A 56,235-nucleotide genomic window follows, 5' to 3' on the forward strand; every position below is an offset into this window, starting at 1 on the left:
ACCGCACCCGGGCTCCTGCCCGCCGCTGCCGGACAGCTGCCTCTTGAGGGTCTCGAAGTCGATCGACACCAGCAGGGTCGCCTTCGGTGTGGTCGGCTCACCGTGGGTGCCGGCCACGCCACGACGGACCACCGTCATCAGCGCGTCGTAGCGCCTGTTGCCCGGCGTGCGACGGTCATCCTCACCGGTCGCCTCCCGCTCCGCCCTGGACGCCGGCGCGGCCAACGGCGACCGCAGAATCGCCCGCACCGCCTCGTAGTCGGCGTCGTCGCCGAAGGTCATCACGATCCGCTGGACCGACCCGTCCGCCAGGCTCGACTCGTGCACATCCCGCAGCTCGTGCTGAGCCCGTCGACGGTCCTCATGGTCCTTCTCCGGCAGGCAACACCGCAGAAGCTCGGCGATGACCCGCTCGATGTCCCTGTCGTCGAACACGGGGTTGGCTCCCGCGTCGGCCAGGATGCGCACCGCCTCGGCATACTGCTCGGGCGAGACGGACCTGCTGACCCGCACCAGTGCCTTGTGCATCCGGGCAGCCCGGGCCGGCGTCATACCGCAGACAGCACCCCGGCCAGCAACGGCGCATGCACCCGGTCACGGCTCGCCTGCGCCAGGCGCGCCAGGTCCCGCACCGCCGGAAGGTCAAGGTCGGGGCAGCGCTGGGCCAGCCAGTCGACCAGGCTGAACCCGTCAGTGGTGTGGAGCCCTCGCTCGGCGACCTCACACGCCAGCCGTAGCCGTGCCCGCCCCAAGGCCGCCGACGCCATCGCGACGCCGCGCAGCCCCGCGGTCAGCTCCGGCTCCAGCAACAGCACCGACTCCTGAGCAGCCAGGTCCACGGACACCCCAACCCTCGCCGCCTCACGCAGCGACACCGCCACCCGCTCCCGGGCCGGGCGCACCACAGGCAGCGACCCACACCGGGCGACATCTCCCACGGTCGTCCGGAGCACCTCACCACCCCACTGCCCTGCCATAGGACAAACGTACGAGACGACACCGACACACCCCGAGGACCTGCACGTGCATGCGCTTGGTGGCCGAAGCCCCGGGACGGGGGTGCACACCGAGCAGGGGCGAAGCGCTCAGGACGGGGTGGCACAACCGTGACCGTCTTTGTGCGCGCCCGCAACACGTCCACCTGCGCCAACGCCGACACCAGCTCGCCGCCACCCAACCGGGGCACGTCCCGGCCCACCCCACCCGCGGCCCCCTGGTCCCGTCCGCCAGGCGCCCCGCCCGCACCTCCCCCGGCACCCGCCACCACCACTCAGGGGCCCGTCGGTCAGGTCGTCCACCCCCACGTGCACCACCCCCGTCCACAGGCACGACCCAGGGACGGCTACCCCGCACCCAGAGGTGTGCGCGACGCCGGCTCCGGAGCCGCCCGAGAGATGCCGGCGCGCCAGCCCTCGGTCGGCAGCAGACCGGTCAGACGCATCCCGGTCAGACGCACGAAGGGTCCGGAGCCGCCAGGCTCAGGACCCTTCGGATGACCGAGGTGGATCGTGTCAGTAGCCGCGGTCGTCGCGGCGCACGTCCGGCGCCGGGCCCGACTCATGGCGGTCCACCACCTGACGGTGCTCGGTGTGCGTGCGCTGCTGGTTGGTGATCAGCGAGACCACGATCGCCAGGGCGCCGACGCCCATCATGATGAAGCCGACCATCTCGACGTTGACCCCTTGCACGTCGAACGAGGTCGCGAACGCGAGGATCGCCCCCACGACGATGAGGAAGATGCCGAACCCGACTGCCATGTCACGTGTCCTTTCGCGGTGACCGCACGCCAGGGAGCGCACGATGCCTCTGCAGCACGGTAGTACCGAAGGAACCGGACCGCCTCACGAGCACAGGCGGCGCACCGAGACGTCGGTCACAGCCGCCGGTCGGCCAGCACCGGGAAGCTCTCACGCCAGGACAGCACCGCCTCGGGGTCGATCTCGACGGAGAGGACCTCCTCGTCGGTGCCGGCCTCGGCCAGCACCTCCCCCCGAGGGTCGACCACCGCGCTGAACCCGCCCATGGGGGTGCCTGCATGCGTGCCGGCGGTGTTGCCGGCGATGACGTAGGCCTGGTTCTCGATCGCCCTGGCGCGCGCCAGCACCCGCCAGTGCTCCACGCGGGCCGCCGGCCAGGCGGCCGGGACGACGAAGACCTGAGCGCCTCGGTCGACCTGTGCCCGGTAGAGCTCGGGGAAGCGCAGGTCGTAGCAGGTCGACAGGCCCACCCTCAGGCCGTCCGCCGGCGCGGGCAGGTCGACGACGACGAGCTCCGTCCCGGCCTCCATCAGACGCGGCTCACCGTTGCCGAACCCGAAGCGGTGGATCTTGCGGTAGGTCGCACAGATCTCGCCGCTCGGGTCGAGCACGACGGAGGTGTTCCACACCCCGTGCCCGTCCGGCCCGGTCTCGTCTCCTGGCCGCTCCACCAGGGAGCCGGTATGCAGCACACAGCCGGTCTCGCGGGCCGCCTCCGCCAGGGCGGCCGTCACCTCACCGTCGACACGCTGCTCGCGCTCGGGCCAGGCGCGGTAGTCGAACCCCCCGGCGCTCCACAGCTCCGGCAGCACGACGAGGTCGTGACCGCGCTGGGCGCGGACGAGCTCCACCACACGGGCCGTGCGCCCGGCGAGCGACTCCTTGTCACCGTAGGACAGCTGGATGACCGCGACCTTCATACCCGGCACCCTAGCGGCCCCGAGCCTGCTCGTCCCGCCCCGCCAGGGCCGCCAGGTGCGCGTTGTAGGCCGCGAGCTGGGCGTCGTCGTCACGGTCGGCCTGGCGGTCGGCCCTCCGTGCGTCGCGCTCGTCGCGGCGCAGCCAGTCGAGCGTGACGAGCAGCGCCAGGATCAGCGTGGGGACCTCTCCCACGCCCCAGGCGATGGTCCCGCCGAGCTGCTGGTCGGCGAGCAGGTCGTCCATCCACGGCAGGTCCAGGCCCTTGAAGAAGCTGGGAGCCAGCAGCCAGGTGCCGGACATGAGCGCCAGGCCGAAGAAGGCGTGCGCGGCGAGGGTGGCCATGAGCACCATGAGGCGCATCGGGGCGGGCCACTTCGGCGGCCCGGGGTCGGTGCCGATGAGCGACCAGACGAAGGCATAGCCGGCCAGCAGGAAGTGCACGGTCATGACGACGTGCCCGCTGTGGGTGCGCAGGGCCCACTCGAACATGTCGGTCCAGTAGAACGCGACGAGGCTGCCGAAGAAGACGACCCCGGCCACGACGGGGTTGGCGACGAAGCCTGCCCACCGGGAGTGCACCACGGCCAGCACGACCTCCCGCGGCCCGAGGGTCCTGTCCCGGCGTGCGGGCAGGGCCCGCAGCGCCAGGGTGATCGCCTGACCCAGCACGAGGAAGATCGGGATCGCCATCATGAGGGCCATGTGCATGACCATGTGCATCGAGAAGGTCACCCGGCCGTAGGCACCAGGTGCGCCGTTCGTGACGTAGACGAAGACCAGCCAGCCCACCATCCACAGGATCGTGGCCCCCACCGGCCAGTGGTCGCCGCGGCGCCGCAGCCGCACCACCCCTGCGGCATACAGCCCCATCGCGAGCAGTGCCCCGATGAGGAAGAGCCAGTTGACCTGCCACACCTCGACCCACGAGGCAGCGGTGAGGGGCGGCGGGGCCGGGAAGCCGGTGAGGGCGAAGGTCGGGTCGGTGGCGTCGGAGCCGGCGACCGGTGGCGGCGGGGTGCGGGCCAGGGTGACCGCGAGACCGACCGCCGCTCCCATCACCAGCAGCTCGACCGTGGCCAGGCGGGCGAACGCCCACGGCCGGTCCAGCCCCCCCGCCAGGATGCGCCTGCGGTGCACGAAGCCGAAGCCGCCGAGCACCGCGAGCGCCGCGACCTTGGCCCAGATGAGCAGCCAGTAGGCCGAGGTGAGGTCACCCAGGTCGTCGGCCGCGAGCGTGGAGAACAGCAGCCCGGACAGGGCCACGGTGACGTAGGCCCACAGCGCCACCGTGGAGTAGCGCTGCACGGTGACCGGCAGCGCAGAGCCCAGGACGGGTCGCAGCAGGAGCACCGCCAGCAGCCCGCCCAGCCAGACCGTCACCCCGGCCAGGTGCAGCCCGAGCGCGGTCACGGCCGTCTCGTGCCCGTCGGCCCCGCTGGAGTGGCCGGTGAACGAGATCGGGACCAGCGTGGCGAGCGCCAGGAGGAAGGCCCAGGCCAGCCCTCCCCGGGTGCGCACGGCGAAGGCCACGAAGGCCAGCCCGGTCGCCATGAACAGCTCGATGGTCCACAGCCGCACGAGCTCCAGACCGGTGAGGTTGGCCAGGAGGTCGGAGAAGAAGCCGGGCGTGCCCATCGGCAGGCCGGTGATCTCGGCGAAGCCCAGGACCATCAGGACGGCCGCGCTGACCGCCCAGAGCACTGCCGTCCAGCCCGCTGCCACGGCCGCCGTCTCGCGACGCCGGGAGCGTCGTGACTCCGGCGCGAGGAAGGCACCCACCAGGAGCAGGCCGACCGTGGCAGCGGCGGCGATGTCGTGCACCACACCGACCAGGACCTGACCCCAGCGCACCACGGGACCGGCGTCGGCGATGAGCAGTGGCGTGGTGGCACCGCTCAGGGCGGCTGCCGGCACGGCCACCGCCAGCGCGGCCAGCAGCAGCACCGCGGCCGGCAGCCAGAGGAGGCGGCCGGGCACCGGCGTCGGCGACGCCTGCGAAGGCGCTGGTGGGACTCGGGTCGAGGACGACACACCCACATGCTAGGTAGGGTTGCTGACATGCCGCTGCACCCCGCCGCCCCGCAGGAGCTCCCCGACCTCGTCGAGGGCTACCGGCAGGCCATGCGCTCGCTGATCGACGTCGGCCGGACGTGCCCGCCGGACCGCCTCGCCGACTCCACCTGCTGCCCCGGCTGGACGGTCCAGGACCACCTGGCACACGTCGCCTCGGTCGAGGCCTATCTCGACGGCGGTGACTACCCCGAGGTCGAGCTCCCCGACCGCGCCCACCTGCACCACGAGTTCGCCGTGTGGATGGAGCACGGGGTGCAGGCGCGCCGTGGACGGCCGGTCGAGGAGGTGCTCGACGAGCTCGAGACGCTGCTGCACAACCGGCTCGCGACGCTGAGCAACCCCGAGCTCACCCTGGACACGGTCGTCAGCGGACCGATGGGGCTGGAGATGCCGCTGTCGGAGCTCCTGGCCCGCCGGCTCGTCGACATCTGGGTCCATGAGCAGGACCTCCGCGAGGCCCTCGACCGCATCGGCAACCTCGACAGCCCCGCCGCGGCCATGTTCGTGCACCGCATCGTCGTCGCCTTCCCCGTCGTCGTGCCGAAGCGGGTCGACCTGCCGGCCGGTCAGTCCGTGATCCTCGAGAGCACCGGCCCCGTCACGGCCCGGGTGGGGGTGCGGATGGCGCACGGCGAGCACGACGAGGTCGTGGCTCACCCCCTCTTCACGGGGGACTCCGAGACCGCCGAGAGCGACCACGCCGACCAGATGGGGCACCCCGAGGAGGAGGTCGCCACGACGACGATCATCCTCTCGACCGACGCCCTGACCCGCCGGGCCGCAGGCCGCCGCAGCACGCTGGACACGGCATACCGCGTGGTCGGCGACGAGGAGGTCGCCCGGGCCGTCCTCGACGCGCTCGTGCTGACTCCCTGAGGAGCCTGCAGCAGCGCCCGAGACCCCGCCGCTGCGAGGCCGACGCCGCCACGGGGACGCTCCTGTGACGAGCGTCTCCCTCCCTGCGGCGCCAGAGGGCTCGATCCAGGTCGCAGGCTCCGTGGGGTGCTGCACAATGGAGGGTGGGAGCCCACCGGGGGGCCATCACACTGGCGTGCTCCGGTCCGTGGTGCTCCCTGACACCGTCCACCCGTGAGGAGCACCAGCAACAGATGAAGAAGTCCACTGTGATCGCCCTGCTCGCCCTGAGCCTGTCCGCCGCAGCCTGCACCACCGAGGACCCCACTCCCCCCGGCAGCCCCACCGTCGACTCCGACGTGGCCGGTGAGACCGCGGACATGGGGTCGGAGACCGGTGACGCCGCGGAGGAGACCGGTGACATGGCCGGCGAGACCGGTGACATGGCCGGGGAGACCGGCGCCATGAGCGACCCGGTCTGCGAGGACGTGTTCGGCGGCAACGTGCCGCTGGCCGAGCGAGCGGACACCAACCGCGAGGTCATGAGCACCGGCGACGCCCTCGACAAGGCGGAGTACGGCGAGGTCAACCTGCTCAAGCAGCGCCTCGAGCGGGTCGCCGAGGACGCGTCGAGCGACCAGGCCGGCCTCATCGAGCGCATCAACGCGCCGTTCGTCGAGGCCTCCAGCGCCGTGCAGGACGGCGAGGTCACCCCGGACGAGGAGACCGATGAGGTCACCCTCCCCGAGATCGACGTCGAGGACTCGGCCGCGGCTCAGGACGAGCTCGAGGCCGCCTGCCAGGGCTGAGCCCGAGACACCCGCGCACGGGGGCCGGCCCACGGGTCGGCCCCCGTCGTCGTGCCGGTCACCGGGCCGGCGGGCCCGAGGACCGGTGGTAGAACCACAGCCCACCCACGAAGGCCACGACGACGAGCATCGTCGCTCCCGCCACCCACAGCCCCTCGTCCCAGTCGAGGAGCAGCGCCAGCAGCACACCGCCGGCGGCGAGCAGCAGCGCGACCTGGCCGGCGAGGCGGGTGGCCTGCACCTGCACCCGTCGCTCCCTTTCGTCGGCCTCGGAGCCGGTCAGCAGCCGGGCCCCGGGCGTGAGCCGGCGCGAGACGCCCTGCAGCACGGCATACCCCACGAGCACCCCCGCCCCGATGAAGGCTGCGCGCGGGTTGCCTCGGGACAGGCCGATGACCAGGACCGCTGCCGCACCCGCGTAGCAGAGCAGGGTGAACAGCCGGTCCTTGAGTGGGACCGGGCGACCGGCCGCCACCTCAGCCCCAGACCAGGGCGCGGCTGGGGTCCTCGAGCAGGGCAGCCAGGTCTGCCAGGAAGCGTGAGCCGAGCTCGCCGTCGATGAGCCGATGGTCGAAGGACACGGCGAGCTGGGTCACCCAGCGTGGCACGATCTCGTCCTCACCTGCGGCGTTCGTGACGACCCAGGGCTGTTTGCGGATGGCGCCGAAGCACACGATCGCCGACTCGCCCGGGTTGATGATCGGGGTGCCGGTGTCCACACCGAAGACTCCGACGTTGGTGATGGTGATGGTGCCGCCGGACATCTGCGCCGGCTGGGTGCGCCCGGCCTTGGCGGTCGCGACCAGGTCAGCGAGAGCCTCGGCGAGCTGACGCAGGTCCATGAGGTCGGCGTCCTTGATGTTGGGCACGACCAGCCCGCGCGGGGTGGCCGCGGCGATGCCGAGGTTGACGTAGTGCCGCTGGACGATCTCCTGGGCCTGCTCGTCCCACACCGCGATCATCCCGGGGTTGCGGCGCACGGCGATGGTGAGCGCCTTGGCCAGGATGAGCAGGGGGCTCACCTTGAGGTCGCGGAAGTCACGGTCGCCCTTCAGCCGCTCCACGAGCTCCATCGTGGCGCTGACGTCGACGGTGACGAACTCGGTGACGTGCGGAGCGGTGAACGACGAGCGCGTCATCGCCTGGGCCGTCATCTTGCGCACGCCCTTGATCGGCGTGCGCGTCTCCCGCTCGCCCGAGCGGTCGAAGGACGGCGGGGAGTATGCCGGTGCGCCGGTGCCGCCCTGGGGTGCGGCGGGGGCCTCGACCGCCGGAGCGGCCGTCATCGCCGGCGCGGCCGGCGCGGCCGGCGCAGTGTCGGCTGCCCCCGCGGCGAGGTGCTGGTCCACGTCGGCCCGGCTGACCACCCCGTCAGGGCTGCTCGGGCGCACCTGGGTGATGTCGACACCGCGGTCCTTGGCGTACTTGCGCACCGGCGGCTTGGCCAGCGCCCGCACCGGGCGGCCGGGGCGCTCGGGCTCCTCGACCGCCGTGCCGCCGCCCCTGCGCCGTCGCCGGGTCGTCGAGCCCTCCGACGCGCCGTAGCCGACCAGGATGGCCTCGCGTGCCGGCGCCTTCTCGGGCTCGGGCACCAGGTCGTCGGGGCGGTCCCCGGCGTCCGGCTGCACGTCGGCGGTCCGGTCGACGGCGCCTGACTCCACGTCGGCGACCGTGCCGGCACGCTCCTCCGCGGGGGCCGCCCCCTCGTCGGAGCCACCGCCGTCGGAGCCGTCGCCCTCGGAGCCGTCGTCGACGTCGATGATCGGGGTGCCGACCTCGACCGTGTCGCCCTCCTGCGCAAGCAGTGCCCGCACGACCCCGCCGTAGGGGATGGGCAGCTCGACGAGCGACTTGGCGGTCTCGACCTCCACGACGATGTCGTTGGTCCTGACGGTGTCGCCGGCCTTGACCTTCCAGGTCACGATCTCGGCCTCGACCAGGCCCTCACCCGGGTCCGGGAGCTTGAACTGCGGCACGGTGTCTCCTTGGTCGGTCGGTCAGTAGGCGAGGGCGGCGTCGACGGCGTGCAGGACGCGGTCGAGGTCGGGCAGGAAGTGCTCCTCGTGCCGGCTCGGCGGGTAGGGGATGTTGTACCCACCGACGCGCAGCACCGGGGCCTCCAGGTGGTAGAAGCACTCCTGCTGCACCAGGGCGGCCAGCTCCGAGCTCATCCCCAGGAACGTCTGTGCCTCGTTGACCACCACGCACCGGCCGGTCTTGGCGACCGAGGCCGTGATGACGTCGAGGTCCAGCGGGGAGAGGCTGCGCAGGTCGACGACCTCGACGTCCGGGCCGTCCTCGAGCTCGGCGGCCTGGGCGGCGGCGAGGCTGACCTTGACCATGGGCCCGTAGGTGAGCAGCGTGACGTCGGTGCCCTCGCGGCGGACGACGGCCTCGTGCAGCTCGTAGGGCGCGGCCTCGCCCAGCTCGATGAACCCGCGCTCGTGGTAGCGCCGCTTGGGCTCGTAGAAGACCACCGGGTCGTCGCTGGCGACAGCCTGCTGCATCATCCAGTAGGCGTCCTCGGGCGTCGCGCAGGTGACGACCCGCAGACCGGCGGTGTGCGCGAAGTAGGCCTCGTTGGACTCGCTGTGGTGCTCGACCGCGCCGATGCCGCCGCCGTAAGGGATGCGGATCACCAGCGGCAGCCTGATCTTGCCCAGCGACCGGTAGTGCATCTTGGCGACCTGGCTGACGATCTGGTCGAACGCCGGGTAGACGAAGCCGTCGAACTGGATCTCGACGACCGGCCGGTAGCCCCGCAGCGCCATGCCCACAGCCGTGCCGAGGATGCCGGACTCGGCCAGCGGGGTGTCGACGACGCGGTGCTCGCCGAAGTCCTTCTGCAGGTGCTCGGTGACCCGGAAGACACCGCCGAGCTTGCCGACGTCCTCGCCCATGAGCACGACCTTCGGGTCGTCCTCCATCGCCTTGCGCATGCCGGCGTTGAGCGCCTTGGCGATCGTCATCTTCTGTGTCGTCATGTCGGCCTCCCGTCAGTCCTCGTCGAAGCCGGCCATGTATGCCGCGAACGCCGCGGCCTCGCGCTCCACCAGGGGGTGCGGCTCGGCGTACACGTGCTCGAACATCTCCTCGTGCGGCGGGTCCGGCATCTGCTGGCACTCCCGGCGGATGCGGTCGGCCAGGGTGTCGGCCTCGGCGTCGAGGTCGGCGAGCCACTGGTCGTCGACCAGCCCCTGGGCGACGAGGTGCTTGCGCAGCCGGTCGACCGGGTCCTTGGCGCGCCAGGCGTCGACCTCGGCGGCGATGCGGTACTTCGTCGGGTCGTCCGAGGTGGTGTGGGCGCCCATGCGGTAGGTGAACGCCTCGATGAGCGTAGGCCCCTGGCCGGACCGGGCACGCTCCAGCGCGGCGCGCGTCACGGCATACGTCGCGAGCACGTCGTTGCCGTCGACCCGCACACCGGGGAAGCCGAAGCCACGGGCCCGCTGGTAGGGCGGGATGACGAACTGCCGGTCGTTGGGCTCCGAGATCGCCCAGTGGTTGTTCTGCACGAAGAAGACCACCGGGGCCTGCGCCACCGCGGCGAAGACGAGCGCCTCGTTGTAGTCACCCTGTGCGGTGCCGCCGTCACCGGTGAAGGCCATCACGGCGGTGTCGCGCTCCGGGTCGCCCGTGCCGACGTCGCCGTCGCGCTGCACGCCCATGGCGTAGCCGGTCGCGTGCAGCATCTGGTTGCCGATGACGATCGTGTAGAGGTGGAAGTTGTGCTCGGCCGAGTCCCAGCCACCGTGGTTGACCCCCCGGAACATGCCGAGCAGGTTGAGGGGGTCGACCCCCTTGCACCAGGCCACCCCGTGCTCGCGGTAGCCGGGGAACGCGTAGTCCTGGGTGCGCATCGCCCGGCCGGCACCGACCTGGGCGGCCTCCTGACCCAGCAGGCTGGGCCACAGCCCGAGCTCGCCCTGACGCTGCAGCGCGAAGCCCTCGGAGTCGACCCGCCGCACCAGCACCAGGTCGCGGTAGAGGCTGCGCAGCGCCTCGTCGTCGACGTCGTCCAGGTAGGCGGCATAGGGCTCGCTCACCGTGCCGGGCTCCACCCGCTGCCCGTCGGCGTCCAGGAACTGGACCATGTCCGGGCCGCCGTCGGTGATGTCCGTCGCCGGTGGCTCGTGGGTGGCAGGCGCGCTCGATGGCACCTGCGCGACGTCGTCGTCGCTCACTCAGGTTCTCCTTCTCCTGGCGGCCGGGGCAGGCCGCGCGCTGGGTGTCGGATCACGTCGCACGCTACCGCAGGGAGGGGCGTCTCCGTCTTGACGTCGGGTCAGTCTGCGGAGTGCTCCGCGAGGTAGCGTCCGGCCACCTCGACGAGGCGGTCGTTGGCCTCGGTCTCGCCGATCGAGCAGCGCGCGCCCTCACCGGGGAAGGGCCGCACCACCAGCCCCGCCTCCTGGCAGACGGCCGCGAAGTCCAGCGCGTCCTCGCCCAGCGGCAGCCACACGAAGTTGGCCTGCGTCTCGGGCACCGCCCAACCCTGCTCGCGCAGCGCGTCGTAGACCCGGGTGCGCTCGTCGATGATCGCCTTGACCCGCACCTCGAGCTCGTCGAACGCCTCCAGGCTGGCGATCGCCGCCTGCTGGGCGATGTCGCTGACCCCGAACGGGGTCGCCGCCTTGCGCAGGGCAGTGGCGACCGGCTCCGGCGCCACGGCATACCCCACCCGCAGACCGGCCAGCCCGTAGGCCTTGGAGAAGGTGCGCAGCACCGCGACGTTGGGGTAGTCGCGGTGGATCGCCAGCGCGTCGGGAGCGTCGTCGGTGGTGTTGAACTCGAGGTAGGCCTCGTCGATGACGACGAGCGTGTCGCGCGGGACCCGGTCGAGGAAGCGCCGCAGCTCGTCCTCGCGGACCGCCGGCCCGGTGGGGTTGTTGGGCGTGCAGACCAGCACCAGCCGGGTGCGCGCGCTGACGGCGTCGGCCATCGCGTCGAGGTCGTGGCGGGCGTCGGGGGTGAGCGGCACCTGGATCGAGGTGGCGCCGGCCAGTGCCACCACGATCGGGTAGGCCTCGAAGGAGCGCCAGGCGTAGACGACCTCGTCACCCGGGTCGCAGGTGATGTTGACCAGCTGTCCGAGCACGCCCACGCTGCCGGTGCCCGTCGCGATCGTCTCCGACGGGACCTCGAACCGCTCAGCGATGGCGTGGGTGAGCGCGGTCACCGCCATGTCGGGGTAGCGGTTGACCGACTGCGCCGCCTGGGTGATGGCCTCGACGACCGAGGGCAGCGGCGGGTAGGGGTTCTCGTTGGAGCTGATCTTGTATGCCGTCACGCCTTCCTTGGGCGGCGCCGGCTTGCCCGGTTTGTAGGCGGGGACCGCGTACAGCGTCCGGCGCAACCGGACCGGCGACTCTGGCGGCTGGCTGTGCTCACTCATGACCGCAGGCTATCCGAGCGTCGACGACGTCCGCGCGGCCCCGTCCGTGAAACGATGAGGCCATGGCTGCATTCCTCATCAGGGTCCTCGTCTTCTCCGTGGCGGTCTGGGTGGCCGCCTGGATCGTCCCGGGCATCGACCTCATCACGGGTGAGGACCTGCTCGAGCAGGTCCTCACCGCCGGTGCGGTGGGCCTGATCTTCGCCGCGCTCGACACCGTCGTGCGCCCGATCCTGGTCGTGCTGTCGCTGCCGCTCATCATCCTGACGCTGGGGCTCTTCATCTTCGTGCTCAACGCGGTCATGCTGTGGTTCACCGCCTGGCTGTCGCAGCAGTTCGGCCTGGAGTTCGTCGTCGAGTCGTTCTGGTGGGACGCGGTCCTCGGCGCACTCGTCATCACCGTGGTCTCGCTGATCCTCAACCTCGTCCTGCCCGACGGCCGTGAGTGAGGCTGCCGTGGCGCTGACCCCCAGGGAGGTCACCGTCACCACGGCCGACGGGCCGATGCCCGCCCTGCTGTGGCACCCCGACCCGCAGGTGCCGCGGCCCGGCCTGGTCGTCATGCAGGAGATCTTCGGGCTCAGCGACTACGTCCTGGAGCGCTGTGCCGCGCTGGCCGACCTGGGGTATGCCGTGCTCGCGCCACAGTTCTACTGGCGACAGGGCGGTGAGGTCGTCCGCGACGACGACCCCGGCTTCCTCGAGCGGGCCATGGGTCTCGTGCAGCAGACCGACTGGGACGCGGCCGTCGCCGACGGCATCGCCGCCGCCGAGCACCTCGACGAGACCGAGGGCATCACGGAGGTCGGCCTCGTCGGCTTCTGCTGGGGTGGCGGGCTGGCGTTCAACGTCGCAGCCGAGCTGGAGGGTGGCAGCACGCCGTCCGGGCTGGTGAGCTACTACGGCTCGGCGCTCCCCCAGCTCATCGACCTGGCACCCGAGGTCACCTGCCCCAGCCTGCACCACTTCGGCACCGCCGACGCCTACATCCCCCTCGACCAGGTGGAGCGCATCCGTGCCGCGGTCACCGACGGCGGGGCGCGCGACGACGTGGAGCTGAACCTCTACGAGGGCGCCGGGCACGCGTTCGACAACCCGCACCCCCTGTTCCACCACTCCCAGGCCTCCGAGGAGGCGTGGGAGCGCACCGAGGACTGGCTGCTCCGCCACCTTCCCGTCCCCCTCTGACGCGTTGCCAGGGAAAGTGCACCTCTCCCCACGCGTTTGCCAGGGAGATCGCGCCGGTGATCACGCGTTGCCAGGGAGATCGCGCCGGTAACCGCGCGTCGCCACGGAAAGAGCACCGCTCCTCACGCGGTGCCACGGAGGCTCCGCGTCGCAGGGTCACGTGGCGTCGCGACTGGCGATGATGCTGACCAGGACGGGCTGGATGTCCGTGGCCTCCTCCACCTGCCGGAAGGCCCCACCGACCGAGTCCACGATCGTCCGCATCGGCTCGGCCTCCATCTCGGGGCCCATCCCGATGACGACGACGTCGACCGGCCGCTCGTCGTCACGCTCCTCCGTCAGACGGGCGACCACCTCCTCCTGCGACAGCCCCCCGTCCGGGTCGTAGTTGCGGCCGTCGGTGAGCAGGACGATGGAGTTGCGGTAGTCCGGGTCGTAGTCCTCCAGCATGTGCTGGTAGGCGGCGTAGAGACTGTCGTGCAGCCCGGTGTTGCCCTCGGTGTGCTCGTCGTCGAGCGACTGGGTGATGCTCAGCAGCTGCTCGCGATGGGTCACGCCCTCGGTGGTCTGCTCCATCGCCCGGACGGGGAGGGCCTCGACCCAGTCCTCCCCCTCGGGGCCACGGTGCGTCGAGAACCACCACAGCCCGATCTGGGTGCGTGGTGCCAGTCCCTGCAGTGCGTAGCCGGAGGCATCCATGGTCAGGTCGAAGCGGCTCTGGCCGTCCTCGGTGACGACGTCGTCCATCGACCCGGAGACGTCGATGACGACCAGCATCCGGGAGTTCGGGCTCACGGTCGCCCAGCGCTCCAGCAGTGTCCGGGTGTCCCCGGCCTCGACCGGGACCTCGGCAGGGGCGTCGTCGGGAACGCCCTCCACCAGTGCCTCCCCGGGGGCGGAGGCGGGTCGCAGCCCTGCCTCGCGCCACAGCTCGGCGCTCTCGTCGGCCTCCAGCGCCTCGCCCAGCAGCCCCGTCGCCTCGCCGGCGTCGCCGAGCGTGAGCCAGGAGAAGGTCAGGGCGCCGGCGCCGCCCTGAGGGGTGAGCACGCCGAGGTCGGGCTCGTCGGTGGTCGCCAGCGCCTGTTCACTGGCGGGCACGAGCAGCTCGTCGGCCCCGGCTGCCGCCTGCAGTGCGTCCTCCTCGAGCGAGGTCTGTGCCAGGGACACCAGCAGCGCGTCCTGCTGCTCGGGAGTCGCAGCACCGTCGAGCAGGGTGGTCACGGTGACCAGCGACGCCATCGACGCCGGGTCCTGGGTCGGGTCGCCGACCAGCAACGTCCGGCCCGGCGCGTCGAGCAGGTCCGTCCAGGCCACCCCTGCCTCACCGGCCTCGTCCCCGAGCCGCTCCACGTAGGCGGCGGGCCCGGCCAGCACCACTGGGCTGGTCGCCAGCACCGGGCCGGGCTCGAGCTCGAGCCCCTCGGCGAGGTCCGGCCACAGCGCGTGGTCGGGGACCCACGCCTGCGGGGGCTCGGCTCCCTCACCGAGCTCGGTGACGGCCTCGTAGGACGGCACGACCGTGACGTCGTACGTCGCACATCCGCCCAGCGCCGCGGCGACCTCCTGCACCACCGACGCGGCGGAGGGAGCAGCCCAGACCGCGACGGTCTCCTCGTCCGTGCACTCAGGCGTGGCGGTCGCGGCCTCGGACGACCCGCCTGCGGTGTCCTCCTCGGAGTCCGGTCCGAAGAGCATCCACGCGCCGCCGCCGAGCACGACGAGGGCGAGCAGAGCCAGGATGACGACGGTGAGGGGACCTGGTCCGGACCTCTCCGTGCTGGTATGGCGACCCATGACGGCATGTTAGGGGACTCCGGGGTCCGATGTCGGGAGGTTCAGCCACCTTGACGGTTGGCGATGATGCTGACCAGCACCGGCTCGATGTCCGTGGCCTCCTCCACCTGCCGGAAGGTCCCACCGACGGAGTCGGCGATCCGCTCCATCGGTGCGGCCTGGATGTCCGGACCCATGCCGATGATGACGACGTCGACCGGACGCTCGTCGTCCTGGGCGTCCTGCAGGGCCGCGATCAGCTCGGCCTCGCCGAGCCCGCCGTCGGGGTCGTCGTTGATCCCGTCGGTCATGAGGACGATCGAGTTGCGGAACGAGGCGTCGTGGTCGGCCTGCAGCTCCAGGTAGGCGGCGTAGAGCGAGTCGTGCAGCGCGGTGTCACCCCCGGTGTGCTCCTCGTCCAGCGAGCGGGTCAGCTCGAGCAGCCGCTCGCGGTGCGTCGCGCCGCCGTCGTCGGCCTCCAGGCCACGCAGGGGCAGGGCCTCGACCCAGTCCTCGCCGTCGGGACCGCGGTCGGTGGAGAACCACCACAGCCCGATCTCGTTGCGCGGGGCCATGTCCTCCAGTGCCGTCGACAGCGCGGACATCGTCAGGTCGAACCTGCTCTGCCCCTCCTGCCCGACCTCCTGGTCCATCGACCCGGACACGTCCACGACCACGAGCATCCGGGAGTTGGGACGCAGGATCAGCCAGGTGTCCAGGAACTCCTGCACCTGCGCGGCGTCGGCGACCGGCGCGTCCTCGACCTGTGCCGGGACACCCTCGACCCCGGGCCCCTCGCCGTCGGCACCCGCCCGCAGACCGGCCTCCCGCCATACGGACTCGGAGGCGGTGTCGACCAGCGCCGCGGAGAGGGCGTCGACGGACGGGCTGCCCTCGCCGAGACCGACGAAGGGGTAGGCGAGCACACCGGCGCCGCCCTCAGGAGCCAGCACCGTCAGGTCGGCGTCGCCACCCAGCTCGGCCAGCGCCTGTTCGGTCGTGGGCACCAGCACCGGCTCACCCTCCGCTGCCGTCTCGAGCGGCTCACCCTCGAGCACCCGCTGGGCCAGCGAGACCAGCAGGGCGTCCCGCATCTGCGTGCCTTCCTCACCCTCCTCGGCCAGGCGTCCGTTGGCGGTCAGCATCATGGTCAGCGACGCAGGGTCCTGCAGCGGGTCACCGGCGAGCAGCGGCTGGCCCGGCAGCTCCATGAGCTCGGCCCACCCCGGCTCGTCGCCCAGCTCGTCCGCCAGTGAGCCCGGTGCTGCCAGCACGACCGGGGAGGTGGCGACGACCGCCCCCGGCTCGGCCCCCAGGTCGAGCTCCTGCACGGCGTCCGCCCAGATCGTGGAGTCGGGGATCCACACGTCCGGGGCCTGCGCCCCCTCGCTCAGCTCGGCGAAGGCCTGGTAGGAGGGCACGGCCTCCACCTCGTAGGGACCACAGTCCTCCACACCGTCGGCGATCCGGGTCACCGCACCCTCCACCTCGGGCGCGACCCAGACGGTGACGGTGCCGTCGTCCTCACCGCACGCCGCCGGTGGGGCCGTCGTGGTCGCGGTGGTGTCGTCGACGCCGGCGCTGGAGCCGTCCGCGAGCTCGGGCCCGTCGTCCTCACCCCCGAGCACCATCCACACCAGGCCGGCCACGCCGACGACGGCGAGCACCGCCACCAGGGCGACCAGGGCACGGGTGCGGCCCAGGCCCGACTGATAGGGGTTGCGATGGTCCGCCATGACCGCATGGTAGGCGACGGTGCCGACGTCGGCCCCACCACCGGTGCGACAACACGCCACCGGCCGCTGGCGAGGCACACCCGGCAGGAGTTCACTGGCCTCATGGACTACTGGCAGACCATCCGGGCGGAGTCGGCCCGCTTCGGCGAGCTGGTCCGGGCCCTCGACGCCGCCGCCCCGGTGCCGTCCTGCCCGGGCTGGACCGTGGCCGACCTGACCTACCACCTGGCCGAGGTCCAGGACCAGTGGGCGCGGGTGGTGCAAGGAGCGGACGGGTCGACCCTGACGCCTCTGCGCAGACCCGCCGACCCGGACCTCCCGGACGCCTTCGAGGCGGCCTCCGCGCGGCTCCTCGAGGCCCTCGCCGAGGCCGACCCCGCCGGCCCCTGCTGGTCGTGGCACCCGGAGGGCGGCAGCATCGCCTGGGCGCTGCGCCGCCAGGCCCACGAGGCACTCATCCACCGGGTGGACGCCGAGACCGCTGCCGGGCTGACCCCGGCGGCACCCGCCGAGCCCGGTCTGGCCGCGGACGGGGTCGACGAGGTGCTCACCGTGATGGTCGCGGGTGTCCCGGAGTGGGGGCGGTTCACCCCGGACGGCCGGCTGCTGCGCGTCCGCGCGACGGAGGGGGCGGTCGTGACCGACCTGACCCTGCGCCTGGGCCGCTTCACCGGCACCGGCCCCGACAGCGGCACGGAGTGGGACCTCGCCGCGGCCGAGACGGCCGCCGGGGCCGCCGAGGTGGACCGGGCACCGGTGGTGCAGGGCGACGCGTGGGGTCTGGACCTGTGGCTCTGGGGCCGCGGACCCCTGCCTGTCGACACCGCCACGGATGCCGACCCGGCCCTGCTCGCAGAGCTCCGGGAGCTGCTCGTGGAGGCGACCCAGTGAGCCGGCCGGCGTCCCTCAGCTCCGGGGCAGGCCGTCCTCCAGGTATGGCGGGTGCTCACCGGACGCGAGCTGCTCCAGCAGCCGTGCGACATACGGGGCGACGTGCGCACGGGCCTCGTCGACGTCGGCCCAGTGGACCGCTGCGATCTCGTTGCGCTGCAGGACCGCCTGCTCACGCAGGTCCGGGTGCACCCCGAGGTCGAAGACACAGAGCAGCGCGTCGTCCCACTGACGGTAGGGCGGCAGCCAGTCGACGGTCAGCAGCTCGCCGACGCTGACCTCGTGGCCCAGCTCCTCACCCACCTCTCTGGCCAGGGCGTGCGCGGGCGACTCGTGCGGGTCGACCACACCGCCGGGCAGGTCCCACTCCTGCTTGTAGGTGAGCTCGCACAGCAGGAAGCGACCTGCCCCGTCGCGGATGAGCCCCTGCGCGATGACCCGCTTGAGGGCCAGGGTCGCGTTGAGCATGGCGAGGTGGCCGGCCCGGGTGTCCGGGTGAGGGTCACCGGCGAGCCGGGCCACGCGCACACCGTCACGCCGGTGGCCACCCGGACCTGGCAGACGACCGCGCGAGCGTCCCTCGGGACGCAGGCCGGCGCGGTGCAGGGTGCGGCGCAGCTCCCGGTCCTCGACCGCCACCTCGGCCTCGACCCGGCCGAGCCCGTTCCCGAAGGCCCGCTCGAGCTGGTCACCCAGGGCGGCACCCGCCTGGGGGTCAAGCCACCACGGGTCCGAGTCGTCCCAGGTCAGCAGTCCGATCCCGGGGCTCGTCTCGTCGATCTGCCAGGGCACCACCGGGTCAGCCTGCCACAGCGGCTCAGACGTGGCGGCGGCTGGTGACCACCCTGAAGCGGCTCGCCACGAACGCAGCGTCGGTGTAGGCGGCGTTGGCAGCCGGGTTCGCGCCGGTGCCGTGGTAGTCGCTGAAGGCTGCCGTCTGGTTGACGAAGACCTGCCCCGTCAGGTTCTCCGACAGCGCGACCCCGGCGTCGGCCGCCGCCTCGCGGGTCTGCTCCAGCACAGTGTCGTCGGTGGAGTAGACGGCGGCCGTCATGCCGCCGAACTCCCGCACCGTGCGCCGGAAGAGGTCGAGCGACTCGTCGGTGGAGCCGGTGCGGATGACGAACGCGACCGGGCCGAAGCACTCCTGCGTGTAGGCGGGCTCGTTGCCCGCGTCGACGGCGACGAGTGCCGGGGTCCGCACGACGGCGTCCGGGTAGGACGGGTGCACGACGCCCCGCGAGTCCAGCAGCACCTCGCCGCCGAGGCGCTGCGCCAGGGCAGGCACGTCGGTCGCGCGGTCCCGCACGTCGTCGTTGACCGTGGCGCCGAGGATCTCCACCGCCTTGGCGTCGTCACCGGTGAAGCGGGAGATCGCGCCGGCGATGCGCTCGCCCACCTCCTCGAAGGTGAGGTCCCCCTCGTCGGTGCGGATGCCGTCGGACGGCACGTAGACGTTCTGCGGGGCGGTGCACATCTGGCCGGAGTAGAGGGAGAACGAGAAGGCCAGGTTGCCCAGCATCCCCTTGAGGTCGTCGGTGGAGTCGACCACGATGCTGTTGAGGCCGGCCTTCTCGGTGTAGACGAGCTTGCCCGCGGCCACCGCCTCGGTCTCCAGCCACCGGCCGAACCCGGGTCCACCGGTGTAGTCGATGATCGCGACCTCCGGACGCAGGGCCAGGGTCTTGGCCAGGCCCGTGCCGTCGTCCTCCGCCGCCAGCTGCGCCAGGGCACGGTCGAACCCGGCGGACTCGAGCACGTCGCGGGCGATGGCCACCGTGAGCGCCAGCGGCAGGACCGCCTTCGGGTGCGGCTTCACGACGACCGGGTTGCCCGTCGCCAGCGACGCGAACAGGCCGGGGTAGGAGTTCCAGGTCGGGAAGGTGTTGCACCCGATGACCAGCGCCACGCCGCGCGGCACGATGCGGTAGTCCTTCTGCATACGGATGGGGGCCTTCCGGCCGGGCTTCTCCCAGAGGACACCGGCGGGCACGCGCTCCTGCTCGACCAGCGCGGCCACGACGGCCTCCAGGGCACGGTCCTGTGCGTGCGGCCCACCCGCCTGGAAGCTCATCACGAACGGCTGGCCACTGGTGTGCATGACCGCGTGGGCCATCTCGTGGGAGCGACGGTTGACCTGCTCGATGATCTCGACGCACACCGCGGCACGGGTCTCGGCACCGGCGTCTCGCCAGGCGGGCATCGCGGCGAGGGCCGCGGCCATGCCTGCGTCGAGGTCGAGCTTGGGGTAGCGCACCCCGAGCTGCGGACCGTACGGCGAGACCTCGCTGCCCACGCTGCGCCCCGTGGAAGGCTGGTCGGACAGCGCCGTGAACTCATGGTTCTGCAGCGCCTCGAAGGCCATCTCGCCGTCCTGCGGAGCCGTCTCCCCGTAGACGCGCGGGGAGGGTGACTCCGGGTAGCGGCTGTAGTAGCTGCGCTGCGCCAGCGCGGTCTTCGCGGCCTCGATGGTCTCGCGGTGGGTGTCCGTCAACGGGTGCGTCGCCAGGGTCTCAGTCACGCCGATCACCATAACGCCGACGTCCGCGCACCGGGCACCGGGCACCGGGCACCCGACGACCCTGGACCGGGTCCACGCCGCGGCAGGGCTGGGCGCCGCTCTGCGTCATACGAAGCCGGCGCTGCAGCGCTGGACGCCCATGGCGGTGAGGCGCAGGTCGACCGGGCCCAGGGCGTGGGCCGTGGCGCCGCCACCTCACCGCGAGGGGGCACCGGGTGGCACGATGCTTCCATGCTGACGACGTCATCCGGCTCCGACCGCCCACGCCCTGCCGTCGCGGTCGTCGGCGCCGGAGCCATGGGAGCCGGGATCGCCCAGGTCGCAGCCCAGGCAGGACACGACGTGCACCTCGTCGACGCCCGCGAGGGCGCGGCCCGGGCCGCCGTGGAGACTCTCGGCGCCACCCTGCGGCGGCTGGCCGGCAAGGGCCGGGTCAGCGACGAGGACGCGGAGTCGGCGGCAGCTCGTCTGCACCCGGTCGACGGCGACGTGACGGCGCTGCCGGCTGTCGGCCTGGTCGTCGAGGCGGTCGTCGAGGACCTCGAGGTCAAGCGCGAGATCTTCGCCGCCCTCGCGCAGACGCAGGCCGTCGACACCGTGCTGGCCAGCAACACCTCCAGCCTGGACCTGACGGCCGTCGCCGACGGCGTCCCGCACCCCGGCCGCGTCATCGGCCTGCACTTCTTCAACCCGCCTCCGCTGATGCGCCTGGTCGAGGTCATCCGTGGACGCGACTCCGACCGGGCCGTCCTCGACGCGGCTGCCACGCTGATGCGGGCCTGGGGCAAGACGCCGGTGGAGTGCGCCTCGACGCCGGGCTTCATCGTCAACCGGGTCGCCCGGCCGTTCTACGGGGAGGCCCAGCGGATGGTCGCCGACGGCACCCTCGACGCCGCCAGCGTCGACCTCGCGCTGCGTGCCCACGCGGGCTTCCGGATGGGCCCGATGGAGCTCACCGACCTCATCGGCCAGGACGTCAACCTGGCCGTCGGCACCAGCGTGTGGGAGCAGACCGGCCACGACCCGCGCTACGCACCCACCGACTTCCAGCGCGAGCTGGTCGCCACCGGCAGGCTCGGCCGCAAGTCGGGCCGAGGGGTCTTCACCTACGACGAGAGCGGCACCGCCGTCGACGCGGTGGCCGACCCCGACCTCGTCGCCCGGCTCGTCGGCGGGCCTGTCGAGACCGACCCGGTGGCCCGCACCCTGGCCATGCTCGTCAACGAGGGCGTCGACCTGGTGCACCGGGGCGAGGCGTCTGCCGAGGACGTCGACACGGCGATGCGGCTCGGCACCAACTACCCCCAGGGGCCCTTCGCGTGGCGCGACGCGCTGGGCTCCCAGACGGTCGTCGACTGGCTCACCGCCCTGGACAGCGCCTTCCCCGGCGGGCGCTACCGCCTCAGCCCCGGCCTGACGGAGCCCGCCTGAGATGACCGGGCTCGACCACGTCCACGCCATGTGGGAGGCAGACACCGCCTCGGCCCACCTGGGCATCGAGTGCCTCGAAGTCGGCGCCGACCCGCTGGGTCACGCCCGCGCCCGCATGGCCGTCGTCGCGACCATGGTCAACGGCCACGGCATGTGCCACGGCGGCTACGTCTTCACCCTCGCCGACTCCACCTTCGCCCTGGCCTGCAACGCCACCGGTCGCCTCACCGTCGCCGCCGGCGCGGACATCTCGTTCGTCACGCCGGTCCGCGAGGGCGACGTGCTGCTCGCCGTGGCCCGCGAGCACACGGCATACGGCCGGAACGGCATCACCGACGTCACCGTGACCCGGGAGTCCGACGGCGCCGTGGTCGCCCAGTTCCGCGGCCGCTCCCGGGCAGCAGGCGCAGCCGGGTGACCGACCCGTGTCCGTGACCGTCCTGGTGCTGCGCCGCGCCCGGGCCTCCCTGGGCCTGGTCGCGACCATCGTGCTGCTGGTGACGGGCACGACCGCGATCATCGCGGGCACGGTCGGCTACTCCCGGGCCGCGGCCACCACCGCGGCACGGCAGGCGATCACCGACACCCAGCAGCCGACCGAGGCCGGCCTGCAGGTGCAGACCCGCCTGTCCGAGGACCCGGTCACCCAGGACGCGACGGCCCGCCTGCTGATCGCGCAGGCCTTCGCCCCGGCCCCCGTCGAGGTCCAGCGGACCGTCGCCGTCGAGCCACGGCCGGTCGCGGGGCGGGACGAGCAGCTGCAGATCCTCGCGGGCGACGCCCTGACCCCCGGGGCCTCCGGGAGCGACCAGGTCGAGCTCGTCTCCGGCACCTGGCCGTCCGCCGACCAGCCGGAGGGGGCGCTGCACGCGGGCGCCGCGCAGCGCTGGGAGGTGGGGGTCGGCGACAGCCTCGACGTCGCAGGAGTGCTGGTGCGGGTCGTGGGCGTGTGGCGTCCCACGGACCCTGAGGCGGCCTTCTGGTTCGGCGACCCGCTGGCGGCCACCGGAGGCGCGCCCGAGCTCGTGGGACCGCTGGTGGTGGACCCGACGGTCACCGGCGAGTTCGGGGACACCCCGTTCGTGCGCTGGACCGTGCAGCCGGACGCCGCAGACCTCGAGCCCGAGGACCTGGCCCGGCTGGCCGACGCAGCCGCCACGCTGCAGTCCACCGTGCGGACGCCCGGGGTCGCGGTGCGCGGGGTCACCGTCGAGGGCGACCTCGCACCGACGGCCGCCACGGCGGCACGCAACCTCGCGACCGCCCGCGCCCTCAACGTCGTGCCGCTCATGCTGCTCGTCGGCGTCTCCGTCATCGCGGTGCTGCAGCTGGCACGGCTCCTGGCGGCAGCACGCACGGGCGAGGTCGAGGTCCTCGTCGTCCGCGGCGCCTCCCGTCGGCAGGTGGTGCTGTGGAGCCTGCTGGAGGCAGCCGCGGTCACGCTGCTCGGCGCCGGGGCGGGGGCCCTGCTCGCCGTCGCGGTGCTGCAGGCCGTGCCCGCCGGCCCCGCCCAGGCCACCGGCGCCGTGGTCACGGCCACCCTCGCCGGCGTCGGAGTGCTGTCGGCGCTCAGCGCCGTCACCGTCCACCAGGTGCGGGTGGTCTCCGACCGCCGGGCGCAGGACCGGTCGGGCCGCACCCGGACGGTGGCCGCGCTGGGCACCCTCGTGCTCACGGTCGCTGCCGCCCTGCTGGCCTGGTGGCAGCTGCGCCGCTACGGGTCACCCCTGGTCACCGACCCGGACGGCACACTGCGCAGCGACCTGCTCGCGGGCGCCGCACCCACCCTGCTGCTCGCCGCCTGCGCCGTCGTGGCCACCGCCCTGCTCGGCCCGCTCAGCCGCGGGGTGGAGAGCCTGACCCGGCCGTCGCGCCGTCTCGTCGGCCACCTCTCCGCGGCGCAGGTCTCCCGCCACCTCGTCGTCTACGCCGTGCCCGTCGTGCTCACCGTGCTGGCCGTGGGCGCCACCACCCTCGCCGGCCTGTATGCCGCGACCTCGGCCGACCTGCGCGCCGGCCTGGCCGACCTCGGCCAGGGCGCCGACGTGCGGGCGACCCTCGCGTCACGCCCCGTCGCGGGGCAGAGCGGTGAGGTGCTCGGTCTCCCACCCGTCGGCGAGGAGCCGGCGGTCGACGCGGTGGCTCCGGTCTGGCTCACCGAGAGCCAGGTCGGCTCCGGCCGCGCCGACCTGGTCCTGGCGCCGCTCACCGCGCTCGACCGGGTCGCGGTCGTGCCCCGTGGCGCCGCCGACCCCGGGGAGCTCGCCCCGGTGCTGGGACAGCCGGTGCGGGCAGGGGCGGTCGAGGTGCCTGCGGGCACCTCGGAGGTCACGGTCGAGCTGGAGGTCACGACGTCCCTCCCGGAGACCTCCCTCGCCGAGCTCGAGGAGGCCGTCGCCGACCTCACGGAGCAGTACGAGGAGGAGGGCGTCGACCCGGGGGCCCAGACCGGGGACGACGACCCCGACCCCGGGCAGCTGGCCCGGGAGGCCGTGGTCTCGGACCTCACCCGGGAGCGCGAGGTCGCGGTGCGCCTCACCGTCCTGGACACCGCGACCGGCGCCTCCCAGACCGTGCGGGCCGGGACCCTCGACCTGCCCCTGGACGTCAGCGCCGACGCCGACGGCGTCACCGGCCGCCCCGCCGGCGCGTCCGCCACCTTCCCCGTCACCCTCCCGGTCGGTGACGGGACGGCATACCTGGTCACCGGGGTGGACATCGAGCTGCCGCAGGTCTCCGCGCCCTACCGGTCCACGGCCGGGGTCGCTGTCGTGGTGGCCGGTGACCGCCTGCCGACGGGCACCGACGCCGAGACCTGGGCCGCGACCGCCGGAGCCCCGCAGGGCACGGAGGTCTCCCCGGCCGACGGGGGCGGGCTGAGCGTCGCCGTCACCACGCCGATGCTGGGCAGGTTCGTCACCTCGGACACCGTCCTGGTGCCGGTGGGTCCGGACCCCGGGGAGGCGGGACCGGTGCCCGTCGCGGTGACCCGGGCCCTCGCGGAGGGCACCGACCTGTCCGTCGGCTCACCGCTGACGCTGCAGGTCTTCGGCTCGGAGGTGGCCGCCGAGGTGGCCGCGCTCGTCGACGCGGTGCCGGGCACGCTGGCGCCGGAGGTCGTGCTGGCCGACGCCGGCTCGACCAGCGAGGCTCTGCGCGCCCGGTCGCGCACGCTCGGGGACCCCACGGAGCTGTGGGCCGCCGCGGCCGACCCCGTCGCCGCGGTCGAGCAGGTCGCGCAGGTGCCCGGCATCGCCGACGTGACCGGACCCGGTGCCGTCTCGGTGACCGACGTGGCCTCGGCCGTCCGGCTGGTCTTCTGGGTGGCCTCGGCCGGTGCGGTGCTGCTCGCCGTCACCGGCATCGCCGCGGTGGTGGCCACGCTGCTGTCGGCCCGCCGTCCCGAGGTGGCCGTGCTCCGCACCCTCGGCATGCGCCCGGCCGCCCAGGCACGGGCGCGCGGCGCCGAGCTCGCCGGGGTCGTCCTGGCCTCCGTCGCGCTCGGCCTGGGGGCCGGCCTGCTCGTGGGCGCTGCCGTGGTGCCCGACCTGGCGCGGTCCACGACCCTCGCGGGCAGCGTCGGCCTGTCCCCCGTGCTCAGGCTGGAGGTCTTGCAGTGGGCCGGCCTCATGGCGCTGGGCGGTGTCGCCGTCGTGCTCGTCCTCACCGTGCTGGCGCTGCGCGTGCGGGCACAGGCCCTCGACAGCACCTACCGTGAGGAGATCCGGTGAGGCGGCGCGTCCCCGGAGCCGCCGGGCTCGCCTGGCGCCAGCTGGGCGCCGACCCCTGGGTGCCGCTCGTGCTGGCCGCGCTCGTCGCGCTCCTCAGCTGCCTCGCGACGGTCTGGCCGCGGGCCGTGCTGGACATGGACACCCGGCAGGTCGACTACTCCGTGGGCGAGCTGTCCGCGCTGCGCCGTGACGTCGTGGCCACCTACGTGGTGCCGGACGTGCCCCTGGCCGGGACCAGTGGCGAGGAGGGTGTCTTCGACGACCCGGAGGTCACCTGGGACCCACTGGTGGAGGGCCTGGACCGCGCCCGCCGCTCGCAGCCCGAGCCGCTGCGCTCCCTGCTGCAGGACGGGCGCTTCACGGTCGACGTCCCGGGCCTCCGGCGCGCGCCCAGCGACCCGGCCAGCGCCATCCGGTTCGCCGACCTGCAGTTCCGCGTCGACCCCGCACTGCCCGAGCTGGTGACCCTCGTCGAGGGCGACTGGCCGGCTGCCACGGCACCCTTCGGCCACGATGCCGGAGGGGGCCCGGTCGACGACGCCCTGGAGATCCTGCTCAGCGCCGACGCCGCCGAGCAGCTCGCGTGGGAGGTCGGGGAGGAGCGTGAGATGGCCAACGCACCGCTGACCCTGCTGGTCGGCACGTACGAGCCGGTCGACGCCGACGACCCGCACTGGCTGCACAGCCCCTACGGCGCCGAGCTGGCGACCTTCTTCGACGGCAACGTCGGCACCACGGCCCGGGCCGCGGCCTACCTCGCCCCGGGCAACCCGGGCAGCATGCCCTTCGCGGGCAGCCGACAGTTCCGCATCTGGTTCCCGCTGGCCGCCGCCGACGTGCCGGGTGACCAGGTGGGCCTGCTCACCGCGCAGCTCAACCGCCTGACCGCCGCGGAGACCACCGTGGTGCCGGGGCCGGCGCCGGACGACGCCCTGGTGCCCGAGCTCACCGTGCGCTTCTCCAGCGAGGTCTTCGACACGCTCGCCGACCTCTCGAGCGGGCAGCGGGCGACGGCGTCCGTGCTCGCCGTGGTGCTCGCGGGCCCGGTGGGTGTGGCGCTCGCGGTCTTCGCCGTCGGGGCACGGCTCGTGGTGCAGCGACGCCGCAGTGCTCTGGCGCTCACCCTCGCCCGCGGCGCCTCGGACGGCCAGGTGCGCACACTGCTGGCCGCCGAGGGCGCTGTGCTCGGGCTGCCGGCGGCGGCGCTGGGGTATGCCGTCGCCGGGCTGGTCGTGCCCGGCAGCACCGGCTGGGGGGAGTGGCTCGTCGCACTGCTCGTGGGACTCGTCCCGGCCGCGGCGCTGGGGCTCAGCCCCACGACATACAGCCAGCGGGAGGAACGCAGCGACCTCGGCACCACCCGGTCGCGGGTGCGGTGGACCGTCGAGGTCGCCGTCGTCGTGCTGGCCGCGCTCGCCCTGTGGCGGCTGCTCGACCGCGGGCTGACCGGTGTGGGCGGGACCGGCGACACCGGCGTCGACCTGCTGATGGCGAGCACGCCGGTGCTCCTCGCGCTGGCCGCCTGCGTGCTGACGCTGCGGCTCTACCCCTTCCCCGTGCGGGCGCTGGTGCGGCGCTACCGCGCCCGGCCGTCGCTGACCGCCTTCCTCGGCGCGGCCCGCGCCGTGCGCGACCCGGCCGGGGGCCTCGTGCCGGCCCTGGCGGTGGTCCTCGGCGTGAGCGTGGCGATCTTCAGCACCGTGCTGGCCGGCACGGTCAACAGCGGCGCCGAACGGGCCGCCTGGGCCCAGACGGGGGCGCAGGTCCGGCTGACCGGCCCCCAGGTCACCGACGAGCTCCTCGAGACCCTGGCCCGGACACCCGGTGTCGCCGAGGTGGCCCGGGTGAGCGAGGCCGCGCGCACCGTCAACCTCAGCGGCGACGTCACGGCCCAGGGCGTCACCGTGCACGTCGTGGACGACGCGCTGGCCGCCGTGCACGCCCGCGCTCCCCTCGTCGAGGCCCTGCCCGACGCGTTGTACGCCGCGGGCACACCCCCCGCCGTGCTCACCGGTGGCGCGGTCGGCGACGCGGCGGCCACGGTCGTCGTGAGTGGCCTGGGGAGCGCACGGGTCGTCGGACATCTCAACGACCTGCCGGGGGTGAGCAGCGGCCGGGAGTTCCTCGTGGTGCCCCGCTCGGCCTGGGAGGCCGCCGGCGGCTTCACCCCGGTCGGCACGGTGGCGCTCGTCGGGGTGCAGGAGCCGGCCGACGCAGAGGCCGTCGCTGCAGAGCTGGCCACCGCGGTGCCGAACGCGCTGGTCGAGACACCACAGGAGCAGCTCGACGAGCTCCGCGCAGCGCCGGTCACCTCCGGGCTGACCACGCTGCTCACGGCCGCCGTCGTCCTCACCGCGCTGCTGACCGCCGTCGCGATCCTCCTGGTGCAGCTGATGGGGGCGCCCAGCCGTGCCCGCGTCCTGGCGGTGCTCCGTACGATGGGGCTACCGAGGCGGGCGGGCAAGGCCGTGACCGCCTGGGAGCCGGCTCCGCTGGTGGGCACGGCGCTGGTCGTCGGCGGCCTGCTGGGCGGGCTGGTGCCGTGGCTGCTGCTGCAGGCCGTCGACCTGCGGGGGCTGACCGGGGGCCGGGCACAGCCCGCCCTGCACCTCGACCCGGTCGCCCTCGGCCTGGTCGTCCTGGGTGTGGTCGGCACCGTCGTCCTCGCCGTCACCGTCTCGGCCGCGGTCTCCGGCCGCACCGATCCGGCGCAGCAGCTGCGGGCCGGCGAGGAGAGGTAGGACCCCATGACGAGCATCACTGCTGACCGCGACCGGCACGGGCCGGACATCCTCTGTGAGGACCTCGTGCGCATCTACTCCACCGAGGGGGTCGAGGTGCAGGCGCTGCAGGGTCTGAACCTGCGGGTCGACCCCGGCGACGTGGTGGCCCTCGTCGGCGCGTCCGGGTCGGGCAAGTCGACGCTGCTCACGATCCTCTCCGGCCTGGACACCCCCACCGGCGGCCGGGCCCGGGTGGCCGGCGTCGACCTGCTGTCGATGACCCGGCGGCAGCGGGTGAGCTACCAGCGGCACACGGTGGGCTTCGTCTGGCAGCAGACCTCGCGCAACCTCATGCCCTTCCTCACCGCCGCCGAGAACATCGCGCTGCCCCTGGTCATCACGGGTGACCGGCACAGGGCGCGGCGGGTCGACGAGCTGCTCGAGCTGCTCGACGTCGCCGACTGCCGCGACCGACGTCCGGGCGAGCTGTCCGGGGGCCAGCAGCAGCGCGTGGCGGTCGCCACCGCCCTGGCCAACAACCCTGCGGTGCTCCTCGCGGACGAGCCGACGGGCGAGCTCGACGACGCCATGTCGGCCGAGGTGCTGGACGCGATGCGGCAGACCTCCGAGCAGCTCGGGGTCACGGTGCTCATCGTCACGCACGACCCGACCATCGCCCACCACGTGCGACGCACCGTGCAGATCCGGGACGGGCGGACCTCCACCGAGGTTCTGCGCCGCACCGAGGTCGACGCGTCGGGCCGGGAGCGCACGGTCGCCGAGGAGTTCACGGTCATCGACCGGGCCGGGCGGCTGCAGCTGCCGAGCAGCCACGTCGAGCGGCTCGCCCTGCGTGACCGGGTGCGGCTGGAGCTGGAGGAGGACCACGTGGGCGTCTGGCCGGACGAGCCCCGGGACAGGGGGGACGCGGGATGAGCGAGCAGGCGGCATACCTGCTGGCGGGAGAGGACCTGCACCGCACGTTCGGCACGGGCGCCGGGCAGGTGCACGCGGTGTCGGGGGTGAGCCTCGCCGTCCACCCCGGCGAGCTCACCGTGGTGCGCGGCCCCTCCGGCTCGGGCAAGACCACCTTGCTCAACCTGCTGGGCGGGCTCGACCGGCCGACCTCCGGCCGGGTGCTGCTCGGTGACGGGAGGGTGCTCTCGGAGCTGCCCGAGGACGACGTGCTGGCGGTGCGCCGCGAGGGGGTGGGCTACGTCTTCCAGTCCTTCGGTCTCATCCCGGTGCTGTCCGCGGCCGAGAACGTCGAGGTGCCGCTGCGGCTGCTCGGGACCCCGGTGCGCGAGCGGACCGAGCGGGTGGAGGAGGCGCTGGCGCTCGTGGGTCTGGGGGCCCAGGGCAGGCAGCGGCCCTACGAGCTCAGCGGCGGGCAGCAGCAGCGGGTGGGCATCGCCCGGGCGCTGGTGGCACGGCCACAGGTCCTGCTCGCCGACGAGCCGACCGGCCAGCTCGACTCCGACACCGCTGCGACGATCATGGACCTGCTCGCCCGGCTGACCCACGAGCAGGGCATCGCGGCCGTCGTCTCCACGCACGACCCGCTGCTCATGGCCCGTGCCGACCGGGTCGTCGAGCTGCACGACGGGCGCCGGGTCGGGGGCTGAGCGGAGCCGGCCGCAGGTACGGTCACCGGGACGACAGCAGACAGGAGGACACCGATGCCCTCGTGGCAGACCCGGGCCGTGGGCCTCTACCTCAGGGCCACCCGCAAGCGACGCTACGCGTCGGCCGAGCGGGGCCGTCGCAGCATGAGCGCCGGGCTCCCGGCGGCAGCGCCGCCGGCGCACCTCGGCGACCGGCTGACGTCCGAGGTGGTCGACGGCTTCGAGGTCACCACCGTGACGCCCGCCGCCGGCGCTCTCGGCGGTGGTCACCTGCTCTACCTGCACGGTGGCGCCTTCGTCAACGGCATCGCCCGCCAGCACTGGGCGCTGGTCGCCGAGCTGGCCGAGGCGACACAGCGCGCCGTGCACGTCGCGCGCTACGGGCTGCTGCCCGAGCACGATGCCGACGACGCCGCGGGGCACCTGGAGGCACTGCACCGGCACCTGGCTCCGCAGGGTCCGCTGCACGTGCTCGGTGACTCCGCCGGCGGCAACCTGGCCCTGCTGCTCGCGCAGGCCCAGGCCGGCGGAGGGACCGTCGTCGGGCTCACCCTGGTGGCCCCCTGGCTCGACCTGTCGATGAGCAACCCCGAGGTCGACGCACTGGAGCCGCACGACCCGTGGCTGACCCGGGCCGGGCTGCGGCCCATCGCAGCCGCGTGGGCCGGCACCCACGACCTGCGCTCCCCCGCCGTCAGCCCGCTCTTCGGCCGTCTCGACGCCCTCCCCCCGACCGCCGTGCTGGTCGGCGACCGTGACATCTGCCTGCCGGACTGCCGGGTGCTGTGCGAGCGCGCGACGTCGCAGCCGCCGCCGGTGCTGCACGTCGAGGCAGGGTCGCCGCACGTCTACCCGCTGCTGCCGACCCCCGAGGGACGCCGGGGACGTCAGGTCATCGTCGACCACGTGCGGAGCACCTTCGCCTGACGCGGCCCTAGGGTGGGCTCGTGAGTGCGCCACTGCCGCAGCAGCCGGTCCGCCTGGCCGGTGAGCGGGTCGTCCTGCGCGCGTTCGGGCCCGCCGACGAGGCGGACCTGGTCGCCGCGTTCGCCGACCCGCAGGTCCGGGCCTGGAACCCCGGGCCCGATGACCCGGCAGGAGTGGCCTCGTATGTCGCGGGCCGCAACGACTGGAGCGCGGCGGACCATGCCTCGTGGGCTGTCGCGGACGCCTCGGACCGACTGGTCGGCTCGGTCTCGCTGCACAAGGTCGACCTCGACCAGGGCCATGCCGAGATCGGCTACTGGACGGCGCCGTGGGCACGCAGGAGGGGGTATGCGGTGGCGGCGGTGCTCACGGCGACCCGGTGGGCCGTCACCGACCTCGGTCTGCACCGGGTGCACCTCTTCCACGCGGTCGAGAACCTCGGGTCGTGCGCCGTCGCCCGGGCAGCAGGCTTCCTCCTGGAGGGCACGCTGCGTCAGTCCTACCGGTATGCCGACGGTGCGTACCACGACGAGCACCTGCACGCCGTGCTCGCCGAGGACCTCGCGGCCTTCGGCAGCTGACCAGGACCGGTCGCGACGCGGGCGGGGCGCCCTGCCGCGGTCACGGCTCGGGTGCCGCCGTGTCCGACGGGTGCTGTGCTGCAGCACAGCACCGGTCAGACAACGCAGCACCCCTCAGACAACGCAGCACCCGTGGCCGCCCGGACCCGGCGTGGGGTCAGCCCTGGTCGAAGGCTGAGTCGAGGCGGACCAGCGGCGACGGCGCCTGAGCCTGCTGCGCGCACCGGAGCGGGCTAGGGTCGTCGCAGCCCGGACGAGGCCGTCCGGTGCGCTTCACGTCCAGCTCGGGGACAGGAGGAGTGCTGCTGTGCCATCAGCCCGCACCCGTCGCCGAGGGTCCCGCAGCACGCCGCTGGACCGCGAGGTCATCGTCACCGCTGCCCTGCAGCTCTCTCGTGTCCCGGAGCCGGGTGCGCTCAGCTTCCGCCGGCTCGGTCAGGAGCTCGGGGTCGACCCCACCGCGGTCTACCGGCACTTCCGCGACAAGGACGAGCTGGTCGATGCCGCGCTGGACCGGCTGCTGCAGGACGTCAGCACCCGGCTCACCGCTGGCCTCGGATGGCGTGGACGCCTCCAGGAGGCCGCCACGCTCTACATGGACGCGGTGGCGAGCCACCCCGGCATCGGGACGGAGGTCGCGCATCGCACGACGGGCGGGCCGGGCGAGGCCGACGCCATGGAGCTCGTGCTCGGCAGCCTGGCCGAGGCCGGCCTCAGTGGCGACGGGCTCATCCGGCACTACGCGCTCTTCTCCACCTACGTCCTGTCGTGCGCCGCGGCTCTGGCGGCGCACCGGCTGCACGCCGGGACCGAGGAGTCCCCCGACCTCGGGCCCTGGGCCTCGCCCCCGGCCCGGCTCGACCCTGCCGCATACCCGCAGCTGACCAGGCTGCAGGGCAGGATCGCCGCCCTCACCACCCGGGAGGTGACCCTCACCGGCCTGGAGCTGGTGCTCGACGCCGTGGAGCGCGCCGCCGCGCGACCGTGACCCGGGGTCACCAGGTGTTCACGGCACCGACACGTCAATGCTGTTGACAGAGGCCGGCTGCGACGCGACAGTAGGTCACACATCTTTCGGTGGTCGAAGGAACCGTGCGGGGCGGGACACGCCCCGACCGACCCGAGGTCATCGTCAGGATGAGCGCGCTCCGCCACCGCCGAGGTGTGCGAGCAGCTCACGGCACGGGCCCTGGCGTAGGCCCGGAGGTGCCCGCTGCTCCGTCTCGCAGCGCGGCACCGGGTATGCGGTCGAGGCAGTCGGGGGGCGCCTCGACCGCATACCCCTGTGGGACCAAAGCCTCTGCCGGTCCGGCGCCGCACCGGGAAGGATAGGTGCATCCGAGACACGGGAGGACGTGCCATGACCGAGGTGGACAGCAACCCCCAGCTGCGCGCGGTGTTCGGGCGCATGATCCTGCAGATGGCGGTGGTGTGGGCCGCGACCATGATCGGCGGCGCGGTGGCCGCCAAGGCGAGTGACGACTTCATCTGGGTGCTCTTCGTGCTGATCAGCGGCTTCATCCTCTCCAGCGCCGTCCTGGAGTCGGGCCGACGGCACGCCATGGTCGCCGACCGCCGCTGACACAGGGGCTCACCGGCCGGCGACGGCCCGGCCGGCGTCCCAGCCGGGCGCGCGGCCTCCGGGTGGCAGCGGCACCTCGTCCAGGTCGTGACCGCTGCGCTGCAGCACCCAGGAGACCAGGGAGTTGGAGTTCCACATCTCCCCGGCCGCCAGCTCGTCGCGACCCCAGGTGGCCCTGGGGCACTGCGGCACCAGCGTCAGCACCCGGCGCGCGCGGTGGCCGTCCCGGCTGAGCACGTGGGGACTGCGCACGGCCTCGGCCTCGTCCGGGATGAGACCACCGGGCCAGCAGCGCACCTCGTAGCGGAAGAACCGTGAGCGTCCCAGGACCCGCAGACCCACCGGGCCCTCGCCGACGACGCCACGGTCCACCGGCGGGTTGCCCCAGACGGGCGTCATCTCGATCACGGAGCGCACGCCGTCGAGGTGGACCACCAGCGCCGAGTGGTAGAGGTCGCACCGGGGTCGCCTGCCCACCGCGGCCACGACCGACTCGAAGACACGCCCGTTGACCCGCACGCATCCGGTGGTGTCCCCCGCTCCGAGCGGCAGCCACCACAGCTCCACGGCAGCGCGGTGCAGCTGCTCAGACATCGGGGGCGCTCCTGGTTGGCACGGCCTGACCCACCGGCCGTCGCAGCGGCAGGTGGACCGTGAACACGGTGCGGCCCGGCCGCGACTCCACCGTGACGTGGCCCTGGTGGGCCTGGACGACGGCGGCCACGATCGCGAGCCCCAGCCCGGTGCTGCCGCTGCCCGGCGAGCGCGCATGGTCGCCGCGGGCGAAGCGCTCGAAGACCTGGGGCAGCTGCGACGCCGGGATCCCCGGCCCGTCGTCGGTCACCTCGAGCACGGCCTCGCGACGGCCGTCCGCAGCGGCCGCCGCCGTCAGCGCGAGCGTGACCGTCGTGCCCGCCGGAGTGTGCACCCGGGCGTTGGCCAGCAGGTTGGCGACCACCTGGTGCAGCCGCGCGGGGTCGCCGTCGAGCTCCACCGGGTCCTCCGGCAGCTGCAGCACCCAGCGGTGGTCGGGCCCCGCGGCCTGCGCGTCCGCGAGGGCGTCGACGACGACAGCGGTCAGGTCGACCCGCTGCGGCTCCACGGCCGGCGCGGCGTCGAGGCGGGCCAGCAGCAGCAGGTCCTCCACCAGCGCCGACATGCGGGTCGCCTCGGACTCCACCCGGCCCAGTGCGTGCGTCACGTCCGCCGGCAGGTCGTGGGGACTGCGCCGGGTCAGCTCGGCATAGCCCCGGATCGAGGCCAGCGGCGTGCGCAGCTCATGGCTGGCGTCGGCCACGAACTGCCGCACCCGGGTCTCGCTCGCCTCACGGGTGCTGAGAGCCGACTCGACGTGCCCGAGCATCCGGTTGAACGCGGCGCCGACCTGGCCCACCTCGGTGCGCGGGTCGGTGTCCGCCTCCGGCACGCGCTCGACCAGCGCCACCTCACCCCGCTCGAGCGGCAGCTCGGCGACGTGTGACGCAGCCGCGGCCACCCGGTCCAACGGCCGGAGCGTGCTGCGCACGATGGCGGTGCCCGCGGCCGCCGCCACCACCAGCCCCAGCAGGGCGACGGCCCCGACCACCAGGACCAGGCGCTGCACCGTGCCCTGGAGGTCACCGAGGGCGAGGCCCGTCACCACGACCGTCCCGGCGGGACCCTCGGTGGCAGCCAGGCGGTACTCCCCCAGGTCGGCGCCCAGGTCCACGGTGCGGTGCACCCCGTCGGCGGGGACGCTCGCGAGCTGTGCGGCCTGCTCGGCGGAGAGCAGCTGCGCGGTGCCCGTGCTGTCCAGCACGGCAGCCCGCAGGACGGCGCCGTCCTGGACCAGTGCCCCCAGGGTGTCCTCGGCCTGACCCGGCACGAGCAGGAACTCGGGCCCTCGACCGTGCCGGCCACCCTGGCCCTGGCCCTCACCCTCGCCCGTGGCCCGCTCGGCAGCGCCCTGTGAGCGGACCACTGCCGTGGCCAGCTGGTCGTCCAGCCGTGCGGTGAGGAAGTCGTCCATGGCCAGCACGCTGACCACGGCGATGACCCCCAGCACGGCGGCCATCAGGGCCGTCAACGCCACGGTCAGGCGCCGTCGGAGTGTCCAGTGCCTGGGCATGGGCCGGCCTAGGAGGCCGGCTTGAGGACGTAGCCCGCGCCGCGCAGGGTGTGGATCATCGGCGGGCGGCCGGCGTCGACCTTCTTGCGGAGGTAGGACACGTAGAGCTCGACGATGTTGGCCTGGCCGCCGAAGTCGTAGTGCCACACGCGGTCCAGGATCTGGGCCTTGCTCAGGACCCGGCGGGGGTTGCGCATGAAGTAGCGCAGCAGCTCGAACTCGGTGGCGGTGAGCTCGACGGGATCGCCTGCACGCCATACCTCGTGGCTGTCCTCGTCCAGCACGAGGTCGCCGACGACCAGCCGGGGGTCGGGCCGGGTCTCGGCGACGGCGCGGGTGCGGCGGACCAGACCGCGCAGCCGGGCGATGACCTCCTCGAGACTGAACGGCTTGGTGACGTAGTCGTCGCCTCCGGCCGTGAGACCGGCGACCCTGTCCTCGACAGCGTCCTTGGCCGTGAGGAACAGCACCGGCACGTCGTCCCCCGAGGACCGTAGGCGGTCCAGCACCTCGAGGCCGTCGATGTCGGGCAGCATCACGTCGAGCACGACGACGTCGGGGCCGAAGTCACGGGCCGCGTGGACCGCGCTCATCCCCGTGCCCTCGGTCCGCACCTGCCACCCCTCGTAGCGCAGCGCCATCTGCAGCAGGTCGGCCAGGACCGGCTCGTCGTCGACCACGAGCACGCGGACCGGCGACCCGTCGGGTCGGGTGAGCTCGCCCCCTGCCGCGCCCGGTCCTCCGTGCGGCCGACCGGCCATCTCCATGCACCTCACTCTCGACGGGTGCGCTGTGTCCTCTCCCGACGCTACCTGTGCGTGCGCTGTGCCGGTGGGGCCGAAAGTCCTATCTCCGGGACAGCCACGGCACAGCCCCGGGACAGGTTCGAGCAGCAACCTGGAGGTACGGGCTCGGGAGACACCCGGGACCGGTCGAGGAGGAGCACATCATGAGGATCACCCAGAGAGTGGCCGCGGCGGGGATGGCCGGCGTCATCGGCCTCGGCGGGCTGGGCGTGGCCACCATGGGTGGCGCGTTCGCCGTGGCAGCGCCCGAGGACACGCCCGTCGCCGCCCAGGAGGTCGACCAGGACGTCTGCGACGGACCTGACATGCTGCGGGACCGCGACGGCGGTGGCCCGGCCGCTGACGGGCAGGGAGCCCGGCAGGGCCAGGCGGCCCGCAACGGCGCCGGACCGGTGAGCGGGACCGTCGCCGAGATCCTGGGCCTCACCCAGGACGAGCTGCGCGAGGCGATGTCGCAGGAGGACACCACCCTCGCCGACGTGGCCGAGGACCAGGACGTCGCCACCGCGACCCTGGTCGAGGGCCTGGTCGCTGCGCACACCGAGCGCATCCAGGACCGTGTCGACGACGGCCGGCTGTCGCAGGAGGCGGCCGACGCCCGCATCGCCGAGCTGACCGAGCGGGTCACCGCCATGGTCGAGGACGGCGTGCACGACCCTGTCCGGGACCGTGACCGGGACCGCACGGACGACGGCGAACGCCCGGACGACGGTCAGCGTCGTCACGGCCAGCAGTCGCGGCAGGGCGGCCCCAGCAGCTGACCGCCACGTCGACGCCGCCCACGACGCCGCGCCCCGTCATCCGGGGGGCGTGGCGTCGGGACGTCCGCGCCGGACCCGCCCGGCGCCGGCTGCGCAGGGCGGCACAATGAGGGGCATCGGGACGGAAGGGGACCCATGAGACGGCATACGGCGCTGCCCCCCTGGGACTCGGTCCTGGCGGTGGTGGCACATCCCGACGACGAGTCGTTCGGGCTGGGTGGCGTGCTGGCAGCGTTCGCCGCTCAGGGCACCCGCGTGTCGGTGCTCTGCCTCACCCGAGGCGAGGCCTCCACCCTGCACGGCGTCGAGGGAGACCTCGAGGAGCTGCGGGCCGGCGAGCTGGCCGCCGCGGCGCAGGCCCTCGGGCTGCACCACGTGCACCTCACCACGCACCCGGACGGCCGCCTGCCGGAGGTGGACCTCGACGTGCTCGCCGCGCACGTCGTCGAGGACGCCCGCCAGGTGCGCGCCGACGGCCTCGTGGGCTTCGACCTGACCGGCGTGACCGGGCACGCCGACCACGCCCGGGCGACGCAGGCGGCCGTGCGCGCTGCGGAGACACTGGACCTGCCGGTGCTGGGCTGGACCATCCCGGACACGGTGGCCGAGCAGCTGTGCACCGACTACGGCGCCCCGTTCGAGGGCCACCGGCCCGACCAGATCGACCTCACGGTGCCGGTGGACCGGCCGCTGCAGCTGGCTGCCGTCGCGTGCCACCCGAGCCAGGCCGTGCCGGGGAGCGTCCTGTGGCGTCGGCTGGAGCTGCTCGGCGACGAGGAGCACCTGCGTTGGCTCCGGCGGGCGTGAGAGCCGTCTCCCCTGGGGCGGAAGGAGGGGTGAGGTGCACGCTCGGCGGCCCCGAGAAATGTACGGACGACCGGACGTATGGTTCACTAGTGACATACCCCCTGGGGTAACTAACCCACCCTCACCACGAAGGAGCACTGCCCGGTGACCACCACCACCCAGACCCCCGCCCTCGTCGACTCCGCCTGGCTGGCAGAGCAGCTGGACGGCGGGTCCGCGCCGCGGGTCCTGGACGTGCGCACGCCCGCCGAGTTCGAGACCGCCCACATCCGCGGCTCCTACAACGTCCCCCTGGACACGCTCCGCGAGCACCGCGACGACATCGCCCGCCATCTCGACGAGGACGTGGTCCTCGTGTGCCGCTCGGGTCAGCGCGCCCAGCAGGCGGAGCAGGCCCTCGCCAGCACCGACCTCAGCAACGTCAAGGTCCTGCACGGCGGCATCACCGCCTGGCAGGGGGCCGGCCACCCCGTCAAGGAGGGCCACCAGCGCTGGGACCTCGAGCGCCAGGTGCGCCTCGTCGCCGGCTCGGTCGTGCTCACCTCGATCGTCGCGAGCGCCTTCGTCCCCGCGGCCCGCTGGGTCGCAGGGGGGATCGGCGGAGGGCTGACCTTCGCCGCGCTCAGCAACTCCTGCGCCATGGGGGCCCTGCTCTCGAAGCTCCCCTACAACCGGCCGGCCTCCTGCGACCCGCAGTTCCTGGTCGACCAGCTGGCGGGAGGCTCACAGCCGCGATGAGCACCCTCGTCCTCACCCTGGCCCTGGCAGTCCTGGTGGGCGTCACGCTGGGCCTGCTGGGCGGCGGCGGCTCGATCCTCATGGTCCCCCTGCTGGTCTACGTGGCCGGCATGGAGGCCAAGGAGGCCATCGCCACCTCGCTGCTGGTCGTGGGCGTCACCAGTGCCGTCGGCGCCATCTCGCACGCGCGGGCCGGCCGCGTGCAGTGGCGCACCGGCCTCATCTTCGGGGCCGCCGGCATGGCCGGCGCCTACGGGGGCGGGCGGGTGGCCGAGTTCATCCCGGGTGAGGTCCTGCTCATCGCCTTCGCGCTCATGATGCTGGCCACCTCGGTCGCCATGCTGCGCGGCCGCAAGGCGGTGGACCCCGACAAGGTCCACGAGAAGCTGCCCGTCGGCAAGGTGGTGCTCGAGGGTCTGGTCGTGGGCCTGGTCACCGGCATCGTCGGCGCGGGCGGCGGCTTCCTGGTCGTGCCGGCGCTGGCCCTGCTGGGAGGGCTGCCGATGCCCGTCGCGGTCGGCACCTCCCTGGTCGTCATCGCGATGAAGTCGATGGCAGGGCTGGCGGGCTACCTCGCCTCGGTGCAGATCGACTGGACCACCGCCGCCATGGTCACCGGGGCCGCCGTCGTCGGTGCCCTGGTCGGCGGTCTGTTCTCGGGCAAGATCCACCCGGACACCCTGCGCAAGATCTTCGGCTGGTTCGTGCTGGTCATGGCGTTCTTCGTCGGCGGCAGGGAGGCACCCGAGGCGTTCTGGTCGCTGCTGCCGTTATGGGGCTGGGTCGCCGTCGGCGCAGCCGTGGTCGCCGCGGTGACAGGCCTGGTCCTGTTGCGCCGCAGGCGCTCACGCAGCACCGTGGTGGACAGTCCCCCCGCAGTGACGCGCCAGGAGTGAGATGAAGCCGCAGCCGCCGGACGTCCGCCCCCTCGACCGGGCCAGCCCGCTGCCCCTGTGGGCCCAGCTGCACGGCGAGCTGGTGCGGCGGCTCAACGCCGGAGCGTTCGTCGACGGCTTCCCGGGGGAGCACGAGATCCAGCAGACCTACACCGTCTCGCGGCACACGGTGCGCGAGGCGATGCGCCGCATCCGGGACGCCGGCCTGGTCGAGTCCGGCCGTGGACGGCCCACGCGCGTGCGGCCCGCCAGGCTCGAGCTGGGGCTGGGGAGCCTCTACTCCCTCTTCCGCGAGGTGGAGGCTCTCGGCATGGAGCAGCGCAGCACCGTGCTGTCCCTGGGCATGTCACCGAACCCCACGGTCGCCGTGGAGCTGGACCTGCCGGTCACCGAGCCGCTCTTCCATCTGGAACGGGTGCGCTTCGCCGACGGCACGCCGCTGGCCCACGACCAGACCTGGCTGCCCGCCGAGGTCGGCGCGCCGCTGCTCGACACCGACTTCGAGCGGGCCTCCCTCTACGAACAGCTGGAGCGCCTTGGCGGCCGGCGACCCGACGGGGGCCGCGAGCGCATCACGGCCGTGGTGCTGGACCTGGCGATGAGCCGCGCTCTCGGGGCTCCCGGCAGCACCGCCGGCCTGCAGGTGCACCGGGTCGGCACCGTGGACGGTCACCCGATGGAGTACCGCCGCAGCACCATCCGTGCCGACCGCTACTCCCTGGTCATGGACTGCTCCTCGCACGGCTGTCGGGTCGGAGCCACGACCCAGGTGCACCGGACGCGCTGACGGGCCTCCGGCATACTGGCTGACCATGCGTGTCCTGGTCACCGGAGGAGCCGGCTACATCGGCTCGCACACCGTGCTGCACCTCGTGGGTGCCGGGCACGAGGTCGTGGTCGTCGACGACTTCAGCAACGCCAAGCCCACGGTCGTGGGCAGGCTCGAGGAGCTGGCGGGCCGGCACATCCCGGTGCACGCCTTCGACCTCGCCGACGCGGAGAAGCTGGACGTGCTCCTGGCGCAGGAGCGGGTCCAGGCGGTCGTGCACTTCGCCGGCTACAAGGCGGTCGGCGAGTCGGTGGCGCAGCCGCTCGACTACTACCGCAACAACCTCGGTGCCACGATCGCGCTGCTGCGGGCGATGCAGCGCCACCGCATACGGCCGCTGGTCTTCTCCTCCTCCGCGACCGTCTACGGCCCGACGCCACGGGTGCCCATGACCGAGGACCTGCCCACGTCGGCGACCAACCCCTACGGCTGGACCAAGGTCATGATCGAGCAGATGCTGCGCGACCTGACCGCCGCCGAGCCGCAGTGGCGGGTGGCGCTGCTGCGCTACTTCAACCCCGTCGGCGCGCACCCCTCCGGCAGGATCGGGGAGGACCCCTCGGACGTCCCCAACAACCTCATGCCGTATGTCGCGCAGGTCGCGGTCGGTCGCCGCGGGGAGCTGTCGGTCTTCGGCGACGACTACGACACCCCCGACGGCACCGGTGTGCGGGACTACATCCACGTCGACGACCTGGCCGCGGGGCACGTGGCCGCGCTGGAGTGGATCACGACGCACGACCGTCCCCTGTCGGTGTGGAACCTCGGCACCGGCCGGGGCACCAGCGTGCTCGAGCTGGTGCGGGCGTTCGAGCAGGCCAGCGGGCGGACGATCCCCTACCGAGTCGTCGGCCGCCGGGCCGGCGACATCGCCTCGTCGTACGCCGACCCGAGCCTGGCCGAGGCCGAGCTCGGCTGGCGGGCCACCCGGACCGTGCACGACATGTGCGCCGACACCTGGCGCTGGCAGCAGGCCAACCCGGAGGGCTACCCCTCCTGAGCCGCCCTCCCCCATCCCGCGTTGCCAGGGGTTTTCCGCCCCCCACCCCCGCGTTGCTAGGGGGTTTGTGCCCCACAGGCCGCGTTGCCAGGGGTTTTCCGCCCCACCCTGAGCGTTGCCAGGGGGGCCTTGCCTGGGACGCACGCCTGCCAGGGCCGTGTCCCGTCCACTCTGGCCGCAGTCGCTCCTCCTCCCCGACGACATCCCAGCGCACATGCCCTGCACAACCCCGAGCAAGCGAGGTGGACGGGGCGGAACACCCCTAGCAAGCGAGGTGGACGGGGTGCAGAACCCCTCGCAAGGGGGTGGGGGGCCTACGATCGGAGTATGCCTCTGCGCTTCAGCGGTCTCGGAGACCTCGAGCGCGCCGTCATGGACACTCTCTGGGCGCACGGCCCGGGGCTCACTGTGCGCGAGGTGCACGAACGGCTCAGCGACCGCGACCTGGCCTACACGACGGTGATGACCGTCCTGGACCGGCTCGCCAAGAAGGACCTCACGACGCGTGAGCGCGAGGGCCGTGCCTGGCGCTACAGCCCGGCCCACTCCCGCGAGGAGCTCACCGCCGCCTCGATGCGCAGCGGCCTGCAGTCCCTGGACAGCACCGACCGGCGCCAGGCCATGCTGCACTTCCTCGGCGATGCCGAGCCCGGAGAGATCGCCGACCTCAAGGCCGCGCTGGCCGAGGTCGAGCGTCGTCACGACTGAGCTCTGCCCGAGGCACCATGAGCTACGCCGCCGTCACCGCCCTCGTCGTGCTGGCGGTCGGGCTGTCCACCCTCGCGCCGTGTCTGCTCGCGCCCGTGACCGGACTGCGCCGCAGCCCCGGCGCCACCCTGCTCCTGTGGCAGTCGGCGAGCCTGGCCGCGGTGGCGGCCGCGCTGCTCGCCGCCCCCGTGGCGGCCTGGGGAGCAGGCTCCCGTCACCCGGCGCTCCTGGCGCTCGCGGTGCTGGTCAGCGGTGGCATGGCGCTCCGCCTGCTGGTGAGCGGCCATCGCGTCGGCACCGGCCTGCGTCGCCTGCGGTCGCACCATCGCGACCTGGTCGACCTGATCGCTGCCCCCCGGGACCGTCCGGCCATCGGCCTGCCGGCCGGACGCGGGCTGCGGGTGCTCGACCACCCCAGCCCGACGGCATACTGCCTGCCCGGTCACCGTGGCCGCATCGTCCTCAGCGCGGGCACGCTGGACCGGCTCGGGCCCGAGGAGCTGACGGCAGTGCTCGCCCACGAGCGTGCCCACCTGGCGGCTCGGCACGACCTGGTGCTCGAGCTCTTCTCCGTCCTGCACCACGCCGTGCCCGCACGCGTCCGCTGCGAGGCGGCTCTCTCGGAGGTGCACCTGCTCGTGGAGGCACTGGCCGACCGACGGGCTCTGCACGTCACCGGTCCGGTCCCCCTGGCCCGCGCGCTGGTGACGCTGCACGAGGCGGCCCACCCGGACGCCACCCTCGGTGCCGGGACGACGACGGCCCGGACCAGGGCGCGGCTGGAGCTCATCGCCGCCGCCGACGCCCCGCGGCGGTGGCAGAGTGTGCTGATGGTCACATCGTCGCTGGTCGTGGGCCTGACCCCCTGGTTGATCGCCGTCGCGGGGCTGTAGCCTGACGACAACGTGTAGTACTTCCTCTCCGTGCACCCAGGAGCCAGCCCATGGAAGCCCTCGACCTGGCCCGGTGGCAGTTCGGCATCACGACCGTCTACCACTTCTTCTTCGTCCCGATCACGATCGGTCTGTCGCTGCTCGTGGCGATCATGCAGACGGTGTGGATCCGGACGCGCAACCCCGAGTGGCTGCGCCTGACGAAGTTCTTCGGCAAGCTGTTCACCATCAACTTCGCCCTCGGGCTGGTGACCGGCATCGTCCAGGAGTTCCAGTTCGGGATGAACTGGTCGGACTACTCACGGTTCGTCGGTGACATCTTCGGCGCCCCCCTGGCGATCGAGGCGCTGCTGGCGTTCTTCCTGGAGAGCGTCTTCCTCGGCCTGTGGATCTTCGGCTGGGGCAGGATCCCGGAGAAGCTGCACGTCGGAGCCATCTGGGCCGTGCACATCGGCACCGTGCTCTCGGCCTACTTCATCCTCGCGGCCAACTCGTTCATGCAGAACCCCGTGGGCTACCTCAACAACCCCGAGACCGGTCGGGCCGAGCTCGTCGACTTCTGGGCCGTGCTCACCAACCCGGTCCAGCTGGTCACCTTCCCGCACGTGATCGCGGCGGCCTGGATGACCGGTGGGGCGTTCGTGCTGGCCATCGCGCTGTGGCACGTATGGCGCAGCGCGACACCCGCCGCGGACAAGCCGATGTACCGCAAGGCGACCCGCATGGGCGCCGTCGCGGTGCTGGTCGGCGGCCTGGTGGTCACGGTCACCGGTGACCTGCAGGGCAAGATCATGACCGAGGTCCAGCCGATGAAGATGGCGGCCGCGGAAGGGCTCTACGAGACCTCCGCCGAGGGAGAGGGTGCGCCCTTCTCGATCATCACCGTCGGCACCCTCGACGGCACCGAGGAGATCTGGGCCGTCACGGTGCCCAACCTGCTGTCCTACCTGGCCACCGGCACCTTCGACGGCGAGGTGAAGGGCATCAACCAGCTCCAGGAGGAGTACGCCCTCACCTACTCCGGGGACGCCCTGACCGTGGCCGAGGACTACCGCCCCATCATCCCGGTCACCTACTGGAGCTTCCGGCTGATGATCGGGCTCGGCATGGCCGGCATGGCCATCGCCGCAGCGGTGCTCTGGGCGATGCGCGGCGATCGGGAGCTGCGCCACCGAGGGTGGTTCTACGCCTCGGTGGTGGTGCTCTTCCTCCCGCTGTTCGCCAACTCCTTCGGCTGGATCTTCACGGAGATGGGCCGCCAGCCGTGGGTCGTGCACGGCCTGATGACCACGGCCACCGGCGTCAGCCCGGGTGTGAGCACCTTCGAGGTCGCCACGTCGATGATCGTCTACACCCTGCTCTACGGCATCCTGGCCGTCGTCGAGGTGGGCCTGATCCTGCGCTACACCAAGGTGGGCGCCGACCCCGCGCCGACCGAGTCCCTCGACCCGGCGGAGCGCGCCGACGACGCGCCCTTCGTCTTCACCTACTGAGCTGCAGGAGGCTGGCATGGAGCTCACCACCGTCTGGTTCATCCTCATCGCGGTCCTGTGGATCGGCTACTTCGTGCTCGAGGGCTTCGACTTCGGGGTCGGCATGCTCTTCCCGGTGCTGGGCAAGGGCGACGAGCAGCTCGACGGGGAGACCCGCAAGCGCGTCATGCTCGGCACCATCGGGCCGGTCTGGGACGGCAACGAGGTGTGGCTGCTGACGGCCGGAGGCGCGACGTTCGCGGCCTTCCCCCACTGGTACGCCACGCTCTTCAGCGGCTTCTACCTGCCGCTGCTGCTCATCCTGGCCGCACTGATCGTGCGCGCCCTCGGCTTCGACTACCGCGGCAAGGTGGACAGCGTGCGCTGGCGCCGGCGCTGGGACCTGGCGATCTTCTGGGGCTCGCTGGTGCCCGCCCTGCTGTGGGGTGTGGCCTTCAGCAACATCGTGCGCGGTGTGCCGATCGACGCCGACAAGGAGTTCACCGGCACCCTGTTCACCCTGCTCAACCCGGTCTCGCTGCTGGGCGGCCTGGTCACGGTGACGCTCTTCACGGCATACGGGGCGCTCTTCCTCGCCCTCAAGACCGACGGGCCGATCCGCTACGAGGCGCGCGCCCTGGCCCTGAAGGCCGGGGTGGCCGCCGCCGCGCTGGCCGTCGTCTGGCTGGTGCTGCTGCACTCCGACACCGGCAACGCCGCGTCGTGGACGGTGGCGACCGTCGCCGCCCTGGCCCTGGTGGCGGCCCTGGCGACCGCCACCACCGGGCGCGAGGGCTGGTCCTTCGCCCTGGCGTTCCTCGCCGTCGGGCTGGCCGTCGCCTCGCTCTTCGTGGCGCTCTTCCCCGAGGTCATGCCCAGCACGACCGACCCGGCGTTCTCCCTCACCACGACCAACGCCTCGTCCACCGACTACACGCTGACGATCATGACCTGGGTCGCGGTGATCTTCACCCCGGTGGTCCTGCTCTACCAGTCGTGGACCTACTGGACCTTCCGCAAGCGCATCTCCGGCCACCACATCCCGACGGAGGTCGCGGCAGGCGCCCGCACCGAGGAGTCCACGGCCACGGCGTCCTCCCCCTGATGGGTCCGGTCGACCTCGGACCACTGCGCCGGCTCCCGGGCACCCGGGGGCCGGTGCGCCTGCTCGCCGGCGTCGGTGTGGTCTCGGGCGTGGTCGCGCTCGCACAGGCCGTCGTGCTGGCGTGGACGGTCACCGTGGTCGCCGGTGGCGGTGACCTGGGCCCACCGCTGACCTGGCTGGTGATGCTGGTCGTGCTGCGCGGTCTGCTCGCGGGCGCCTCGGAGGTCGTGGCACGGCGGGCCGGTCACGCCGTGGCCGCGGCGGTGCGTCTGCAGGTGCTGGGCCGGTGGCTGAGCCTGCCCGAGGGACGCCGCCCGGCCCCGGACGACGCGGTCACGCTCGCCGGGTCCGGGGTCACCGCGGTGGAGCCGTATGTCGCGCGCTACCTGCCCTCGCTGGTCACCGCCGGTGTCGTGCCGGCGCTGGCGGTCGCTCTGCTGGCGGTCGTCGACCCGTGGAGCGCACTGATCGTCGTGCTGACCCTGCCTCTGCTGCCACTGTTCGCCGCCCTCATCGGGATGCACACCCGGGTGGAGACCGAGCGCAGGTGGGCTGCGATGGCCCAGCTCGCCGGACACTTCCTGGACGTCGTCAGGGGGCTGCCGACCCTGGTGTCCTACGGCCGCGCGGAGGCCCAGGTCGACACGGTGCGCGCGGTCGGCGCGCGGCACCGCGACGCCACGGTGCGCACGCTGCGCACGGCCTTCATGTCCACGGCAGCGCTGGAGCTGCTGGCGACGATCTCGGTGGCCCTCGTGGCCGTCGCGGTCGGCCTGCGCCTGGCCTACGGCGCGATGGACCTGCAGGTGGGGCTGACCGCGATCCTGCTGGCCCCCGAGGCCTACTGGCCGGTGCGCCGCGTCGGGCAGGAGTTCCACAACGCCGCCGACGGGACGACCGCGCTCGACGAGCTCTCCGAGCACCTCACGCCACCGGAGCCACGGACCCCGGCCCCCGCCGGCGCGCCGGTGCGGGTCAGCGGCGTGACCTACGCGCATCCCGGACGCCCCGACACGCTGAGCGACCTCACGGTCGCGACCCCGCAGGGCCCGGGGCTGACGACGCTCACCGGTCCGTCGGGAGCCGGCAAGACCACGCTGCTCGAGCTGGTCGCAGGCCTGCGTGTGCCGCAGACCGGGTCGGTCACCGCTCCGGCGAGCCACCTGGCCACCCAGCGTCCCCTGGTGCTGCCCGGCACGGTCCTGGACACCCTGCGACTGGCCGACGCAGACGCCGAGGAGTCCTCCTGCCGCGCAGCGCTCGAGCAGGTCGGGCTGTGGGACGACCTCGCGGCGCGCGAGGGGCTGGCCACCCGGCTGGGTGACGACGGCTTCGGGCTCTCCGCCGGCCAGCGCACACGGCTGGCCCTGGCCCGCGCCCTCCTCTCCCCGCAGCCGCTGGTGCTGCTCGACGAGCCCACCGCGCACGTCGCCACGGCCGACGTGCCACGGCTGCACGACGTCATCGCTCAGCTGGCCACCCGGTGCCGGGTGGTGGCGGCCACGCACGACCCCGACCTGGTGGACCGTGCCGACAGCCGATGGACCCTGCGCCGGCCGCCCGAGGTGACGCAGCCGGCTGTCACCGTGACCGTGGACCCGCTGCCGGCCGTCGCCGTTCCCGACGAGGTGCCGGCGCCGGCGAGCCGCTGGCAGCGCATCGCTGCACGCCACCGGCTCGCCGCGGCCTGCGTGCTCGGTGGCCTGTCGGTCGCCTCCGGGGTGGCGCTCACCGCGACCTCCGGCTGGCTGATCGTCCAGGCGTCCTTCCAGCCGGTGGTGCTGACCCTGCTCGTGGCGATCGTGGGGGTGCGCGCCTTCGGCCTGGCGCGCCCGCTGCTGCGGTATGCCGAGCGCGTCGTCTCCCACGACGTCGCGCTCGCCGAGCTGGCAGAACGACGCACCGACGTCTACGCACGGCTCATCCCGCTCACCCCGGCCAGGCTCGGGCGTCGTCACCGCGGCGACGTGCTCACCGCCGTGGTGCGGGACCTGGACGACGTGGTCGACGAGAAGGTGCGCGTGACCGTGCCGTGGTGGTCGACCGTCATCGCCTCCCTCGCGGCGGTCGCCATCCTGACCGGGGTGCTGCCGGCGGCCGGGCTGGCGATGGCCGTCGGGGCCGTGGCCGCCCTCGCGGTCGGACGGCTGGGGCGGGGTCTGGAGCTCGCCGCGCAGGCCTCCGCCGTCGAGGCCCGGGGCACCGTGCTGCGTGAGACGACCTCCGTGGCCGGCCGGCTGACGCAGGTGCAGGCCGTGACCGGCCGCGAGGCGGCGGCGCGGGTCCTCACGCCGATCCGGCAGGCGCAGGACACGATGGGAGCGGCGGAGACCCGCCTGATCCAGGGACGGGCGGTGACGCTCGCGCTCGAGTGGCTCGTCGTGGCGGCGACCACCGCCGTGGTGGCCCGGCTGGCGTGGGAGGCCTTCGGCGCGGGAGCGCTGGAAGCGCCTCTGGCCGCCCTCGTGACGCTGACTCCCATGGCCCTGGCCGACGCCTTTGCGGGCCTGGCCGAGGTGGGGGGCTCGCGGGCACGGTCACAGGCTGCTGCCGCCAGGGTCGCACGGGTGCTGGACCAGGCACCCGCGGTGGCCGGCCGGGGACGCCTTCCGCTGGACGGGCCCGGCACACCGGTGGCTCTGGAGGAGGTCACCGCGTCGTGGACGGGACCCGGCACCGACCTGGGTCCGTTCACGCTCGCGCCGCTCCACCGGGGCGGGCGTGTGCAGCTGACCGGCCCCAACGGGGTGGGCAAGTCGACGGCACTGGCCGTGCTCGCGCGGCACCTCGACCCGTTGTCCGGGCGGCACACGATGGGGGGTGTCGACGTCCTGGACCTGGACCTGGCCGCAGCCCGCGCCGCCGTCGCGGTGGTCGACGACGAGCCGCACGCCTTCGCGGGAAGCATCCGGGCCAACCTGGCGCTGGCGGCGCCCCTCGCAGACGACGACAGCATGGCTGCGGCCCTGCGGGTCACCGACCTCGGTCGCTGGCTGGCCCGGCAGCCCGCCGGTCTGGACACCCCGCTCACCGGGCTCAGCGGGGGTGAGCGGACCCGCCTCGCGATGGCGAGAGCCGTGCTCTCCGGACGGCCGGTGCTGCTCCTCGACGAGCCGACGGCGCACCTGGACGACGTCACCGCGGAGCGCGCCATGGTCGGGCTCATCGCCGCCGACGACCACGACGGGGCCCGACGCGCGGTCGTCGTCGTCAGCCACAGACCTTTGAAAATCAGATGTTTAGACCGTCGAGAAGTGGGTACTTCCAGGTCAACGGAGGGTCAGGAGACCGTCAAGGGACGGTAAAGAACGCCTGCTCCCGGTGGGCGCGCACCCTGAGCCCTGTGCACGCCGGGAGCACCCGGCACCTCCCCCTTCCGCAGCGCGGCCGGTCTGCGGTGGTGCCCGGGCCCCAGGCCGCCTACCTTGGCGGGGACACGTCCCACCGAACGAGGAGACCCGATGGACACCATGGGCTGGGTGCTGATCGCCGTCGCGGTGCTGCTGGTGGTGGCCGTGGTGGCCGCTGCCGTGCTGCGCAAGCGCCGCCGGGAGCAGGCGCGGGACGAGGCCGTGCACCTGCGTGAGCGGGCAGGGGCCGCCGAGCACACCGTCGCGCAGCGCGAGGTCACCGCGCGCGAGACCCGCACCGAGGCCGAGGTCGCAGCCGCGGAGGCTGAGCAGGCCGAGGCCGAGGCCGAGGCGGTCCGTGCGGAGGCCGCGCGCGTGCGGGGTGAGGCCGACGAGCTCCAGGCCGAGGCCGACCGGAGGACCGAGGAGGCACGGCTCGAGCACGACCGCGTGACGGATGACTACCAGCGTGCCGACCAGCTCGACCCCGACCCCGACCGCGACGACCAGCGGTGAGCCCGCGCCTTCCCTCGTAGGTCAGGCGGCACCGGGGTCGGGCTGGTGGACACCGAAGACGTTGCCCTCCGGGTCCAGGTAGTAGCCCTGCCACGCCATACCGACGAGGGCCGTCTTGGCCAGGGCGACCTGACCGCCGGCCTCGAGGATGCGCTCGTGCGTGTCGTCGTAGTCACCGACCCCGACCGTGCAGACGAAGGCGTTGGCACCGTGGCCACCTGAGGGGGCGGGCGCCGGTCTCTGCACCAGCCCGCCGTTGATCCCGGCCTCGTCCTCCGGGCCGGTCACGATGCCCCAGTAGGGCGAACCGGTGAACTGGCCGTAGTCCTCGAAGGACCAGCCGAACACAGCGCCGTAGAACGTCCTGGCCCGTTCGATGTCGTCCACCTGGATCTCGAAGTGCACCACACGGGACATCTCGGGCCTCCTCGGCTCAGCCTGCTCACCTCACCTGACCTCTCCAGTCTGGCACCGACCACCGACGTCGCATCCGGACCAGGGACGTACGTCCCTGGTCCGCGCGCCGAGGACGGCGCAGACTGGTCCCATGAGGGGTGTGCTGTGTCCGGCCGCTCGCCGAGACCGACGTCGCCGCCGCGGTGTCGCGACCGTCGGGGTGGCCCTCGCGGTGGCGCTCAGCGCCTGCGGTGCCCCCGACACCCTCACCCCCGACCTGCCCGCCGCCACCTCCACGCCGACGGCCACGGCCACCGCAGCGCCCCCGTCCACCTCGACCCCGGAGCCGACACCGGAGCCGACCTCGGCCGGTCCGTCCGCCACCACCGACACCGCCACCCCCAGCCCCACCCCGGGCCCGACGCCGACGGCCACCGCCGACGACCCGACTTCCCAGGGCGTGCCCGAGGCGTGGCGGGGGGTCGACGTGGAGACCTTCGACACCTCTCGACGGGTGGTGGCACTGACCTTCGACGGGGGCGCGTCGAACATCGCGGTGGCCTCGGTCCTGGGCACGCTCGACCGGCTGGACGTGCCGGCGACGTTCTTCGTCACCGGTGCCTTCGCACGGACCTACCCGGCCAGCGTGCGCGCCATCGCGGCCGCAGGGCACGCCGTCGGCAACCACAGCGACACCCACCCCTCCTTCCCGGACTCGACCGACGAGGAGATCCGCACCGAGCTGGCGCGGGCCGACGCCTCGATCTCCGCGCTCACGGGCGAACGCACCGCGCCGCTCTTCCGCTTCCCCTTCGGCGACCGGACGCCGCTCGACATCCAGGTCGTCAACGACGCCGGCTACATCCCCTTCCGCTGGACGGTGGACACCCTGGGGTGGCAGGGCACCGACGAGGGCATCACCGTCGCGACCGTGCGCGACCGCGTCCTGGACACCCTGCAGCCCGGCCAGATCGTGCTGATGCACGTGGGGGCCCACCCCGACGACGGGTCCACCCTCGACGCCGACGCGCTGCCCGGCATGGTCGGCGACCTGCGCGAGCGCGGCTACGACTTCGTGACCATCCCCGAGATGCTCGGCTGAGCGGTCCCGGCCTGCTCACAGACCGCTGACCTCCAGCCCGAGCCAGGTGGCGAGCTCGTCGACCTCCGCGTGGACCGCCCGGGTGACGGTGGGGGTGAACGGCACGTCCTGGTGGAGCGCCTGGACCACCAGCCTGCCCGCCGTGCGGTCTGCGGTCGCGTCCAGCTTGCCGACGAGCCGGTCGCCGTGGAGCACCGGCAGGGCGAAGTAGCCCCAGCGACGCCGGTCCCTGGGCTTGTACATCTCCAGGACGTACTCGAAGTCGAACAGCTGCTCGGCCCTGACCCGGTCGTGCACGAGCCGGTCGAACGGCGACAGCAGCGCGGTGCGCCCCTCGAAGGGCAGGTCGAGGTATGCCGGGTGGACGCGCCAGGTCCCGGGGACCCCCTCGACCTCGGCCTCCTCCCCGGCCTCGCCGACGTAGGGCGGCTCACCCGGCATCTGCGGCCCGTCCGCACGGGCGATGCCGAGCGCTGTCAGGCGCCGTTCCTGTCGCTGTCGGGTGGCGGTCGCGAGGTCGAGCACGGGCAGGTCTGCGGGGTAGACGCGCTCCGGCAGGTCCCAGTAGCGCTGGCGGCCTCGGCGGCCGGCCACCGCGACCTCGCCCCGGGCGGCGAGCAGCTCCAGCATCCGGGTGATGTTGCGGTTGTTGGTCCAGCCGGAGGACGGCCAGGGTTCGACGCTGGTGTCAGGGATGTCGCGGGACAGCACCGGCCCCTGCCTGTCCAGCACGGCGAGGATGTCGCGCCGGAAGGGCTCGTTGGTCTGCAGCCACCTCGACACCGTGGTGTGCGCGGCTGCCTCGCGGACCTCCGCGAGGACGGCGGGCAGGTCGCGCGGGTGCCGGACGTAGGCCACGGTCTCGACGAGCCTGCGGTCCTCCTCCAGGGCGCGGACCAGCTCGTCGGGGTCGTAGCGGGAGCCCAGCCGGCTCCACAGGACGAGGTCGGCGCTCGGGGCGACCGCGGCCGTGGGGTCGACCTGCAGGAGCGTGAGCCGTTCGACCACCTCGACCAGGTCGGTCGGGCGCGGCAGGTCCAGCAGCTGCGCGTGGACCGCGACCCGGCGCGCCTGCCGCCTGCTGAGCCGGTGGACGACCATGCTGCCGACGATAGCGCCGGCCGCGGCGGGGGACCTGGCAGGGCGAGCGCTGCCTCACCCGGCACCCGCCCGCGCGAGATGTCAGGATGCGCGCATGGCGCTCAGCACCCGACAGGTCACGTACACCTCCTCGAGGTACCTCCGCGCGAACCGGTGGGACCGCCGGAACCTGGACATCGCGCGCGAGTCCGTCGACCCTCGGCCGGGGGAGCAGGTGCTGGAGGTCGGATGCGGTCGAGGCCACCTGGTCAAGGCCCTGCGTGAGGAGGGGGTGGAGGCGGTCGGGGCAGACCTGAACGACCACGTCGTCGCGCACGGGGTGAGCGAGGCGCTGCAGGCCGCTCCCGGCCATGACCTGCCGTACGACGACGGCCGGTTCGACGTCGTGCTCTCGTTCCACATGATCGAGCACGTCCCCGACATCGACGCGGTGCTCGCCGAGCTCGTCCGCGTGCTCCGGCCGGGTGGACGGCTGCTGCTGGTCTACCCCGCCGAGCCGGTGCGCGGGGCGTATGCCGTGGGCGCCTCCTTCGTCATGTACGGCCACCCGTTCGCCGCACGCCGCGTCCACCGCCACACCGTGCGCCCCGGCACCCTGGAGCCGCGGCTGGCGGCGCTGGGCCTGCACTCCCCGCAGAGCAGGTTCCGGCTGCTGACCACCCCGCAGTTCCAGACGGTGGCGCACCGCCCGGGTGCGCAGGAGCCCCCGTCCACGGGCTCACCGGGCAGCGCCGCTCACTCCCCGACCTGACCGGGGCAGTCCTCCGTGGCCGGCTGCGGCCAGGGGGCGGCCAGCACGTCCGCGGCCCGGGCCCGTCCGAGGTTCCAGCCCAGCGCGTCGTCCGAGGAGACGTCCCTGCGGCCGAGCACGCACCAGGCCAGGTCGGGCGGCAGGCCCTCCTCGACCACCGGCACGGCGTCGGCACCGAGGGTGGCGAGGTAGTCGAGGTCGAGCCTCCCGGTGGCCTCGAAGCGCTCGATGTTCTGCCGGGCCACCCACGCCTCCGGGTCGGCCAGCCCGACGGCCAGCAGCAGCGCCGCGCCGGAGGCGAGAGCTGCCCGCGGAAGCCACCACCCGGACAGCCGGACGCCGGCCACCATGACCAGGACGACCAGCAGGCCCAGCCAGACCTCGAAGGCGTCCACCAGCACCCGCAGCACGGTGAAGCCGTACGCCTCCTGGTAGACCGCCATACGGAACAGCGCCGACGCCACCACCACGAGGGTGAGGACGCACAGCGTGCCGAGCACCGCTCTCAGGAGCCGCCGGTCACCGGCGCCCGTCCGTGGGGCCTTGCGGACGGCGAGCGCGACCGTGGCGAGCGTCAGCGCCGTCGCCACGGTCAGCTGGGCGAACCCCTGGTGCACGTAGTCGGCATAGCTCATCCCCGTGGTGCGCCGCACGAAGTCGTGCCCGCCCCACATCGCGGAGGCCTGAGCCACCAGGAAGACCGCGAAGACGGCCACCACCACCCCGACCGGCACGAGCCACTCCCAGGCATTGCTCACCGGGCGGGCCGGTGGCAGTGCGACGACGTCCACCCGCGGCGGGTTGAGCGCCAGGTAGCACGCGGCGAGCACCACGCCGCCGACCACGAACCACACGAAGGTGCGCAGCACCAGGCTCTCGGCGATGTGCACCTCGGGCAGGATGCCGGCCACCCACGACCCGAACACCGCGTCCCCGGTGGCGAACAGCCCGCCGAAGACGACCAGGGCGAGCAGCGAGATGGCCGCCGTGCGGAGCACGGGCCACAGGAGCCGGTGCCGGCTGGTGGCCGATACGGTGCGGCCCAGCAGCGGCAGGCCGCGGACACCGCTGAGCACCCAGGCCGCAGGGCCGCTGAGCATCGCGGCCAGACCGCGGGCGTCGGTCAGCGCCGTGCTGACGAGGAGCCCGGCCACGGCCAGCACCAGCACGGGCAGCCACTCGGCCGCGCGCAGCGCGAGCAGTGAGGCCAGGCCTGCGCAGAGGACGACGGCCAGCACCGTCCACGGGCGACGGCGGTGGACCGAGAGCACCCAGACCAGGACGCCCGCCACCAGCAGCACGAGGACGGTCCCTCCCCCGATGTCCCGGTAGGGCAGCACGGCGGCGGCCAGGGCCCCGACGGCGACCGAGGCGTAGAGCGGCCCGGGAGCGGTGTGCGGTCCGCGCTCCGGCCAGAGGTCAGCGACCGACAGTGACACTGCGCGCGGCTCATCCTCGACCACCGCACCCCCAGGCACCGTGTCCGGGGTCGCCTGAGGCCGCTGCTCGGGGTCGCGGGGCAGCAGGGCCCGCACCGTCGCGCCCGTGCTGCCCAGCCGGGAGGGCAGGGCCTGGATGGAGCCGCCGTGCAGCCTGCACACCCATCCGGCGATGGCCAGCCCGAGGCCGGTGCCGCCGCCGCTGCGGTCGCCGGTCCCGAACCGGCTGAAGGCCTGGCGCGCCTGCTCCGCCGGGAGGCCCGGGCCGTCGTCGGCCACCTCCAGCGACCACCGGCCGTCCTCCTCGGCGGCGGCGCGCACCCGCACCACCCCGTCCGGAGGGTTGTGCCGCATCGCGTTGTCGAGCAGGTTGGCCACGACCTGCGCCAGGCGGGCGGCATCGGCCCGGACGACCAGGTCGGGTGGCTCCACGGCCACCTCGAGGCGCACCGGCCTGCCGCTGACCGTGGCCTCGGCGACCGTCCGGTCGAGCAGTTCGGCGACACGCACCCGGTCGAGGTGCAGCGGCACCGCGCCGCCGTCGATGCGGCTGAGGTCCAGCAGGTCGGCGACGAGTGCGCTGAGCCGCTCCGACTGCAGCAGGGCGGTCTGCAGCGCCGCGTCGTCGGGGCTGACCACGCCGTCGACGAGGTTCTCGAGCAGGGCACGCTGCGCGGCCAGCGGTGTGCGCAGCTCGTGGGAGACCGTGGCCACCAGGTGGCGGCGTTGCTGCTCGGCGGTGGCGAGGTCGTCGGCCATGGTGGTGAACGCACGGGCCAGCCGGCCGACCTCGTCGGCCGAGGTGGCGCTCACCCGGGTGTCGTAGTCACCGCCCGCCATCCGCGACGCGGCATGGGTCATCTCGCGCAAGGGAGAGGTCATGCCCCGGGCCAGCCACTGGGTGACCCCGAGGGCCGCCGCCAGGGTGACCGGCAGGGTCAGCCAGGCCGGGACACCGGCCCGCCTGCCCACCTCGAGCACCACCACGGCCGCCAGGATGCTGAGGGCGACGAGCAGGCCGATCTTGACCTTGATGGAGGCCACCCCGTCCAGCGGGCGGTCCGTGCGCGAGGGGCGAGGCGTCATCCCTGCACCTCCAGCGCGTAGCCGACGCCGTGGACCGTGCGGACCCGGGCCGCCCCGATCTTGGCGCGCAGCGACTTGACGTGGCTGTCCAGGGTGCGGGTGCCTCGGGCGTCGGCCCAGCCCCACACCTCGCTCATGAGCGACTCGCGGCTGCGGACGGTGCCGGGCTGCTCGGCGAGCACGGCGAGCAGGTCGAACTCCAGGGGCGTCAGGTGGACCTCGGCCCCGGCGAGGTGCACCCTGCGGGCAGCACGGTCGAGCACGACGTCACCCACCGTGAGTGCAGGCTCCCGACCGGCCGCCAGCTCGACGGCACGGTCGACCCGTCGCAGCAGCGCCCGGACGCGGGCGACGAGCTCCCGCATACGGAACGGCTTGGTCAGGTAGTCGTCGGCGCCGACGCCCAGGCCGACGAGCACATCAGTCTCCTCGACCTTGGCCGTGAGCATCAGCACCGGCACCGGTCGCTGGGCCTGGACGCGCCGGCACACCTCCAGCCCGTCGATGCCGGGGAGCATCAGGTCGAGCACGACCAGGTCGGGCGCGTGCTCGGCGAAGGCGGTGAGTGCCCCCGGGCCGTCCACGGCACGCGCCACCGCGAACCCCTCGGCGGTGAGCCGGTCGGACAAGGCCTGGTTGATGGTCGGGTCGTCCTCGACGACCAGCACCGTGCGGGCTTCCTCGCTCTCCTGCGTCATGCTCCTGACACTAGGCGCGGGAGGCCGGGTGGGGTGTCCGCGCGGTGTGCAGATCCTGTGAAGGTCCTCCGTCACCCGCGACGGGCGACTGGTCGCGCAGTGCTGCCACGCTCGCGCCGGGCTGCAGGTCGAGCCGGCGCAGGCGCTGGGCGTTGAGCGCGACGATGACGGTGGACAGCGACATCAGGAGCGCCCCCACCGACATGGGCATGACGAACCCGACGGGTGCGAGCACCCCGGCCGCGAGCGGGACGGCGACGAGGTTGTAGCCCGCCGCCCACCACAGGTTCTGCTTCATGGTGCGGTATGCCGCGCGGGACAGCTGGATGACGGAGAGCACCGAGCGAGGGTCGTCGCTGGCCAGCACGACCCCGGCGGAGGCGACGGCGACATCCGTCCCGGCGCCGATGGCCACGCCCACGTCGGCCTGCGCCAGCGCCGGTGCGTCGTTGACCCCGTCGCCCACCATGGCGACGGTGCGACCCTCGGCCTGCAGCTCCACGACCTTCTCGGCCTTGTGCTCGGGTCGCACCCCGGCGAAGACCTGGTCGATGCCCAGATCGGCCGCCACCGCCCGAGCCACCGGCTCGGCGTCGCCGGTGATCATGACCACCCGGATGCCGAGGTGGTGCAGGGTGTCGACGGCCTCCCGGGACTCCTCGCGCACCTCGTCGGCCACCGCCACCGCACCGATGACCGCTCCGTCCCGGGTGACGTGCAGCACCGTGGACCCGTGCTCGGCCCATGCCTGCGTGCCGGCGAGCGCGTCCAGCCCCTCCTCGGTGAGCAGGTGGGGTCCGCCCACGCGCACGGCGCGTCCCTCGACGGTGCCGCTGACGCCGACCGCCGGCGAGGAGGAGAAGCCGTCGGCGCGGGGCACCGTGAGACCACGGGACTCCGCGGCTCGCACGACCGCCCGGGCCAGCGGGTGCTCGCTGTCGGCCTCGACCGCAGCGGCCAGGGCGAGCACCTCGTCCTCGGAGTGGCCGTCCACGGCCTGCACCTCGCCCACGGCGGGCTCACCCTGGGTGAGCGTGCCCGTCTTGTCGAGCAGCACGGTGTCGACGGTGCGCATCTGCTCCAGCGCCATCCGGTCCTTGATGAGGACCCCACCTCGGGCCGCCCGCTCGGTCGTGATCGAGACGACCAGGGGGA

51 protein-coding genes (1 of these 51 only partly in view) are annotated in these 56,235 nt (G+C 73.4%); 29 read left to right on the forward strand and 22 right to left on the reverse strand.

Annotation, left to right across the window (positions count from 1 at the left end; genetic code table 11):
* The 5 genes from LVO85_RS07800 to LVO85_RS07820 form a co-directional block, all read right to left on the reverse strand.
* A partial coding sequence (locus tag LVO85_RS07800) for a DUF222 domain-containing protein (RefSeq protein WP_232746862.1) occupies window positions 1-528 on the reverse strand: 528 nt, incomplete at its 3' end.
* 20 nt (window positions 529-548) lie between these two features.
* The gene (locus LVO85_RS07805) at window positions 549-977 is read right to left on the reverse strand and encodes a hypothetical protein (RefSeq protein WP_232746863.1); all 429 of its coding nucleotides are present in this window, start codon (window positions 975-977) and stop codon (window positions 549-551) included.
* A 534-nt stretch (window positions 978-1,511) separates the two neighbouring features.
* On the reverse strand, window positions 1,512-1,757 hold the full coding sequence (locus tag LVO85_RS07810; protein WP_232746864.1) for a DUF6458 family protein: 246 nt from the start codon (window positions 1,755-1,757) through the stop codon (window positions 1,512-1,514).
* 116 nt (window positions 1,758-1,873) lie between these two features.
* Window positions 1,874-2,677: a carbon-nitrogen family hydrolase gene (locus tag LVO85_RS07815; protein ID WP_232746865.1), complete on the reverse strand. Its 804-nt coding sequence runs from the start codon at window positions 2,675-2,677 to the stop codon at window positions 1,874-1,876.
* 10 nt (window positions 2,678-2,687) lie between these two features.
* Window positions 2,688-4,709 carry a cytochrome c oxidase assembly protein gene (locus tag LVO85_RS07820; RefSeq protein ID WP_232746866.1) on the reverse strand — a complete coding sequence of 674 codons (2,022 nt, stop codon included), beginning with the start codon at window positions 4,707-4,709 and terminating at the stop codon, window positions 2,688-2,690.
* A gap of 27 nt (window positions 4,710-4,736) precedes the next feature.
* Between LVO85_RS07820 and LVO85_RS07825 the strand changes: the two genes are divergently transcribed.
* Both LVO85_RS07825 and LVO85_RS07830 read left to right on the forward strand, forming a co-directional pair.
* Entirely contained in the window at window positions 4,737-5,627 is an 891-nt protein-coding gene (locus LVO85_RS07825; RefSeq protein WP_232746867.1) for a maleylpyruvate isomerase family mycothiol-dependent enzyme, read from the forward strand.
* A 233-nt stretch (window positions 5,628-5,860) separates the two neighbouring features.
* Window positions 5,861-6,415 carry a hypothetical protein gene (locus LVO85_RS07830; RefSeq protein WP_232746868.1) on the forward strand — a complete coding sequence of 185 codons (555 nt, stop codon included), beginning with the start codon at window positions 5,861-5,863 and terminating at the stop codon, window positions 6,413-6,415.
* Window positions 6,416-6,473: 58 nt separating this feature from the next.
* Here LVO85_RS07830 and LVO85_RS07835 read toward each other — a convergent pair whose 3' ends face one another.
* From LVO85_RS07835 to hisC, 5 genes are all read right to left on the reverse strand, one after another.
* A complete protein-coding gene (locus LVO85_RS07835) occupies window positions 6,474-6,890 on the reverse strand; it encodes a hypothetical protein (protein ID WP_232746869.1) in 417 nt (138 codons plus the stop codon).
* A gap of 1 nt (window position 6,891) precedes the next feature.
* Window positions 6,892-8,391 carry a dihydrolipoamide acetyltransferase family protein gene (locus LVO85_RS07840; RefSeq protein WP_232746870.1) on the reverse strand — a complete coding sequence of 500 codons (1,500 nt, stop codon included), beginning with the start codon at window positions 8,389-8,391 and terminating at the stop codon, window positions 6,892-6,894.
* Window positions 8,392-8,412: 21 nt separating this feature from the next.
* Entirely contained in the window at window positions 8,413-9,399 is a 987-nt protein-coding gene (locus tag LVO85_RS07845; RefSeq protein WP_232746871.1) for an alpha-ketoacid dehydrogenase subunit beta, read from the reverse strand.
* Between the two features lie 12 nt (window positions 9,400-9,411).
* Window positions 9,412-10,599 (reverse strand): pyruvate dehydrogenase (acetyl-transferring) E1 component subunit alpha, encoded by a 1,188-nt coding sequence (pdhA, locus tag LVO85_RS07850; RefSeq protein ID WP_408637680.1) that lies wholly within the window; start codon window positions 10,597-10,599, stop codon window positions 9,412-9,414.
* 101 nt (window positions 10,600-10,700) lie between these two features.
* Window positions 10,701-11,810, reverse strand: a complete 1,110-nt coding sequence (gene hisC / locus LVO85_RS07855) for a histidinol-phosphate transaminase (RefSeq protein WP_232746872.1) — start codon at window positions 11,808-11,810, stop codon at window positions 10,701-10,703.
* Between the two features lie 62 nt (window positions 11,811-11,872).
* Between hisC and LVO85_RS07860 the strand changes: the two genes are divergently transcribed.
* Window positions 11,873-12,259 (forward strand): phage holin family protein, encoded by a 387-nt coding sequence (locus LVO85_RS07860; RefSeq protein ID WP_232746873.1) that lies wholly within the window; start codon window positions 11,873-11,875, stop codon window positions 12,257-12,259.
* A gap of 7 nt (window positions 12,260-12,266) precedes the next feature.
* Entirely contained in the window at window positions 12,267-12,998 is a 732-nt protein-coding gene (locus LVO85_RS07865; RefSeq protein ID WP_232746874.1) for a dienelactone hydrolase family protein, read from the forward strand.
* A 156-nt stretch (window positions 12,999-13,154) separates the two neighbouring features.
* Here LVO85_RS07865 and LVO85_RS07870 read toward each other — a convergent pair whose 3' ends face one another.
* A complete protein-coding gene (locus LVO85_RS07870) occupies window positions 13,155-14,792 on the reverse strand; it encodes a VWA domain-containing protein (RefSeq protein WP_232746875.1) in 1,638 nt (545 codons plus the stop codon).
* Between the two features lie 41 nt (window positions 14,793-14,833).
* Window positions 14,834-16,507, reverse strand: coding sequence for a substrate-binding domain-containing protein (locus LVO85_RS07875; protein WP_232746876.1), 1,674 nt, complete (start codon window positions 16,505-16,507; stop codon window positions 14,834-14,836).
* A 102-nt stretch (window positions 16,508-16,609) separates the two neighbouring features.
* Here LVO85_RS07875 and LVO85_RS07880 point away from each other — a divergent pair, with 102 nt between their 5' ends.
* Window positions 16,610-17,398 carry a maleylpyruvate isomerase family mycothiol-dependent enzyme gene (locus LVO85_RS07880; protein ID WP_232746877.1) on the forward strand — a complete coding sequence of 263 codons (789 nt, stop codon included), beginning with the start codon at window positions 16,610-16,612 and terminating at the stop codon, window positions 17,396-17,398.
* A 15-nt stretch (window positions 17,399-17,413) separates the two neighbouring features.
* Here LVO85_RS07880 and LVO85_RS17010 read toward each other — a convergent pair whose 3' ends face one another.
* Together LVO85_RS17010 and paaN are read right to left on the reverse strand one after the other, a co-directional pair.
* Complete coding sequence (locus LVO85_RS17010; RefSeq protein ID WP_232746878.1) at window positions 17,414-18,193, reverse strand: NUDIX domain-containing protein; 780 nt, start codon at window positions 18,191-18,193, stop codon at window positions 17,414-17,416.
* A 22-nt stretch (window positions 18,194-18,215) separates the two neighbouring features.
* On the reverse strand, window positions 18,216-19,919 hold the full coding sequence (gene paaN, locus LVO85_RS07890; RefSeq protein ID WP_232746879.1) for a phenylacetic acid degradation protein PaaN: 1,704 nt from the start codon (window positions 19,917-19,919) through the stop codon (window positions 18,216-18,218).
* 231 nt (window positions 19,920-20,150) lie between these two features.
* Between paaN and LVO85_RS07895 the strand changes: the two genes are divergently transcribed.
* From LVO85_RS07895 to LVO85_RS07940, 10 genes are all read left to right on the forward strand, one after another.
* On the forward strand, window positions 20,151-21,350 hold the full coding sequence (locus LVO85_RS07895; RefSeq protein WP_232746880.1) for a 3-hydroxyacyl-CoA dehydrogenase NAD-binding domain-containing protein: 1,200 nt from the start codon (window positions 20,151-20,153) through the stop codon (window positions 21,348-21,350).
* Between the two features lies 1 nt (window position 21,351).
* Window positions 21,352-21,768 carry a hydroxyphenylacetyl-CoA thioesterase PaaI gene (gene paaI, locus LVO85_RS07900; protein WP_232746881.1) on the forward strand — a complete coding sequence of 139 codons (417 nt, stop codon included), beginning with the start codon at window positions 21,352-21,354 and terminating at the stop codon, window positions 21,766-21,768.
* Window positions 21,769-21,775: 7 nt separating this feature from the next.
* Window positions 21,776-25,081 carry an FtsX-like permease family protein gene (locus tag LVO85_RS07905; RefSeq protein WP_232747379.1) on the forward strand — a complete coding sequence of 1,102 codons (3,306 nt, stop codon included), beginning with the start codon at window positions 21,776-21,778 and terminating at the stop codon, window positions 25,079-25,081.
* Window positions 25,078-27,822, forward strand: a complete 2,745-nt coding sequence (locus LVO85_RS07910; protein WP_232746882.1) for an FtsX-like permease family protein — start codon at window positions 25,078-25,080, stop codon at window positions 27,820-27,822. The genes LVO85_RS07905 and LVO85_RS07910 overlap by 4 nt, the downstream gene beginning before the upstream one ends.
* Window positions 27,823-27,828: 6 nt before the next feature.
* Window positions 27,829-28,740, forward strand: coding sequence for an ABC transporter ATP-binding protein (locus LVO85_RS07915; RefSeq protein WP_232746883.1), 912 nt, complete (start codon window positions 27,829-27,831; stop codon window positions 28,738-28,740).
* Entirely contained in the window at window positions 28,737-29,429 is a 693-nt protein-coding gene (locus LVO85_RS07920) for an ABC transporter ATP-binding protein (RefSeq protein ID WP_232746884.1), read from the forward strand. Before LVO85_RS07915 ends, LVO85_RS07920 begins: the two co-directional genes overlap by 4 nt.
* A 54-nt stretch (window positions 29,430-29,483) precedes the next feature.
* Window positions 29,484-30,356: an alpha/beta hydrolase fold domain-containing protein gene (locus LVO85_RS07925; protein WP_232746885.1), complete on the forward strand. Its 873-nt coding sequence runs from the start codon at window positions 29,484-29,486 to the stop codon at window positions 30,354-30,356.
* A 20-nt stretch (window positions 30,357-30,376) separates the two neighbouring features.
* A complete protein-coding gene (locus LVO85_RS07930; protein ID WP_232746886.1) occupies window positions 30,377-30,937 on the forward strand; it encodes a GNAT family N-acetyltransferase in 561 nt (186 codons plus the stop codon).
* Window positions 30,938-31,244: 307 nt separating this feature from the next.
* Window positions 31,245-31,925 (forward strand): TetR/AcrR family transcriptional regulator, encoded by a 681-nt coding sequence (locus LVO85_RS07935; RefSeq protein ID WP_232746887.1) that lies wholly within the window; start codon window positions 31,245-31,247, stop codon window positions 31,923-31,925.
* Between the two features lie 372 nt (window positions 31,926-32,297).
* A complete protein-coding gene (locus LVO85_RS07940; protein ID WP_232746888.1) occupies window positions 32,298-32,519 on the forward strand; it encodes a hypothetical protein in 222 nt (73 codons plus the stop codon).
* 9 nt (window positions 32,520-32,528) lie between these two features.
* On the opposite strand, the gene LVO85_RS07945 is transcribed toward LVO85_RS07940, so the two are convergent.
* The 3 genes from LVO85_RS07945 to LVO85_RS07955 are packed head-to-tail and all read right to left on the reverse strand — an operon-like array spanning window position 32,529 to window position 35,393.
* Window positions 32,529-33,113 (reverse strand): hypothetical protein, encoded by a 585-nt coding sequence (locus LVO85_RS07945; protein WP_232746889.1) that lies wholly within the window; start codon window positions 33,111-33,113, stop codon window positions 32,529-32,531.
* On the reverse strand, window positions 33,106-34,626 hold the full coding sequence (locus LVO85_RS07950; protein WP_232746890.1) for a sensor histidine kinase: 1,521 nt from the start codon (window positions 34,624-34,626) through the stop codon (window positions 33,106-33,108). The genes LVO85_RS07945 and LVO85_RS07950 overlap by 8 nt, the downstream gene beginning before the upstream one ends.
* An 8-nt stretch (window positions 34,627-34,634) precedes the next feature.
* Window positions 34,635-35,393 (reverse strand): response regulator transcription factor, encoded by a 759-nt coding sequence (locus tag LVO85_RS07955; protein ID WP_408637681.1) that lies wholly within the window; start codon window positions 35,391-35,393, stop codon window positions 34,635-34,637.
* A gap of 182 nt (window positions 35,394-35,575) precedes the next feature.
* Between LVO85_RS07955 and LVO85_RS07960 the strand changes: the two genes are divergently transcribed.
* The 12 genes from LVO85_RS07960 to LVO85_RS08015 all read left to right on the forward strand — a co-directional run bounded on the left by LVO85_RS07960 (window position 35,576) and on the right by LVO85_RS08015 (window position 48,507).
* Entirely contained in the window at window positions 35,576-36,193 is a 618-nt protein-coding gene (locus LVO85_RS07960) for a hypothetical protein (RefSeq protein ID WP_232746891.1), read from the forward strand.
* 135 nt (window positions 36,194-36,328) lie between these two features.
* Window positions 36,329-37,000, forward strand: coding sequence for a PIG-L deacetylase family protein (locus LVO85_RS07965; RefSeq protein ID WP_232746892.1), 672 nt, complete (start codon window positions 36,329-36,331; stop codon window positions 36,998-37,000).
* Window positions 37,001-37,144: 144 nt separating this feature from the next.
* Window positions 37,145-37,738: a rhodanese-like domain-containing protein gene (locus LVO85_RS07970; protein WP_232746893.1), complete on the forward strand. Its 594-nt coding sequence runs from the start codon at window positions 37,145-37,147 to the stop codon at window positions 37,736-37,738.
* Window positions 37,735-38,634, forward strand: a complete 900-nt coding sequence (locus LVO85_RS07975) for a sulfite exporter TauE/SafE family protein (RefSeq protein WP_232746894.1) — start codon at window positions 37,735-37,737, stop codon at window positions 38,632-38,634. The genes LVO85_RS07970 and LVO85_RS07975 overlap by 4 nt, the downstream gene beginning before the upstream one ends.
* A gap of 1 nt (window position 38,635) precedes the next feature.
* Window positions 38,636-39,421 (forward strand): GntR family transcriptional regulator, encoded by a 786-nt coding sequence (locus LVO85_RS07980; protein ID WP_232746895.1) that lies wholly within the window; start codon window positions 38,636-38,638, stop codon window positions 39,419-39,421.
* Between the two features lie 25 nt (window positions 39,422-39,446).
* On the forward strand, window positions 39,447-40,463 hold the full coding sequence (galE, locus tag LVO85_RS07985; protein WP_232746896.1) for a UDP-glucose 4-epimerase GalE: 1,017 nt from the start codon (window positions 39,447-39,449) through the stop codon (window positions 40,461-40,463).
* Between the two features lie 327 nt (window positions 40,464-40,790).
* On the forward strand, window positions 40,791-41,171 hold the full coding sequence (locus tag LVO85_RS07990; protein ID WP_232746897.1) for a BlaI/MecI/CopY family transcriptional regulator: 381 nt from the start codon (window positions 40,791-40,793) through the stop codon (window positions 41,169-41,171).
* Window positions 41,172-41,188: 17 nt separating this feature from the next.
* Window positions 41,189-42,064, forward strand: a complete 876-nt coding sequence (locus LVO85_RS07995; protein WP_232746898.1) for a M56 family metallopeptidase — start codon at window positions 41,189-41,191, stop codon at window positions 42,062-42,064.
* A gap of 50 nt (window positions 42,065-42,114) precedes the next feature.
* Complete coding sequence (locus LVO85_RS08000; RefSeq protein WP_232746899.1) at window positions 42,115-43,557, forward strand: cytochrome ubiquinol oxidase subunit I; 1,443 nt, start codon at window positions 42,115-42,117, stop codon at window positions 43,555-43,557.
* A gap of 16 nt (window positions 43,558-43,573) precedes the next feature.
* Window positions 43,574-44,641 (forward strand): cytochrome d ubiquinol oxidase subunit II, encoded by a 1,068-nt coding sequence (gene cydB, locus LVO85_RS08005; RefSeq protein WP_232746900.1) that lies wholly within the window; start codon window positions 43,574-43,576, stop codon window positions 44,639-44,641.
* Entirely contained in the window at window positions 44,641-47,946 is a 3,306-nt protein-coding gene (gene cydD, locus LVO85_RS08010; protein WP_232746901.1) for a thiol reductant ABC exporter subunit CydD, read from the forward strand. The genes cydB and cydD overlap by 1 nt, the downstream gene beginning before the upstream one ends.
* A gap of 156 nt (window positions 47,947-48,102) precedes the next feature.
* On the forward strand, window positions 48,103-48,507 hold the full coding sequence (locus LVO85_RS08015; protein WP_232746902.1) for a hypothetical protein: 405 nt from the start codon (window positions 48,103-48,105) through the stop codon (window positions 48,505-48,507).
* Window positions 48,508-48,528: 21 nt separating this feature from the next.
* Here LVO85_RS08015 and LVO85_RS08020 read toward each other — a convergent pair whose 3' ends face one another.
* Entirely contained in the window at window positions 48,529-48,924 is a 396-nt protein-coding gene (locus tag LVO85_RS08020; protein WP_232746903.1) for a VOC family protein, read from the reverse strand.
* 130 nt (window positions 48,925-49,054) lie between these two features.
* Between LVO85_RS08020 and LVO85_RS08025 the strand changes: the two genes are divergently transcribed.
* Complete coding sequence (locus LVO85_RS08025) at window positions 49,055-50,005, forward strand: polysaccharide deacetylase family protein (RefSeq protein ID WP_232746904.1); 951 nt, start codon at window positions 49,055-49,057, stop codon at window positions 50,003-50,005.
* Window positions 50,006-50,020: 15 nt separating this feature from the next.
* On the opposite strand, the gene LVO85_RS08030 is transcribed toward LVO85_RS08025, so the two are convergent.
* Window positions 50,021-51,106, reverse strand: a complete 1,086-nt coding sequence (locus LVO85_RS08030) for a DNA glycosylase AlkZ-like family protein (protein ID WP_232746905.1) — start codon at window positions 51,104-51,106, stop codon at window positions 50,021-50,023.
* Between the two features lie 94 nt (window positions 51,107-51,200).
* Here LVO85_RS08030 and LVO85_RS08035 point away from each other — a divergent pair, with 94 nt between their 5' ends.
* Window positions 51,201-51,857: a class I SAM-dependent methyltransferase gene (locus LVO85_RS08035; RefSeq protein WP_232746906.1), complete on the forward strand. Its 657-nt coding sequence runs from the start codon at window positions 51,201-51,203 to the stop codon at window positions 51,855-51,857.
* Here LVO85_RS08035 and LVO85_RS16745 read toward each other — a convergent pair.
* The 3 genes in view from LVO85_RS16745 to LVO85_RS08055 are tightly spaced (at most 10 nt apart) and all read right to left on the reverse strand, a layout consistent with a single transcriptional unit that may run on beyond the window.
* Window positions 51,842-54,382, reverse strand: a complete 2,541-nt coding sequence (locus tag LVO85_RS16745) for a DUF4153 domain-containing protein (protein WP_269813206.1) — start codon at window positions 54,380-54,382, stop codon at window positions 51,842-51,844. The genes LVO85_RS08035 and LVO85_RS16745 overlap by 16 nt on opposite strands.
* A complete protein-coding gene (locus LVO85_RS08050) occupies window positions 54,379-55,080 on the reverse strand; it encodes a response regulator transcription factor (RefSeq protein ID WP_232746907.1) in 702 nt (233 codons plus the stop codon). The genes LVO85_RS16745 and LVO85_RS08050 overlap by 4 nt, the downstream gene beginning before the upstream one ends.
* Window positions 55,081-55,090: 10 nt before the next feature.
* On the reverse strand, window positions 55,091-56,235 hold the 3' portion of the coding sequence (locus LVO85_RS08055) for a heavy metal translocating P-type ATPase (protein WP_232746908.1). The gene runs 1,048 nt beyond the window's last position; the window shows 1,145 of its 2,193 coding nt (coding positions 1,049-2,193); its start codon lies off the right edge, out of view; its stop codon occupies window positions 55,091-55,093.

This window comes from Ornithinimicrobium sediminis (genome assembly GCF_021272345.1).
Classification (GTDB): Bacteria; Actinomycetota; Actinomycetes; order Actinomycetales; family Dermatophilaceae; genus Ornithinicoccus; species Ornithinicoccus sediminis_B.

What these genes read in the sequence shown, in the direction of transcription:
- LVO85_RS07805 (WP_232746863.1), bottom strand. Translation starts at nt 977, where the DNA reads ATGGCAGGGCAGTGGGGTGGTGAGGTGCTCCGGACGACCGTGGGAGAT.
- LVO85_RS07810 (WP_232746864.1), bottom strand. Translation starts at nt 1,757, where the DNA reads ATGGCAGTCGGGTTCGGCATCTTCCTCATCGTCGTGGGGGCGATCCTC.
- LVO85_RS07815 (WP_232746865.1), bottom strand. Translation starts at nt 2,677, where the DNA reads ATGAAGGTCGCGGTCATCCAGCTGTCCTACGGTGACAAGGAGTCGCTC.
- LVO85_RS07825 (WP_232746867.1), top strand. Translation starts at nt 4,737, where the DNA reads ATGCCGCTGCACCCCGCCGCCCCGCAGGAGCTCCCCGACCTCGTCGAG.
- LVO85_RS07830 (WP_232746868.1), top strand. Translation starts at nt 5,861, where the DNA reads ATGAAGAAGTCCACTGTGATCGCCCTGCTCGCCCTGAGCCTGTCCGCC.
- LVO85_RS07845 (WP_232746871.1), bottom strand. Translation starts at nt 9,399, where the DNA reads ATGACGACACAGAAGATGACGATCGCCAAGGCGCTCAACGCCGGCATG.
- hisC (WP_232746872.1), bottom strand. Translation starts at nt 11,810, where the DNA reads ATGAGTGAGCACAGCCAGCCGCCAGAGTCGCCGGTCCGGTTGCGCCGG.
- LVO85_RS07860 (WP_232746873.1), top strand. Translation starts at nt 11,873, where the DNA reads ATGGCTGCATTCCTCATCAGGGTCCTCGTCTTCTCCGTGGCGGTCTGG.
- LVO85_RS07870 (WP_232746875.1), bottom strand. Translation starts at nt 14,792, where the DNA reads ATGGGTCGCCATACCAGCACGGAGAGGTCCGGACCAGGTCCCCTCACC.
- LVO85_RS07875 (WP_232746876.1), bottom strand. Translation starts at nt 16,507, where the DNA reads ATGGCGGACCATCGCAACCCCTATCAGTCGGGCCTGGGCCGCACCCGT.
- LVO85_RS07880 (WP_232746877.1), top strand. Translation starts at nt 16,610, where the DNA reads ATGGACTACTGGCAGACCATCCGGGCGGAGTCGGCCCGCTTCGGCGAG.
- LVO85_RS07895 (WP_232746880.1), top strand. Translation starts at nt 20,151, where the DNA reads ATGCTGACGACGTCATCCGGCTCCGACCGCCCACGCCCTGCCGTCGCG.
- paaI (WP_232746881.1), top strand. Translation starts at nt 21,352, where the DNA reads ATGACCGGGCTCGACCACGTCCACGCCATGTGGGAGGCAGACACCGCC.
- LVO85_RS07915 (WP_232746883.1), top strand. Translation starts at nt 27,829, where the DNA reads ATGACGAGCATCACTGCTGACCGCGACCGGCACGGGCCGGACATCCTC.
- LVO85_RS07920 (WP_232746884.1), top strand. Translation starts at nt 28,737, where the DNA reads ATGAGCGAGCAGGCGGCATACCTGCTGGCGGGAGAGGACCTGCACCGC.
- LVO85_RS07925 (WP_232746885.1), top strand. Translation starts at nt 29,484, where the DNA reads ATGCCCTCGTGGCAGACCCGGGCCGTGGGCCTCTACCTCAGGGCCACC.
- LVO85_RS07940 (WP_232746888.1), top strand. Translation starts at nt 32,298, where the DNA reads ATGACCGAGGTGGACAGCAACCCCCAGCTGCGCGCGGTGTTCGGGCGC.
- LVO85_RS07945 (WP_232746889.1), bottom strand. Translation starts at nt 33,113, where the DNA reads ATGTCTGAGCAGCTGCACCGCGCTGCCGTGGAGCTGTGGTGGCTGCCG.
- LVO85_RS07950 (WP_232746890.1), bottom strand. Translation starts at nt 34,626, where the DNA reads ATGCCCAGGCACTGGACACTCCGACGGCGCCTGACCGTGGCGTTGACG.
- LVO85_RS07955 (WP_408637681.1), bottom strand. Translation starts at nt 35,393, where the DNA reads ATGGAGATGGCCGGTCGGCCGCACGGAGGACCGGGCGCGGCAGGGGGC.
- LVO85_RS07960 (WP_232746891.1), top strand. Translation starts at nt 35,576, where the DNA reads ATGAGGATCACCCAGAGAGTGGCCGCGGCGGGGATGGCCGGCGTCATC.
- LVO85_RS07965 (WP_232746892.1), top strand. Translation starts at nt 36,329, where the DNA reads ATGAGACGGCATACGGCGCTGCCCCCCTGGGACTCGGTCCTGGCGGTG.
- LVO85_RS07975 (WP_232746894.1), top strand. Translation starts at nt 37,735, where the DNA reads ATGAGCACCCTCGTCCTCACCCTGGCCCTGGCAGTCCTGGTGGGCGTC.
- LVO85_RS07980 (WP_232746895.1), top strand. Translation starts at nt 38,636, where the DNA reads ATGAAGCCGCAGCCGCCGGACGTCCGCCCCCTCGACCGGGCCAGCCCG.
- galE (WP_232746896.1), top strand. Translation starts at nt 39,447, where the DNA reads ATGCGTGTCCTGGTCACCGGAGGAGCCGGCTACATCGGCTCGCACACC.
- LVO85_RS07990 (WP_232746897.1), top strand. Translation starts at nt 40,791, where the DNA reads ATGCCTCTGCGCTTCAGCGGTCTCGGAGACCTCGAGCGCGCCGTCATG.
- LVO85_RS07995 (WP_232746898.1), top strand. Translation starts at nt 41,189, where the DNA reads ATGAGCTACGCCGCCGTCACCGCCCTCGTCGTGCTGGCGGTCGGGCTG.
- LVO85_RS08000 (WP_232746899.1), top strand. Translation starts at nt 42,115, where the DNA reads ATGGAAGCCCTCGACCTGGCCCGGTGGCAGTTCGGCATCACGACCGTC.
- cydB (WP_232746900.1), top strand. Translation starts at nt 43,574, where the DNA reads ATGGAGCTCACCACCGTCTGGTTCATCCTCATCGCGGTCCTGTGGATC.
- cydD (WP_232746901.1), top strand. Translation starts at nt 44,641, where the DNA reads ATGGGTCCGGTCGACCTCGGACCACTGCGCCGGCTCCCGGGCACCCGG.
- LVO85_RS08015 (WP_232746902.1), top strand. Translation starts at nt 48,103, where the DNA reads ATGGACACCATGGGCTGGGTGCTGATCGCCGTCGCGGTGCTGCTGGTG.
- LVO85_RS08020 (WP_232746903.1), bottom strand. Translation starts at nt 48,924, where the DNA reads ATGTCCCGTGTGGTGCACTTCGAGATCCAGGTGGACGACATCGAACGG.
- LVO85_RS08025 (WP_232746904.1), top strand. Translation starts at nt 49,055, where the DNA reads ATGAGGGGTGTGCTGTGTCCGGCCGCTCGCCGAGACCGACGTCGCCGC.
- LVO85_RS08030 (WP_232746905.1), bottom strand. Translation starts at nt 51,106, where the DNA reads ATGGTCGTCCACCGGCTCAGCAGGCGGCAGGCGCGCCGGGTCGCGGTC.
- LVO85_RS08035 (WP_232746906.1), top strand. Translation starts at nt 51,201, where the DNA reads ATGGCGCTCAGCACCCGACAGGTCACGTACACCTCCTCGAGGTACCTC.
- LVO85_RS16745 (WP_269813206.1), bottom strand. Translation starts at nt 54,382, where the DNA reads ATGACGCCTCGCCCCTCGCGCACGGACCGCCCGCTGGACGGGGTGGCC.
- LVO85_RS08050 (WP_232746907.1), bottom strand. Translation starts at nt 55,080, where the DNA reads ATGACGCAGGAGAGCGAGGAAGCCCGCACGGTGCTGGTCGTCGAGGAC.